The organism is Pleurocapsa sp. CCALA 161, from assembly GCF_003003995.1.
In the GTDB taxonomy this organism is placed as follows: domain Bacteria; phylum Cyanobacteriota; class Cyanobacteriia; order Cyanobacteriales; family Xenococcaceae; genus Waterburya.
Genome location: NZ_PVWF01000023.1, coordinates 1 through 52189 on the forward strand (window position 1 = coordinate 1; position 52189 = coordinate 52189).

The 52189-nt window shown below is 39.5% G+C and carries 36 protein-coding genes and 1 pseudogene; 24 read left to right on the forward strand and 13 right to left on the reverse strand.

Annotated features, from left to right (window positions below):
• Positions 1-1013: 1013 nt before the first annotated feature.
• The 5 genes from C7B62_RS07600 to C7B62_RS07620 all read right to left on the reverse strand — a co-directional run bounded on the left by C7B62_RS07600 (position 1014) and on the right by C7B62_RS07620 (position 5556).
• Positions 1014-1763, reverse strand: a complete 750-nt coding sequence (locus C7B62_RS07600) for an alpha/beta fold hydrolase (protein WP_106234308.1) — start codon at positions 1761-1763, stop codon at positions 1014-1016.
• A complete protein-coding gene (locus tag C7B62_RS07605) occupies positions 1760-2095 on the reverse strand; it encodes a hypothetical protein (RefSeq protein ID WP_199194099.1) in 336 nt (111 codons plus the stop codon). Before C7B62_RS07605 ends, C7B62_RS07600 begins: the two co-directional genes overlap by 4 nt.
• Positions 2096-2251: 156 nt before the next feature.
• The gene (gene fldA, locus C7B62_RS07610) at positions 2252-2767 is read right to left on the reverse strand and encodes a flavodoxin FldA (protein WP_106234310.1); all 516 of its coding nucleotides are present in this window, start codon (positions 2765-2767) and stop codon (positions 2252-2254) included.
• 494 nt (positions 2768-3261) lie between these two features.
• Complete coding sequence (locus tag C7B62_RS07615) at positions 3262-4353, reverse strand: Gfo/Idh/MocA family protein (RefSeq protein WP_106234313.1); 1092 nt, start codon at positions 4351-4353, stop codon at positions 3262-3264.
• Between the two features lie 159 nt (positions 4354-4512).
• Positions 4513-5556 carry a glycoside hydrolase family 10 protein gene (locus C7B62_RS07620; RefSeq protein WP_106234316.1) on the reverse strand — a complete coding sequence of 348 codons (1044 nt, stop codon included), beginning with the start codon at positions 5554-5556 and terminating at the stop codon, positions 4513-4515.
• A gap of 131 nt (positions 5557-5687) precedes the next feature.
• Here C7B62_RS07620 and C7B62_RS07625 point away from each other — a divergent pair, with 131 nt between their 5' ends.
• The 4 genes from C7B62_RS07625 (at position 5688) to C7B62_RS07640 (ending at position 8329) form a co-directional block, all read left to right on the forward strand.
• Positions 5688-6863: an MFS transporter gene (locus C7B62_RS07625; protein ID WP_106234319.1), complete on the forward strand. Its 1176-nt coding sequence runs from the start codon at positions 5688-5690 to the stop codon at positions 6861-6863.
• Positions 6864-7200: 337 nt separating this feature from the next.
• Positions 7201-7476, forward strand: a complete 276-nt coding sequence (locus C7B62_RS07630) for a hypothetical protein (RefSeq protein WP_106234322.1) — start codon at positions 7201-7203, stop codon at positions 7474-7476.
• 164 nt (positions 7477-7640) lie between these two features.
• Entirely contained in the window at positions 7641-7997 is a 357-nt protein-coding gene (locus C7B62_RS07635; protein WP_158260642.1) for a DUF29 family protein, read from the forward strand.
• Positions 7998-8059: 62 nt separating this feature from the next.
• Positions 8060-8329: a hypothetical protein gene (locus tag C7B62_RS07640; RefSeq protein ID WP_106234327.1), complete on the forward strand. Its 270-nt coding sequence runs from the start codon at positions 8060-8062 to the stop codon at positions 8327-8329.
• Positions 8330-8481: 152 nt separating this feature from the next.
• Here the strand turns inward: C7B62_RS07640 and C7B62_RS07645 are convergent, their stop codons facing one another.
• Entirely contained in the window at positions 8482-9150 is a 669-nt protein-coding gene (locus C7B62_RS07645) for an SDR family oxidoreductase (RefSeq protein WP_106234329.1), read from the reverse strand.
• A gap of 114 nt (positions 9151-9264) precedes the next feature.
• Between C7B62_RS07645 and C7B62_RS07650 the strand changes: the two genes are divergently transcribed.
• Positions 9265-9996, forward strand: a complete 732-nt coding sequence (locus tag C7B62_RS07650) for a DUF1997 domain-containing protein (RefSeq protein ID WP_106234332.1) — start codon at positions 9265-9267, stop codon at positions 9994-9996.
• A 133-nt stretch (positions 9997-10129) separates the two neighbouring features.
• Here the strand turns inward: C7B62_RS07650 and C7B62_RS07655 are convergent, their stop codons facing one another.
• Complete coding sequence (locus C7B62_RS07655) at positions 10130-10606, reverse strand: DUF4079 domain-containing protein (RefSeq protein WP_106234335.1); 477 nt, start codon at positions 10604-10606, stop codon at positions 10130-10132.
• 195 nt (positions 10607-10801) lie between these two features.
• Here C7B62_RS07655 and C7B62_RS07660 point away from each other — a divergent pair, with 195 nt between their 5' ends.
• The 14 genes from C7B62_RS07660 (at position 10802) to C7B62_RS07720 (ending at position 38589) form a co-directional block, all read left to right on the forward strand.
• Positions 10802-18388 carry a type I polyketide synthase gene (locus C7B62_RS07660; protein ID WP_106234339.1) on the forward strand — a complete coding sequence of 2529 codons (7587 nt, stop codon included), beginning with the start codon at positions 10802-10804 and terminating at the stop codon, positions 18386-18388.
• 148 nt (positions 18389-18536) lie between these two features.
• Positions 18537-19634: a peptidase M42 gene (locus C7B62_RS07665; protein WP_106234342.1), complete on the forward strand. Its 1098-nt coding sequence runs from the start codon at positions 18537-18539 to the stop codon at positions 19632-19634.
• A 501-nt stretch (positions 19635-20135) separates the two neighbouring features.
• Positions 20136-20339, forward strand: a complete 204-nt coding sequence (locus C7B62_RS07670; RefSeq protein WP_106234344.1) for a hypothetical protein — start codon at positions 20136-20138, stop codon at positions 20337-20339.
• 177 nt (positions 20340-20516) lie between these two features.
• Entirely contained in the window at positions 20517-22925 is a 2409-nt protein-coding gene (locus C7B62_RS07675; RefSeq protein ID WP_106234347.1) for a GH116 family glycosyl hydrolase, read from the forward strand.
• A gap of 94 nt (positions 22926-23019) precedes the next feature.
• On the forward strand, positions 23020-23910 hold the full coding sequence (locus tag C7B62_RS07680; RefSeq protein ID WP_106234349.1) for a pentapeptide repeat-containing protein: 891 nt from the start codon (positions 23020-23022) through the stop codon (positions 23908-23910).
• Between the two features lie 231 nt (positions 23911-24141).
• On the forward strand, positions 24142-24372 hold the full coding sequence (locus C7B62_RS07685) for a hypothetical protein (protein ID WP_106234352.1): 231 nt from the start codon (positions 24142-24144) through the stop codon (positions 24370-24372).
• Entirely contained in the window at positions 24373-24579 is a 207-nt protein-coding gene (locus C7B62_RS26080) for a type II toxin-antitoxin system VapC family toxin (protein WP_199194100.1), read from the forward strand. It abuts the gene before it with no gap.
• Between the two features lie 5 nt (positions 24580-24584).
• Positions 24585-24779, forward strand: a complete 195-nt coding sequence (locus C7B62_RS26085) for a hypothetical protein (RefSeq protein ID WP_199194101.1) — start codon at positions 24585-24587, stop codon at positions 24777-24779.
• Positions 24780-25200: 421 nt separating this feature from the next.
• Positions 25201-31044, forward strand: a complete 5844-nt coding sequence (locus C7B62_RS07695) for a translocation/assembly module TamB domain-containing protein (RefSeq protein ID WP_106234354.1) — start codon at positions 25201-25203, stop codon at positions 31042-31044.
• 55 nt (positions 31045-31099) lie between these two features.
• Entirely contained in the window at positions 31100-31834 is a 735-nt protein-coding gene (locus C7B62_RS07700; RefSeq protein WP_106234357.1) for a hypothetical protein, read from the forward strand.
• Positions 31835-32712: 878 nt separating this feature from the next.
• Positions 32713-33879 (forward strand): glycosyltransferase family 4 protein, encoded by a 1167-nt coding sequence (locus tag C7B62_RS07705; RefSeq protein ID WP_106234359.1) that lies wholly within the window; start codon positions 32713-32715, stop codon positions 33877-33879.
• A 66-nt stretch (positions 33880-33945) separates the two neighbouring features.
• Positions 33946-35025, forward strand: coding sequence for a glycosyltransferase (locus tag C7B62_RS07710; RefSeq protein WP_106234361.1), 1080 nt, complete (start codon positions 33946-33948; stop codon positions 35023-35025).
• 25 nt (positions 35026-35050) lie between these two features.
• Positions 35051-36196, forward strand: coding sequence for a glycosyltransferase (locus C7B62_RS07715; protein WP_106234364.1), 1146 nt, complete (start codon positions 35051-35053; stop codon positions 36194-36196).
• A gap of 695 nt (positions 36197-36891) precedes the next feature.
• Complete coding sequence (locus C7B62_RS07720; RefSeq protein WP_106234366.1) at positions 36892-38589, forward strand: CARDB domain-containing protein; 1698 nt, start codon at positions 36892-36894, stop codon at positions 38587-38589.
• A 130-nt stretch (positions 38590-38719) separates the two neighbouring features.
• On the opposite strand, the gene C7B62_RS07725 is transcribed toward C7B62_RS07720, so the two are convergent.
• The gene (locus tag C7B62_RS07725) at positions 38720-40804 is read right to left on the reverse strand and encodes a hypothetical protein (RefSeq protein WP_106234369.1); all 2085 of its coding nucleotides are present in this window, start codon (positions 40802-40804) and stop codon (positions 38720-38722) included.
• A gap of 127 nt (positions 40805-40931) precedes the next feature.
• Between C7B62_RS07725 and C7B62_RS07730 the strand changes: the two genes are divergently transcribed.
• From C7B62_RS07730 to C7B62_RS07740, 3 genes are all read left to right on the forward strand, one after another.
• A complete protein-coding gene (locus C7B62_RS07730; RefSeq protein WP_106234371.1) occupies positions 40932-42284 on the forward strand; it encodes a proton extrusion protein PcxA in 1353 nt (450 codons plus the stop codon).
• Between the two features lie 447 nt (positions 42285-42731).
• A complete protein-coding gene (locus C7B62_RS07735) occupies positions 42732-44450 on the forward strand; it encodes an SdrD B-like domain-containing protein (RefSeq protein ID WP_106234374.1) in 1719 nt (572 codons plus the stop codon).
• 303 nt (positions 44451-44753) lie between these two features.
• Positions 44754-45230, forward strand: a complete 477-nt coding sequence (locus tag C7B62_RS07740) for a PPC domain-containing protein (protein WP_106234392.1) — start codon at positions 44754-44756, stop codon at positions 45228-45230.
• Positions 45231-45285: 55 nt separating this feature from the next.
• Here the strand turns inward: C7B62_RS07740 and C7B62_RS07745 are convergent, their stop codons facing one another.
• Entirely contained in the window at positions 45286-46773 is a 1488-nt protein-coding gene (locus C7B62_RS07745; RefSeq protein WP_106234377.1) for a site-2 protease family protein, read from the reverse strand.
• A 126-nt stretch (positions 46774-46899) separates the two neighbouring features.
• On the opposite strand from C7B62_RS07745, the gene C7B62_RS07750 reads away from it, so the two are divergent.
• Entirely contained in the window at positions 46900-47595 is a 696-nt protein-coding gene (locus C7B62_RS07750) for an MBL fold metallo-hydrolase (protein WP_106234379.1), read from the forward strand.
• A 46-nt stretch (positions 47596-47641) separates the two neighbouring features.
• Here C7B62_RS07750 and C7B62_RS07755 read toward each other — a convergent pair whose 3' ends face one another.
• The 4 genes from C7B62_RS07755 to aroB form a co-directional block, all read right to left on the reverse strand.
• Positions 47642-48988: a hypothetical protein gene (locus C7B62_RS07755; protein ID WP_106234382.1), complete on the reverse strand. Its 1347-nt coding sequence runs from the start codon at positions 48986-48988 to the stop codon at positions 47642-47644.
• A 172-nt stretch (positions 48989-49160) separates the two neighbouring features.
• Entirely contained in the window at positions 49161-49631 is a 471-nt protein-coding gene (locus tag C7B62_RS07760; RefSeq protein ID WP_106234384.1) for a hypothetical protein, read from the reverse strand.
• 191 nt (positions 49632-49822) lie between these two features.
• Entirely contained in the window at positions 49823-50062 is a 240-nt protein-coding gene (locus C7B62_RS07765) for a hypothetical protein (RefSeq protein WP_106234387.1), read from the reverse strand.
• A 43-nt stretch (positions 50063-50105) separates the two neighbouring features.
• Positions 50106-51197: a 3-dehydroquinate synthase gene (gene aroB, locus C7B62_RS07770; RefSeq protein ID WP_106234389.1), complete on the reverse strand. Its 1092-nt coding sequence runs from the start codon at positions 51195-51197 to the stop codon at positions 50106-50108.
• A gap of 275 nt (positions 51198-51472) precedes the next feature.
• On the opposite strand from aroB, the pseudogene C7B62_RS07775 reads away from it, so the two are divergent.
• Positions 51473-52189 (forward strand): annotated as a pseudogene (locus tag C7B62_RS07775) (PAS domain-containing protein); the annotation flags it as partial.

The following is a 52189-nucleotide window of genomic DNA, read 5'->3' on the forward strand; positions in this document are numbered from 1 at the left end:
AATCTCAATGGCGACTTTGGCAGCAAAATTTACATAGTCAAATTTAAAACGACGCTGAGGAATTAGCCTTACTTCTGTTTCTAAATCTAAGTCAGGGAAAAGCTCTGACCACATTAGATCAAATTCAAATTCTAGGCTACTAATACTCATCGGTTAAACTAAATATGTTTTTTTTACTGAAGATAACCTGATTTTCTCGGATTGACCAACAGAATTATACCAATTCTCGAAAATAACGAGAGACTTAGGGCAGTTTCAGCTCTTAGCTCTTAGCTTTGACCGAAGGGAATCCTTTAGGATAGCTTTTATGGATATTTGAGCCTTTGATTGACTCAATGGTTCGGACAATTTTTAAAAAGTGAGAAAAAAGCTATCCACTGGATTAAGGTAAAAGTGTCGAAAGATTACCCTCAATGGATAGCATTAAAACAATTATACAAAGCCTATTGACCTCAGTAGGCGATTTAGCACAACCCCAACCAAAATTTCTCCTAACTTTATTTTCGACTCTACTGATCAGTTGCCCTAAAGGATTCCTCAAGGATTAGCTCGCTTCGCTCCCGTCACCGCTCCGCATATCGCGTCACCGCTTCGCATACGGTCGAGCAACGTTTACTAATCTAGGTCGATACAGCAATCTTTCGGAGCGAACTTATCGTCGCCAGTATCAACGTTCATTCAACAAGTCGATTGGACATGGCGAGGAAACCTCGCCGTCCCTCGACTTCAACTTCATGAAATTCAACCAACAGTTAATTGACAAGTCTATTGAACCATTAGTAGCTGCCAAATTATTTATCAACTTAATTTCTGATTCGCTTCAAGATTATCTCATATTAGGCGAAAATAGCAGCGTGACTGTACGGGAAAATTTACCCTCAAGTAACCTAAACTTTTTTAATTTTCTAGCAAAAATGCGTCACTATTTAGATCCATTTGTTCTACTTGATTGTCTAGCTTTAAACTAAGTTTTTAAGCATTGTAACAAGCCTAGATCAACTTTTGTATTCAGTTTAAGCGTTGATTAGTTTAAGAGGCGATGTATCTAAAGGTTGTTCAAGTTTTTGCCAAAATTTAATTATTTTTCTTCCCGTATTTTCAGGGAAAAAATAATGAAAGAAATGATGTCCTAATGGGTTAAGCCAGAGTAGATCTTCATCTTTCAAATAATCTGACCATCCTTGTAAAGCAGAGCGATCGCTAATACCATCATTCTCACTGCCACATACCATCATAGGCATTAACACTCCTCCAGGTTGCACTCGTTCTAACTGATAAAGTGAATGAGCGGTAGGTGCTGTATATAAATCTTGCTTGAGAGTCTCAACTAGTTTTTTGGTATTTGTTTGGCTTTGATGACCAAACATCATCTGTACCATCCGAGCAAGAATCATATCTTGACTGCAAGGTAATAGCTTTCGCATTTGATAATAGTGCGCTTGCCAGTCAATAGAGGGAGCGCAACCTACTCCCAGTAGAGTTAAAGACTTTACTCGCTGGGGATATTTACGAGCATAGAGCAAGCCGAGTAACCCACCTGTGCCATGACCAATTAGATCTATCGGTTGAGATTTAGATTTAAGATAGTCATGAAGTAATGTTGTTCCTATTTCTATAGAGCTTGCTTCGTCTAGTTCCTGATGATATTCCCAATAGGCGATGGGTATTTGTTGAGATAAATAGCGGATGATGCGACCATCAAAGTATTTAAAACTAGGATTGGCATTAATCCAAATTGGCGCTGTTTCAGGAGATATCTTCATTTTAAATAAGTAATTTTAGGTTTGAATACTGAATACTCTGATTGTTGATTGGCATTGCTACAATGATTTACAGCAAGACAGCTACTACAGCCAGTTTTGCTTTGATCTGCAAGAAAGTCTCGGCAACCAATCGCTGTTTCTGACATCGCTGCTAGAGGATTAACGGTACATTTCAGTCGATAGTCCCCCGTAAAGTAGACACATTTGTCGCAAGGTATTTGGTGCAGGCGCTTGAGATGATTAACAGCCTGCTCGATTATAGAAAGCGATCGCCAAAACAAGCAAGAAAAAATTAATGTCCAAACACTACAACAGAAAGCTAGATGTACCATGAGTAGATGATTCTAATGGCTGTTAGCAGAAAAAGAAAAGGGAAAAGCAAGAGATAAAATATTGGCTCATTCTCATCAGGTGCTTTTCCCTGGTTTTGGAGAGGAGAATCCCCAAACTTTTTTAATAGCTTTTAGCTTTTAGCTTTTAGCTATTTATTACAGAGCAAATTCAGATTTTAGTTGTGTCGTCCATTGTTGAATTCGCTCTTCTGTTAATTCTGATTGATTATCTTCATCTAAAGCCAAGCCGACAAATTTACCACCTTTATCCGCTTTAGATGCTTCATGTTCATAGCCTTCTGTAGACCAATGACCTACTGTTTCACCTCCTAGACTAGAAATCTTTTCTTCTAAGATTCCCATCGCGTCTTGAAAATTATCCGCATAGCCGACTTGATCCCCCGTGCCGAAATATGCCACTTTCTTGCCACTAAAGTCGATATTGTCTAGATCGTCTTCATAGAAGCCTTCCCAGTCTGATTGTAATCCGCCAATATCCCAAGTGGGACAGGCAATAATAATGCGATCGTAGTCTGTAAAGTCACTATCTGAGACATCAGAAATTTCGTGGAGTGCCACAACGCTTGAGCCTCCTAAAGCCTTCTGTATGGCTTCGGCAGCTTCCTCGGTTTTCCCAGTAGTCGATCCGTAAAATAATCCAATTTTAGCCATGATGGTTTTTTCTGTTAATTGATTTTGTGATTTTTCGGGGTGTGGTATGTCTGCTTGCGTTATTTCTCAAGTTATTGAAATTAATTACTGATTATTTAAAGTAATATTAGCCTTTGAAAAAAGTAGGAATCAGACAATTTCAATAAAACCGAAGCCACAATCTTGACTAAGAAGCAGCAGTTAAGTCTTAATCACTACCCAATTCCTAAACAGGCGTGAGAAAATTCTCTTTAGTATCATACACATTATTGATAAATAATTTCAATAAAATTCAATTACAAATTCTGCGTTTTGACATTGGTCGTTTGGGAATCTAGTTCAACAGCAAAAATCAAGTCATCGTTCCCACGCCAAAGACTATTAAGTAGCTAGTAGCTAGGCATAATCAAATTTAAAGACTGATGTGAGGTAGTGAGGTAGTGGAGTACTGGAGATAGGGGAGAAAAATAAGAATCCGTTAGTTTATATTTATATATTTAATTCCACCCAGCTACTTATTTAGTCCACTGACTGCGAAGCCAATCCATTGTCTCCATAATCTTTAGTGTTTCATCTAAAGGCATCACTTTGCTTTCCAACTCACCGTTTTGCAAACATCTAACTACTTCTGCTGCTTCGTAATTGTAGCCATTGCCTACTAGGGGTTTTACCGTACTTGTGTTTGAGTTTAATAAATCTTTCAGGGAAATATAGACTCGTTTAATTAGCGAATTTTGCTTAACTTTTGCCAGCAGCTTTTGTTTACTGTTAAGAGGTATTAAGGAAGAGGGAAAAGAATTATTCGTAGCTTCAGAAAATTTAGTGAGGGACAGCTTTTCGGGCATAATAAACAGTTTGTCTAGAGTAATTCTGCCCTTGTCGCCCATGATCATTGCTTGATTAGAGCTTTCTGTACAGAGAGATTGAGCCAAAATAGCCAATGCCCCCTCAGCATAATTCAACAGCACCGCAGATTGTTCATCTACTCCTATAGCTGAGAGATTTGCTTGTGTTTGCATTCCAAATGGTTCACCCAGGAGATAATAAGCTAGAGAAAGACCATAAATACCGCGATCAAGCAGTACCCCTCCGCCTTGCTCTAAAGTGTCAAAATGGCTGCTGTTGCCGTTAACGACATAACCAAAATCTGCCGTAAGCATTCTCACCTTGCCAATTTCTCCCTGCTCAATCATAGTTTTTACCTGTTGAACTAAAGGCATAAAGCGCATCCACATCGCCTCCATGCAAAACAGCTTTTGGCGACGGGCGACTTGAATGACTTCTTGGGCTTGAGCAGCATTAACTGTAAAAGGTTTTTCGCAAAGAATTGGTTTTTTTGCTGATAAACATAAAATACTCAGATCTCTGTGAGTATAGTTAGGAGTTCCAATGTAAACAACGTCGATATCTGGATCTTGAACTAATTCTTCACAGCTATTATAAAAACGGGGAATCTGAAATATCTGGCTAAATACTTGGGCATTGGCAGCTTTTCTGGAAGCCACTCCTATTAGTTGAGCTTGGGGGACTGATTTTAATCCTTGAGCGAATTTTCCTGCAATGAATCCCGTGCCGATAATTCCCCAACGAATAGGTTGTGATGACATACTAAAAAATTTGGTTTAAAGCTACATGCTGCTGATCTAAATTTACATGGTAAAACCTGGCAATTTGAAAAAAGTTTTCAATCTCTTGAGGGAATAGAGTAAACCAACCATGAAGAAAACAAGAAATTAAGTATTTCAGATTATTAATTATTCTTCGCATTAATTAGCAGATTTAGCAAGAGCGATCGCGACTGCATCATTATTTTTGCGTAATCCTTCGTAATGGAAAAACACTTGACCACTGAAGTGGCGATCGCGATTAGTTTTAATATATTTAATTAAGTCTTGATGACTAACATCTTTGCCATTAGCAGTAAAGGCAATACCTGGGGCAAATTTAGCTAGTGAGTTAGGTTCAAAAGTTTTAACAATCTTCTTCACTTCTTGGTTGTAGCCGAAGAAATTAGAGCGATAAATCTGGGGGTGAATCATGTCGCATAAACCCTGATCTACCCAAGCTTTGCTATCTTGCAGCAGGTTATTCAGACAGAAAGGATATACCGCAGGGGAAAGGGAAACAATTGCTTGAGGCTTAATTGTTTTTACTCCTTGATACATTTCGGCTAAAAACTTAGTTAAGAGATTGGCGCGCCACTGTATCCAATCTTGGTTTTGGTGATTATCAGGTGGCTGCTTAGCAAAACTTGCTTGATATTGCCCGATGGTAACACTATCATATCCTGCGGTAACGGGCAGGGCAGGCAGGCGATCGCATCCTTGAATTCCGTCTACATCATAGTTACTGATGATTTCTTTGATAATCGACTGCATAAATTGTTGAACTTCGGGGTGAAAAGCATTCATCCAGGTTAGCCCACCCTGTCTTACCGTTGTGCCATTACGATCGATTGCTTGCCAATGAGGATACTGCTGGAGAATATGCCCTCCATTTGCTTGGTGAGAGGCAGCAAAACCATATTCCAACCAGGGAATTATTTGAAAGTTACGCTGCCTTGCTTCTGTAATGATCTCTGCCAAAGGATCGCGCTGCTGCTTTTCAAAAAAAGGGTCGATTGCTGGTAAATGATAGTGATTCATTATTTGGCTAGGATAGAGAGTATACCCCCGATTCCAAACCACAGGAAAGAGCAGATTAAATCCATAAAAACTCAAAAAATCTAACGCCTCAATTATATTTTGCCGTGACTCCAGCACTTTGCTGTGAGGACGATTGGCAATCCAAACTCCGCGTATTTCCGACATCAAGACTGGTTACTAAAATATACTGCTGAGATGATAATTAACCCTAGTAAGCACAAGGGAACTAATAAATTAATTGGTTCAATCATTTTAAGATCAAATTAAATTGCCTTTTCTCTCCCCTAAATTTTTACTTGAACCAATCTCTTTTAGCCAACTTAACCAAGCTTTATATTCTACAGGGATTATCCTTCGCTTGGTTTCCCATTCCCACGATTGTTTTATTTTATCAACATTATGGGTTAAACATCGAGCAGATTGTTTTGCTCAAAACGATCTTGTCCTTGTCAATTTTATTGCTAGAAGTTCCTTCTGGATATATAGCCGATCTGTGGGGCAGAAAAGTTTGTTTGGTCGTTGGTAGCGGGGTATGGGTTGCTAGCTGGTTAATTTACTGTACTGGAACTTCATTTGATGTTTTTGCGATCGCCGAAATTTTAGCGGGAGTAGCAGGAAGTTTGATTTCTGGGGCAAACACCGCCTTGGGTTACGACACCCTCTTACAGTTGGGCAAAGAACAACAGTATCAAGTATGGGAAGGAAAACTAGTTGCCATTGCTGGTATCAGTGAAGCAGTTTGTGGCATTATTGGTGCAGCGATCGCTTCAATTAATTTAGTCTATCCTTTTTATCTCCAGACGCTGTGCTTAATCATTTACTTTGGTTTAGCCATAACTTTAGTCGATCCACAAGATCATCGAGCGATCGCCCAAACACAAAAATTAACTCAGCTCAAAAATATTCTGATTGATGTCTACCAACGTCCCCAACTACGATGGTTAATTTTACTCAGCAGCATTTTTTCTAGCGCTAGCTTCTTGATTGTTTGGCTAGCGCAAGATTATCTCCAGCAATTAAATATTCCTATTCAAGCTTTTGGTTGGGCGTGGGCAATATTTCATCTGGGGATGAGTTGGGCATCGATCAACTCCCATCATCTACAGCGTATTTTGGGTATCAAACAAGCGCTTTTGCTGCTTATAATTATTTTAGCCGCTTCCTATATCTGTCTTGGCAGTATTACTCAAATGTGGGGGATAGTTTTTATCATCAGCATCTATTTAGTGCGAGGTTTTTGTTCGCCGTTGATTCTCAATGCCATCAATCAGCAGATCTCTTCTTCTGTTAGGGCAACAATTCTTTCTCTTAATAGCCTCGTGTTTCGGGTTACTTTTGCGGCAATTGCCCCTCTAGTGGGAGCGATCGCCTCTGAGTATGATTTGTTTATTGGCTTGAGTGTAGCAGGGTGTTTGTTTTTTCTATCTGGTGGGTATTGCTGGTGGCAATTGGTAAGAGTTCAAACTTTTTAATTTTTAATTTTTAATTTCTGTAAAACCCCCAAGACCTTGTGTACGTGATTATACAGACGTTTTTCCTCAACTGTTTTCCAATTAAAAACAATTATTTACGTATTTTCACTAGGCATTTTAAGTTTTTGCGGTTATAAAGTTCTTATGAAGTTTAGATAAAGGATTTATAAAGCAAGCGAAAAAAACTCGAACAGAAGCAGACTACGGCTAAGTATTTAGCTAGTCAAGCTTGTCCAAGCGCGATCGCCAAACAATGAATATGTTGCCTACAGAACAATTCAGCACATTCACCTAATTACCTACTCAATCTTTATTCTTTATATACAGGCTATTTACTATGGATTCATTGATAGACATGCTCAATATCTCAATTGCTGATGCTAAAGAACTTGGACAACAAGTTGACTATGACTTTACCAGTAATTTTGCTGATGGTGAATCAGATGGAGAAAACAACTTTGAACCGATTGCTTACCAGTGGTTTAACTCAGACTATCGCAAGGGATATTTGAGCGGGATAGCCAAGAGAATTGGGATTGAATGCACACCAATTCATAGCCAAGAAATAGATCGAGTTTTTTTGTCTAACTATGTGGGAGCCAGCAAAGTATAGGGAGGAAGTTGGTGGGGAACAGGTTGTTTATCTTCTCTAGTACCCCTGAGACTGTCACTTTGCTGCTGCAAGGATCAAATTGACCTCAATATAGAAGTTTTATGGGCAATTTCAATTTATTAGGTCTGATCAGTAAAATTTGCCAAGTCAAACCAAACCATCTTATGAACTTAGACCATTTATTAATTCTGCTGAACGAAATCGATATTGATAATGCCAATCAAGAAGCAAAACAATCGCTCGAAAACTATTTAAAACGTTTGGTTGAAAATATATTCAAGCTACAGTATTGGGAATTAGAAAAAGGACGCAACTATAAGTATTGGCAAACTATGGTGTCTAATTCTCGCAGTGATATCCAAAAATTAATTAAATGCAGTCCTAGCCTTAGAAGATATATGGAACAAATATATCCAAAACTTTATCAAGATGCTGTCAACCTATGTCAATACGAGTTCTACATACCTAGAAATATATCAATTGAACTAGAGCAAATCTTGGAAAACAATTATTTTGGATAATCGATCAAATAGCTTTCTTTAAATTTTTTCTGCTGAATTCACCAGTATGGAGGTAAAATCCGGTGACCAATTGTCATGACAAAGAATTATTATGCTTGTTAATTATTGATGCTATTGATAATTTAGAACAGGTGATACGTGCTAGAGAATTAATCAATATTTTATGGGCTATTAACAATAGCAACTGTAAAACTGAGCAAGATTGGAATCGAGCTGAAATTTTACTTGAATCTTATGAAAAGACCAGAGACGAATTTTTAAAGGCTGCTATCTCTAATTTAAAAGAATCAGTAGAAGTTATGGCTGGTTCAACTAGCCAAAGCCAAATCTAAAATCAATTTAATAACTTAAGAAACTCGTCATAGGTGTTTCAATTTACGACGAGTTTTCGATAGCAATTTAATCTATATTTAGTCAGAAGTCAGAAGATAAGAGGGTTTAAATGAATTACTCATGACCTTCTCTCACATCAGTTTTTCAGTATTTACGACACTAAAGTAGTGCCAGCAAACAACTCTGCCCAAGATTTACTTTGAGCATCTGGGCTAGCTATAATCTCAACTATTGCTGATTTAGCCCTTGGCTGAGATAGTGCCTCAACACATACCTGAGCTACTTTTTGCCTAGGGATACTACCTTCAAACAGAGTATCAGCCGAGGACATAATAATGTTGTCGGCATTATCTTCTTCTTTGAGTCCTCCAGGTCTAACAATTGTGTAGGGGATACCGCTAGATTGAATATAATTCTCCGCCTGTTTTTTCCAATACAAGATGAGCCAAAACAAATTTAACGGGTGAAAAAATTTCGAAGTACACAGAGAAGATACTAAAATAAAATGCTCTAGGTCATGCTCTTTGGCAGCATCGACTAAATTTTTAGTTCCTTCATAATCTACTTTATATGGTCCTGTCGGATCTAGGCTGGGGCTAGCACCAGTGGCACAAATTAAGGCGTTACAGTCATTTAAAGCAGACTCATAGCTAGCTGGACTTAAAACATCTCCTTCAATCAGTTTAACTGTGTCAGGCAATATTGTTCTGCCTCGTTCCAGATTTCTAACTAATGCTGTGACAGCAATATCATTATTAATTAACTGTCTCACAATATGTTTGCCAGTTTTTCCTGTAGCTCCTGCAACAAATATCCGCATAAGATCTAAATCACACCCATACAATCAAAAAAGTGTTTAGCTGATAATTAACACCTTTATTGTAATCATATTAACAGTAAGGATTGGCTCTCAAACGTTAGTTTAAAAAGTGACATGCAGTCTAAATTTATCAATCATTCACAAAATACCTTCTTAAAAATTTCTTCTTCTGACTCTATGCAGCTTACCTATACTGATTCTATTGAACAGCAAAGAACGTTTGCTTTTACAGTTAGCTTTAATGGGCGCATGGATATGTATAGTGATCTAGATACTGTAGCCAAATATTTAGATGCTCATGAAGGCTGGTTTTGTCGCTGCGCTCAACCAATGAAGGTTGAACCTGTGGCTGATAACGGCTATATTCTCACTGTTGGTAAATTTGGTTCATTTGGGTACGAAGTTGAGCCAAAAATTGCTGTGGTGTTAAATCCTCCCATAGATCGAGTCTATCTAATGCAGACTATACCTCTTCCTGACTGCGATGAAGGATATGAAGTAAACTATCGTGCCAACATGAGGCTAGAGGAAGTAGCGGGTAATGTTCCAACACAAAGTAAAGGTTTATTTAGCAAACAGATAACCATGCCTCAGCGCGTTACCGAAGTAAACTGGGATTTGGATCTTAAGGTTAAAGTTGAGTTTCCCCAATTTATTAGCAAACTTTCACCTAACTTAATTCAGGCTACAGGCGATCGCCTATTAACGCAAATTGTCCGCCAGATTTCGCCTCGTCTTACTTATAAAGTACAGCAGGATTTCCACAACAGCCATGATCTTCCTATGCCACCAAAAAGCAGCAGACAATTGCATAGAGTTCCTCATCCTCAACAATATGCTGTTTAAGATAATTAACTAGAAACCCAGCTAATTAAAATTAGCTGGGTTTTTCAATTAATAGCGATTAAATTATTAAATAAGAACTGGCTACCACACTTGACACCAGTAAAGTCAATTGTCCTGAGGTCAAAGCTGTAACTTAAGATACCATCTTATCAAGAATTTTCTGGACAATTTGCATACCTGTAATCGCTTGCCATCCAAATAAACCTAGCAACACAATATTAAGAGAAACGTGAGTATTACGAGCAAGGCTATTACCCTTCTGCATTAAAGGGACTAAAGATGCGGAGACGGCAATTAGACAAGTCATACCCAACCCCGTCAAAAGATGAGAGCCTACGAAAAGCTTACCGTTGTTAATATAGGTAACTGCCATTGCACCAATATTGCCCAAAACCATCAAAGCCAACAGGATTGATCCTGCTTGATGATGTCTTTCGCCAAATTTTTGTTTAACTAGCTCTTTTCTAGTTTCTTTATCAGCACTGCGAACTTTTTTATATTGAAGTCCTAAATACAGTGCATAAACCGCAAGACCTAGCAAAACCCACATGAGAATTGGATGACCAAATTGTGACCAAGTTTTAATGCCATCGGGAATTTCAAACGCCATAATATTTTCTCAAATTGAAATCAGCTGAAAACTTTATGAAAATTAACCTAACATAAAGTAACTTTGCATAGGAAGAGAATGCTGAATTTTTTACTCAAATTTGCGATCTAGATAAATAAACGAAGTCTACAATAACCGAGAGATATGCTAATCTACACGACAGTTAATTAGTTTCCGATTGTACTACCCTCAACAATGCAACTAGAACCCATCGCAATTATTGGTATTGGCTGTCGTTTTCCAGGTGCTGAGAATCCCCAAGCTTTTTGGTCAATGATCCGAGATGGCAAAAGTGGCATAGTTGAAGTCCCTGAATCTAGGTGGGATGTTGATGCCTATTACGATGCAGATTGTAGTCAGCCGGGGAAAGCTCATACTCGCTGGGGTGGGTTTCTCGAAGATATAGAGAGTTTCGATCCGCAATTTTTTGGCATTGCTCCCAAGGAAGCAACCACAATGGATCCTCAACAACGTCTTTTGTTGGAAGTGGCTTGGTCAACTCTCGAAGATGCAGGTCAAATTCCTGAAGATCTTAAAGGTAGTAAAACAGGAGTCTTTATCGGGATTGGGACTCATGATTATTCCATCATGATGTGGCAACAGCCTGTGAGTGAACCCTATGCCACCACAGGGACAGGTAACTGTATTGCCGCTAATCGGATTTCCTATAGTTTTGATTTTAAAGGCCCTAGTTTAGCGGTGGATACTGCTTGTTCTTCCTCCTTGGTAGCGGTTCATTTGGCTTGTCAAAGTATTTGGACGGGAGAGTCGGAATTAGCCTTAGCAGGAGGAGTAAATGTGTTGCTGTTGCCAACAATTATGGTGGGTTTTAGCAAAGGCGGATTTATGTCTCCTCAGGGACGCTGTCAGAGCTTCGATGCAGATGCGGATGGCTATGTTAGGGGAGAGGGGGCAGGTTTGGTACTTTTAAAACCTCTAGCTCAAGCTCAAGCAGATGGGGATGATATTTATGGGGTAATCATCAGCAGTGCTGTTAATCAAGATGGTTTAAGTAACGGTTTGGCAGCACCAAATCCCCAGGCTCAAGAAGCGGTATTACGAGAAGCGTATCAAAGAGCAGGGATAGATCCTACTCAGGTAGATTATGTTGAGGCACACGGCACAGGAACAAAAGTGGGCGATCCTATTGAAGCGAATGCTTTAGGGGCAGTTTTTGGAGAGCGTCGTGAGTCTGGAAACAAGTGCTTAATTGGTTCGGTTAAAACTAACATTGGGCATACCGAAACCGCAGCGGGTATTGCAGGAATTATTAAAGTAGCACTGGCACTCAAGCATAAGCAGATTCCTCCTAGTTTAAATTTTAACCAACCCAATCCAGCGATCGCTTTTGAAGATCTTAAGCTAAAAGTGGTCACGGAATTAACTCCTTGGTCATCGGACAAGCCTTTAATTGCAGGGGTTAATTCTTTTGGCTTTGGAGGGACGAATGCTCATATTGTGATCGGGGAGGTTGAGGATCAGGAAATAAGGCAACGGGGAGATGGGGAGAGCAAATCGTCTGAGTTGAATCTGTTGACTCTATCGGCGAAGAGTAAGTCTGCTTTAAAGGAGTTGGCACAAAGTTATTTAAATTTTATCCCAGATTGCGATCGCTCTTGGGCAGAAATTTGTACGGCGACTCAAACGCAGCGGAGTCATTTTAATCATCGTTTAACCTGTATTGCTAAATCTCCAGAGCATTTGCAGCAGCAGTTAACAGCTTTTATCACCAACCAAGACGCAGCAGGATTAAGATTTAGCACCGTTAGTAATCAAACCAAGCAAATTTGTTGGCTGTTTACTGGGCAAGGTTCGCAATATGTGGGGATGGGGCAAGAACTTTATCATATTCAGCCTGTGTTTAAGGAGTCATTAGACCGCTGTGCCACCATTCTCAATGCTTATTTAGATCGACCTCTATTAGAGGTAATTTTTTCCTTGGATACCTCTGATTATGCCGATCATCAAGCAGAAATTAATCGCACTGTCTATACTCAACCAGCGATCTTTGCCTTGGAATATGCCTTGGCGCAATTATGGCTATCTTGGGGAATTAAACCTGATTATGTGGCGGGACATAGTATTGGCGAATATGTTGCTGCCTGTATTGCAGGGGTTTTCAGTCTGGAAGATGGTTTAAAGTTGGTTGCCACTAGAGGTAGGTTAATGGAAGAATTGCCCTCGTCAGGAGGGATGTTGGCTGTGTTTAGCAGTCAGGTTGAAATTGCCGAATTGATTGCTCAGCATCAGGAAGTAAATATTGCAGCAGTTAATCATCAGCACAATACAGTTATTGCAGGCAACATCAATACCCTAGCTATAATTGAAGATAAGCTGGCAAGTTTAGAGATTGCTAGCACTCTACTGGAAGTTTCTCATGCCTTTCATTCTCCCTTGATGAAGCCGATGCTGGGAGATTTTCGACAAGTAGCGGAGTCTGTTACTTATCATCTGCCTCAGATTCCTCTAGTTTCTAACGTTACGGCACAGCTGGCAAATGAATCAATTACTAGTCCTGATTATTGGGTTGAGCATATTACTCAACCCGTTAACTTTGCTGATGGGTTTGGGTTTTTGTTAGAGCAAAAAATAGCGCTCTTTCTGGAATTAGGCGCAAAACCAATTCTTGCTAGTCTTGGCGCAACTATCTCTGCCACAACCGATTATACGACCATTTTGCTGGCGAGTTTATCCCCTAAGCAACCTGATGAACAAGTAATCTTAAATAGCCTTGCCCAGCTATATCATCAGGGAATAAAAATTAATTGGCGTGAGTTTAACCAGGATATTAATTATCCTAGAGTTAAACTACCCAGCTATCCTTTTCAACGTCAGCGTTATTGGTGGGAACAGGCTAAGTTTTGGACTAAAGATGTTCCTGTACAGCAAATACATCCTCTATTGGGGAATCCGTTAACTTTAGCAGAGACATCAGAAATACGCTGGATAGGGCAAATTAATGCTTATCTTCCTAATTATCTTCAGGATCATTGTTTAGAGAGTGAGATTGTCTTTCCCGCAACGGCATATCTAGAGATGGCTTTAGCAGCAGGGTCGAATATTGATGCCAAGAGCATACAGCTAAAAGAATTTATTATTCATCAGCCTTTAATCTTGAGCGATAAATCTACTCAACTTCAGACGGTGTTATCTCCTGTTGTAGATTCAGCTTATCGGGTACAGATTTTTACCCGTGAGTTAGATAGTGATTCCTTTATGCTGCACAGTGAAGTCTTAATTAGCATTCAATCTGAGGAATTGACTAACAATCTAGACTTGGCTCATCTAAAATCGCGGTTACAGCCACAAATAGCAGAAATTGCTGATTATTATCAGTCGTTGAGTAAACAAGGCTTAAATTACGGCGTTAGTTTTCAAGGCATTAAACAGATTTGGCATGGAGAAACAGAAGCTTTAGGCTGTATTCAGTTACCAGATCATTTAAACAGTCAAGCTAGTGACTATCAAATTCATCCTGCTTTACTTGATGCTTGTTTACAGTTAATTGGCACAGTTAGCGAAGCCAACTCAGGCATATACTTACCCATTGGCATTGAATCTCTAAGTCTGGCTCAAGCTAATCTTAATCAAGTATGGGCTTACATAACCATTAAACCCACCATAAACAATCAAACTATTACAGCAGATCTAGTTTTAACCAATGATGCGGGTGCTGTAGTAGGAGAAATTATTAATTTATCTCTTCAATATCTTAACTGGCGATCGCTTCAAAAACTCCTCAATATTTCTATTTCTCCATCAGCAAAAAATAGTCTTACTCAACATCTATATGAAATAGACTGGGAGCAAAAGAGTATAATCAGCCCAGAAACAGCAAAAAAAGCAGAGAATGACTGCTGGCTTATTTTTGCTCAGGATAATCAACTAGTTCACCTTTTAACGCAACAACTAGCTGGTATTTTAGTGATTTTAGGCGGCGATCGCTTTAATCAATCTAATACCCATTTATATACCCTCAATCCTAGTCAGGTAGAAGATTGGCAGAGTTTATGGCAGGCTGTTAACTACCAACCGCAGAATAATGTAAAAATTGCTTATTTTTGCAGTCAGCAAGAACCTGCAAGTAGTAACCTTTATGCCGAAATATTTAATTTAATCCAGTCTGTAACCAAAGCCAGGCTTAATCTGACTCAATTAAACATTATTACCGAGCAAAGTCAATACAAAGCAACAAATAATCTGACAGGAGGAGTCTGGGGTTTAGGTCGCACAATACAGCAGGAATATCCCCAGATGTGCTGTAAGTTACTGGATTTTGATAGTTTACAACTTAACCATCTGCCCCAAGTATACTCAGAATTACTCGCCTCGGATGGTGAAACCCAAGTAGCGTATCATCATCAGCAAAGATATGTCGCCAGACTAAATCCGCGTAATAGTATCTTAGATTATCCTTATCGTCTGCAATTATCTGCATACGGCAGTCTCGACAATCTTACCCTCGCACCCATAGAGCGTAAAGCGCCTCAACAAGGAGAAATCGAAATTGCGGTGGCAGCTAGTGGGGTTAATTTCCGTGATGTGTTAAACGCCTTGGGAGTACTCAAAGAATATCTTCAGGCAATGGGGTTTAATGACTCCACAGAAGTACCCTTTGGCGGAGAATGTGCAGGGGTTGTCGTGGCGGTAGGGCAAGGGGTAAGAAATTTCCAGATCGGCGATGAGGTAATTGCTGCCCAAGCAGTGGGTAGCTTAAGTAGTCATGTAACGGTGCCGGCTAAATTTGCGATCGCCAAACCCCAAAATCTCACCTATAGCGAAGCTGCAACCATCCCCACTACCTTCTTAACTGCATACTACGGGCTGCATCATTTAGCCCAAATCAAACCAGGAGACAAAATTCTCATTCACGCTGCTGCGGGGGGTGTCGGGCAGGCTGCGGTACAGATTGCCCAACAGATAGGTGCAGAAGTTTACGCTACTGCTTCTGCTGGCAAATGGGACTTTTTGAAGGCTTCAGGGGTTAAATATGTAATGAACTCCCGTCATCTGGATTTTGCTGAGGAAGTAATGCAGTTAACGGGTGGCAAGGGGGTAGATTTAATTCTCAATAGCTTAAACGGTGATTTTATTCCCCAGAATTTAGCTATTCTCGCCCCCAATGGTCGATTTGTGGAAATTGGCAAGGTAGGCATTTGGGATCGATCCCAGGTAGCCGAACAACGAGCCGATATTAGTTATTTTCCTTTCGATTTACTAGAGATTTCTCGTCAAGATCCCGATCTGATTAAGCATATGTTTGCTGAATTAATCCAGCAGTTTATTGATGGTAAATTACAGCCTCTACCCCACCAGATTTTTCCCATTCAGCAAGCGAATGATGCCTTTCGCTATATGGCACAGGCTAAACACATCGGTAAGGTAGTAATTGATTTTCCTACTAATCATCAGGTAGTTACCAGCGACGGCAGCTATTTGATTACAGGCGGCATGGGTGCGTTGGGTTTACAGGTGGCAAACTGGCTAGCCGAAGAAGGGGCAAAACACTTGATTCTTGTCAGTAGAAACCAACCTGAGATATCTGCACAACAAGAAATTGCTCGCCTCAAACAGCAAGGTATTAAAGTAGAGTCGATCCAAATTGATATTAGCGATAGTCAAGCTGTAAACGATCTCTTTGAGAGTTTAAATGCGAGTCAAGTTAAGCTCAAAGGCATAATTCACGCAGCAGGAATCCTGGATGATGGTCTATTAAAAAGCCTCTCCTGGGAGAGTTTTCAGCGAGTTTTACCGTCCAAAGTTGCTGGGGCTTGGAATCTCCATCAAGCTACGAAAAAACTATTCCTAGACTGGTTTGTCTGCTTCTGTTCGATCGCATCTACTTTTGGTTCCGCAGGACAAAGTAACTACGCGACTGCTAACGCCTTTATGGATAACCTGATTAGTTATCGCCGTCACCAGGGTTTACCAGGTTTAAGCATCAACTGGAGTATTTGGGATGAAGTAGGAATGGCAAGTCGTTTGACTCCCAAACAACAGCAAAGATTCAGCCAACAGGGTTTAACTGCGATCGCGCCATCTCAGGGAATAAAAGTACTCAAACAATTATTGCAACAACAGGCAACCCAAACCATCGTCTTCCCCGTAGACTGGGCAAGGTTTTTAAGTCAACAACCTGCTAATCCTTTTTTTGAGAGAGTACAGCCACAAGCCAAGGTTCAAAAAGTTCAAACTTCATCTTTCCTCCAGCAGTTAGCCCAAACAAACCCAGCACAACAGCATGATCTTTTACAATCCCACATTCGCGCACAAATAGCCAAGGTGTTAGGCTTTAGCGATCCTGAAAGTGTTGATATCCAAGAAAAATTTGCCGATTTGGGTATGGACTCCCTGATGGCGGTAGAGTTTAAAAACAATCTCCAGGCTAGTTTTGGTAATGTGATCTCTTTAACGGCTGCTTTTGATTATCCCAACATCGAGCTATTAACAGCATATGTTGCTCAGGAATTATTAGACGGAAATGTTTTATTAACTGCAACAGCCAAAAAGGAATCCCCAAAGCTTACAGCTAAGATACCTGCCGTAAATAAACCGCAAATTACCCCGACAACTAGAAAGAAGATTGACGTTAAACTCGAATACAGCCAATTCAAACTCACTCCAGAATATCTCAATCTCAAAAAAGACCTTGAGCGAGTAGAAAAATTAGGCAATCCCTTCTTTAGTCTCCATCAAGGTGTTGCTCAAGATACAATTCAAACTGGCGATCGCGCCTTAATCAACTACTCCAGTTACAATTATCTCGGCATGTCAGGAGATCCCACTGTCATTGCTGCCACCCAAAAAGCGATCGCCGAATACGGAACTTCAGTCTCCGCCAGTCGAGTATTATCGGGAGAACGTCCCATCCATCTGGAATTAGAACAGGAAATAGCAGATTTAATCGGTACAGAGGCAGCGATCGTTTATGTAGGTGGTCATGCTACCAACGTCAGCACTATTGGTCATCTGTTTGGCAAACAAGATCTAATTATCTGTGATGCCCTCAGCCACAATAGTATTCGAGAAGGATGTAAGCTTTCAGGAGCAACGATCATTGATTTTCCCCACAATGATTGCCAGGCTTTAGAAGAGATCTTAAACCGAGAAAGAACCAAATACCACAAAGTCTTAATTGCGATCGAGGGTATTTATAGCACCGATGGCGATCTTGCACCTTTGCCCGAAATAGTCAACCTAAAGCAACATTATCAAACTTTTCTCTTAGTTGATGAAGCTCATTCAATTGGTGTACTGGGTTTATCTGGCGGGGGAATCAGAGAACACTATCATCTCCAGGCAAAGGATGTGGATCTATGGATGGGAACTCTCAGCAAATCCTTTGCTAGCTGTGGTGGCTATATTGCGGGAAGTAGTGAACTGATCGAATATCTCAAATATACTGCTCCTGGTTTTGTCTTTAGCGTGGGGATGTCTCCTGCGAATACCGCAGCAGCTTTAGCAGCGATTAGACTACTCAAGTCTGAACCAGAAAGGGCGATTAAACTCCAAGCTAAAGCTAAATTGTGCCTTGATTTGGCTAAAAATAGCGGGTTGAACACAGGCAGCAGTGTCGATTCACCTGTCATCCCCATTATCGTCGGTGAACCCCATAGAGCAGTGCGTTTGTCACAACTATTAAATCAAGCAGGAATTAACGTTAACCCGATGGTATATCCTTCTGTACCCTACAATGCTGCTCGTTTACGCTTTTTTATTACCTGTCTGCATACAGAGGCTCAAATTCAGCAGACAATCGAGGCTGTAATGGCTTCTATTTAAAACGGTTTTCCCGCTATTTTTAAAACAGGGATGAGATTTAAATTTAATCATGCACTCGTATCAAAAAGTACTAAATTTCTCTAGTTCAGGTCTTATGATTGTAAAAAAATAATTTAATTTTAGTTCTGGAGATCCGCTATCAGAGCTTATGAACGCTTTTAACTCAACTGCTACCAAAAGTATTCCGCAAATAAAGTCTCCTTCCTACAACTATCCACAGCTAGATGGTTTTTTAAATATCTTGCGACCATTAATTCGCGAACCTTCGGTGGTTGGCTGTGAAGATTCTTTTTTTCGGGTACTTAGCCGAGAATTAGCAGAAATTGGACTCAAGGTACAATATTATCAAGGTGTTCTAGTCGCTCAAGGCAGTAAACCTCACGATTTAATTCTCTCAGCGCATGTCGATCGACACGGCTTATTATGTACTGGGACAAATGAATTTCAATATGCTGCTTTTGTTGCCAGTAACCGTAGTGATTTAACGGGAGATTCTGTTTCCGAACAGATGATGCACACTATTGAAAATCGCTTTCAAGGGCAGCAGGTTCAGGCACACCTACCCTATGTAGGAACGTATTTGGGTCAGGGATATATTACTAATTCTTATATTTGCCCTACGAGAAATAATTTAATTTTTGAGTTAGACGGCTTAGATTTTTTACAGCCAGGTACGCCAGTATCTTTCCTAGATCGTCTTAAGATAGAAAATGACTGTATTTCGGCTCAAATAGATAATGTTGTCAGTGCTGCTATGATTGTCTACCTATTTCGACTGGGTTTTCAAGGTACGGCACTATTTACGGCACAAGAGGAGGCAGGTAAAAGTTGGCGCTATGCTCTTTCTTGGTTTCAACGTCAGCAGCTAACTACACAGCGGTTATTGATTTTAGACACAAGCCCTTATCCAACTCGCGAAGTCGCCGAATTACAGCAGGTTACATTACGTCATCAAGATGCCAGTGGTTATTTTGCAACCGAAATAACTGCCGAATTAGCGCAAAGGTGCGAGAAGATGGGAATTTCTTATTCTTATAAAGACGCTTATATTCAGGCACAAAATAAAATAAATAATACATCATATTCATTAGGTAGAACTGAGTTAGGGCGATTGGCCACTGCAACAGAAGGCAAGATTAACGGTACTACTCTACAAATTCCCTCCACTGATTACCACACCCCTAATGAAACCGCTTCTTTGTCCTCGATAAATGCAGTAATTAAGTTATTAATGTCCTATATATAGTTAAACCGCATCCAGTTTGAAACCAGGAGTTTTTAAGTTAACTATTCGCAAGTTCCACACCCGCGTAGCAATGAACTTCTGTTTAACTTGTTGAAAAACTATGGTTTTCTATTGTGTAAAAAAAGCTATTTAATTTTCCAGAGAAATAAGTAGCTGGGTAAAATTAAATATAAAATAACGGATTCTTATTTTTCTCCCCTATCTCCACTACTCCACTACCTCACATAAGTCTTTAAATTAATTATGCCTAGCTACTTATGTATCTTTAAGGCGATCGCTTTAAAGATTTTTGTGAAATATATAAAAGAATATTATCAATGAGCGATTACTTTAAATTAAATACTTTTACTTTTAAGTTAATAATAATATTCAACTTTTGATATAGAACTTAGAAAAAATAATTTTCTAAGATGACAGCAAATATATAAAATTTATAGATCTGATTCAGCTATTTGCGGCTTCGTTTTTTTGTTAGTTGGCTATTTTTAAAGCCAGAATAATATGAGTATTAATTTATTAACTAAACCCAAATTCGCCCCTAATCAAACAGTTTGCTTTATCGGCGGCATAGGTAAAATTAAAAGTATTCAACAGCAAGATAGTCGTTGGGTTTATACTATCGAGATGAGTATGGGAGTAGAACCCGATTTTGGTAGAGTAGGGGCAAAGACAACTATTGTTTTGGCAGAACAAGATATCCGCTGAGCAAGACGAATCGTTTAAGCTTGGTTATTAATTGGTTGAATAGTAGGCAGTAGATAGTACAAGGGTTAACTTAGTTACCGAAAAGTACTAAAAGATCGCGATTTATCTAGAGATGTTCTGGTTAATCTATAATTTTGCTGTTATCCTGAATCTTGCTTTAACCAGTTATTTGAGCATATGACCAACCAACAGCCAATTCAGATTCCTCATTGTGCCTGGCAACGTTCTATCGGTAAAGGATGGGATCATCCCTACACAGTGCGTTACGCTAGTAATCTGGATGATGGTCCTTGGCATGGAATGCCCTTAGGAGGAATGGGTGCAGGATGTATTGGTAGATCGAGTAAAGGAGATTTTAATCTCTGGCATTTGGATGGGGGAGAGCATATTTTCCAGTCTCTCCCCGCCTGTCAGTTTAGTGTGTTTGAACAGATAGCATCAGCTACTCAGGCTTACGCTTTAAGTACAGAAGCACCAAAGGATAATACTCTGTCTCGTTGGTCATGGTATCCGCAAGAGAAGGGAACTTACAGCGCTTTATATCCCCGCAGTTGGTTTGAGTATCAAGGAGTTTTTACCACAGATATTACCTGTGAGCAATTTTCGCCTATTTGGGCAGAGAATTATCAGGAATCCAGCTATCCCATCGTTAATTTTGATTGGACGATACACAACCCTACAGATCAGCCCATCACTTTGAGTATCATGCTGACATGGCAAAATACTGTTGGCTGGTTTACCAACGCGATTAAGTCACCGACAATTAAAGTGCGGGATGATGGCAGTCCTGAATATGAATATCAACCTAAGTGGCGCGATAGTACAGGGAACTATAACGAGTGGATTCAGGATAACTATCGGGTGGGCTGTTTACTCAATCGGGTGCAGCCTCATGAAAATGTTCAAGAAGGGGATGGGCAAATTGCGATCGCCTCGGTTTATAATCCTAGTGTCGAAGTATTCTATCTCAGCCGTTGGAATCCCGATGGTGACGGTGGGGAAGTCTGGGACAACTTTGCTGCTGATGGTTCTTTGCCCGACTTACAGGATGAAACTCCCGCTGATTCTGCTGAACAAATTGCTTGTGCGATCGCAATTCGCTTTACAGTTAAACCAGGTCAAACTAAGACTATCCCTTTTACTCTAGCTTGGGATTTACCCATCACTGAATTTAAACAGGGCGTTAATTACTACCGTCGCTACACCGATTTTTTTGGACGCAACGGTAAAAACGCCTGGAGTATGGTGCGGACTTCCCTCAAGCATAGTGATTTGTGGCGCGAAAAAATTGAGGCTTGGCAACAGCCGATCCTGCAACGGGATGATTTACCCAACTGGTTTAAGATGGCCTTGTTTAACGAACTATATTTACTGGCTGATGGTGGTACTCTCTGGACTGCCGCTACCGAAGATGATCCTGTCGGACAGTTTGGGGTTTTAGAGTGCCTGGACTATCGCTGGTATGAAAGCCTAGATGTGCGCTTATATGGTTCATTTGGCTTGATGATGCTCTGGCCAAAACTGGATAAATCTGTCCTGGAAGCTTTTGCCCGCGCAATTCCTCACCATGATGATACTCCGCGTATTGTGGGTTACGATCGCTCTAGCGCTATCAGAAAAGAAGCTGGCGCAACTCCTCACGATCTTGGCGCACCCAATGAGCATCCATGGCAGGAATCTAACTATACTTCCTATCAAGACTGTAACCAGTGGAAAGATTTACCCAGCGATTTTGTCTTGCAGGTATATCGTGACTATCTCCTCACAGGAAAAAACGACTCCGATTTCCTTTGGGAATGTTGGCACAGCATTACTCTGACTCTGGCATATCTCAAAAAATTCGACCGCGATAACGATGGCATTCCCGAAAACTCTGGCGCACCAGACCAAACCTTTGACGACTGGAAACTAAGAGGTATCAGCGCCTACTGTGGCGGACTTTGGATTGCAGCACTCGAAGCAGCAATTAAGATTGGTCAGATTCTTCTAACTACTCCTCCAACAAATCCTCAACTACAGCCAGAAAATTTCCCGACAGGTATGCAAAATACCCTTGATATTTATCATAGCTGGTTGCAGCAATCGCGATCGCTCTATCATGATGCTCTTTGGAATGGTGAATACTACCGTCTCGATACCGAAAGTGGCTCTAATGTAGTCATGGCAGATCAACTCTGTGGGCAATTCTACGCTCGTTTACTCGGCTTACCCGACGTGGTAGAAGAGCAATATACTATATCTACCCTCAATAAAATCTATGATGCCTGTTTCCTCAAATTTCATGATGGTAAATATGGTGCAGCTAATGGCGTGTTGCCTGATGGTAGTGCGGTTAATCCTGATGATACCCACCCTTTAGAAGTTTGGACAGGAATTAACTTTGGTTTAGCTGCCTTTATGCTGCAAATGGGCATGAAAGAAGAGGCTTTTAAGTTAACTGAAACTGTAGTGAAGCAAGTTTATGAGAACGGTTTACAGTTTAGGACTCCTGAAGCGATTACTGCGGTGGGGACTTTTAGAGCAAGTCATTATTTGAGAGCGATGGCTATTTGGTGTATTTATGGGGTTTTGAGCGATTGGGAATAAGTGATTCATTTATTGGATAAACCAGCCACACGAAGCTATTTTGTAAAATTGCTAAACTGACAAAGAAATGTGACTTCATCATCAATTAGCAATAGTGGATAGACAAAAGCGACCGTCAGAAAAATTTAATCAGAATAGTCAGCAAGCTGACCAAAGAGGTGAGTTATATTCAGCAAAAGATCATTTATTAGAGAAAAAAACTTCTTGGCTATTAAAAAAACGAAAAGGTGGCAAATCAATATGGGATTGGTTGGATTTACTTATTGTGCCAATACTAATCGCTACAACTGCTGGCACATTTACTTTAATTAATGTTTCACGGCAAATCGAAATATCTAGGCAATTGAATAAGATTTATAAACAAAGAGATAAAGACGAAAAAAATCGTAATCAGCGAAATTTATTGGTCGAATATATGGATGAAATTTCTGGATTAGTCGAGCAAAAATTGCTTAACTTGGATGATGATAATTCAACAACTCAAAGAACTATTGCTAAGGCAAGAACGATTTCTATATTAAGAGCCTTGGATAGCGATCGCAAGGGGGAATTAATTCAATTTCTTAGTACTGCTCAACTAATCGAAGCAGACAACCAAGTTGTTGATTTATTCTCAGCCAATCTTACGAATGCCAATCTGAAGGCATCCATTCTTAGAAAAGCTGATTTGAATGGTACTTTATTGTTTAGATCTAATCTTTGGGGTGCTAATTTAATAGAAGCTGATTTAAGCAAAGCTATTTTAGTAAAAGCCGATCTTGAGGATGCCACTCTTGAGAAAGCTAATCTCGAAAAAACTGATCTTGAAGAAGCTAATCTTAATCGAACCAACTTAAATAAAGCTAATTTTATAGGAGCAATAAATATAGTTCCTGTTCAGATCAAATCAGCTTGTAACTGGGAACAAGCAAAATTCACTGAAGGGTTTAAACAAAAGTTAGCTCAAGAACCAGATCGTAAAGTTGATTGCAGTAGATGGAATTGACACTTAAAGAGAATATTAATTAAACTACAATTGTGACTGTATAAAAATCAAACCATGAGCAAATTGTGGAATCATTCTAAAGTTAAACTTATCAAGTTCTTTAACAATATCTGGGTTATCAAAATCTTTGAAATTCATATTCAAAGAAAAGATTCAGCAAAACTGTAGGCTAGCAAAATTAGTAACTAATCTTGGTTCATAATTGAAAGAGATCGCCTTAAAATAAACAAAATGACATTACAAGAAGTTCTCAAATTAGCCAAACAACTAACTCCCATAGATAAAGTGCGTTTAATTCAACAACTTACTCCAGACTTAGAGAAAGAATTAGAACAACAAAAACCGCACCCCAAAAGATCATTACTAGGTTTATGTGCTGATTTAGGCACTGCACCATCGGCAGAAGAGATTGATCTTACTCGCAGTGAGATATGGGATAGTTTTCCCAGAGAGGACATCTAAATGATTGTAGCGGTGGCAGATACCCATACGATCATCTGGTATTTATTTAATGATGAGAGACTTTCTAACATTGCACGGCAAACAATTGAAACAGCAGCAGTAGATGGAAATCAGATTGGCATTTCTTCGATTACTCTAGCTGAAATAGTTTATCTAATTGAATTGAAAAAAACCGTATTCCAGAACAGACATTTGAACGTTTACTAAATGCAATGGAAGAAGAAAATAGCGTATTAATTGAAATTTCTTTGGATAAAAATGTAGTTAAAACTTTAGTTCGAGTAGACAGAAAACAAATCCCCGATTTACCAGATCGTATTATTGCTGCTACTGCTTTATACGTCCAAGTTCCAGTAATTAGTAAAGACAGAAAAATTAAGTTATCTGATATTCAGACTATTTGGTAATTTTGGTAATCAAAAAAATTGCGATCGCTATGATTAAAATCGTAGTAAAAAAAAGGCGATCGCCTAAAATCGATTTTACTATTGATACAAGCTTTTCATAAAAGTATCATAACTAAAGGCGATCGCTGTGACTCCAAGGGTGTTTGTTTTGTCTAATTTAGGTTTTTAGGTTTCGGCGAAGCTCAGGACAAAAGTTAAACAAGGGAAATCGAAAGCCAAACTAATTTCAACAGCAAACCAAATACATAAATTCATTTTGCTTAAGTATGGTGGTAGTTAAACAACTGCTGCTGTTTTAGGGTTGAGTAATCTCCTCTGGGGGAAGGCAATTTTATCAAAGCAAGGTAGGATCTTAGTCTATTAATTTTTTATTATGCTTAAAAGGTGGTAGTTAGTCCGAACCACTCATAAAGTTGAGATTATGACTAAATCTGTCAACACTCCTCCCAACCCCGAACCTGAGCAACCAAAAGGTTTGCAGCGGTTGTTGAACAAGCTCAAATCTGCTCCCAAAACGTTAGTAGGAGGAGTTGCAGCGATCGCTGCTGTAGGTGGTTTGAGCTACTGGGGAACACAAGTTTTGGTCAAAAATAAATTAGCGCCGTTTTTAGAGAATCAAATCGGCAAGATTATTGAGCGTCCGATTGATTTGGGAGAACTAAAAAATTTTTCTCTCAATGGGGTTGAGTTTGGCAATACGGTTATTCCGCCTACAGCTACTGATCCAGACAAGGTGGAGGTGGAGGGAGTAAAAGTTGGGTTTAATATTATCCCTGTCTTATTTCGTCGCACTTTACCTCTAGAGGTGGCTTTAATTCAACCCGATATTTATCTCGAACAAGAGCAGGATGGGGAATGGGTTAATCTGGACTTTCTTAACCAAGACACTGAAAAAAAAGAACCCTTAGTCTACTTTGATGTAGATTTGGATGTCGAACAAGCCAATATTACCGCTGTACCTTATCAGCAGAATCCGCTTAAAGGAAAGCTAGACGGTAGTGGCAGATATAATCAGAAACAAGCTTTTGCCGAATACGATCTCGACGCAACTATCGAACAGGCTAAAGCAACTATTCGGGGAAAAACTCAGTTAGAAACTGGTAGCACCAATACCAAACTGCTGATAGACAACCTTATTTTGGCAGATGCAGCGACCTTTTTACCAATTCCTCTAGAAATTAATAGTGGGACACTTAATGCCAATTTAGATATTAATATTCCTTCTTTTCAAGAAATTACCGCAGCTAACGTTAAAGGCAAGGTTAATCTGCAAAACCTGTCGGGAGAAGCTACGGATTTAAACGCGCCGATTACGGCTGAATCTAAACTTAATTTTAGTGGTCGTAATGCAAAAGTTAACCAGACTCAGGCAACTTTAGGAGATATTACCGCCCAAGTAGAGGGGCAGGTTAACTTAGATACTGGCTATGATTTAGATGTTGATGTGCTGCCGTTTCAGCTAGCCAGTCTACCTAATCAGCTAACTCAGCAATTGCCTGTGGATGTTGCAGGAGAAGTAGCAGCACAGGTTCAGCTACGGGGAGCAATTAAAGATCCCAAGCTGACAGGCAAGATTAACAATACGCAGACGGTAATTATCGATCAAACTCCACTCCAGAAAATTAATGCCGATTTTCGGGGAGACTTAGATCGAGTCGTTTTAGAAGATGTGCAGGTTATCCCCGTGGCAGGGGGAAAGGTAATGGCGGCAGGGATAATCACTACTAATCTGAGACAGGCTTTAGACAGTAAGCAGCCAATAGATACGGCTAAGATGCCTGTAGCTTTCAACTTTACCGCAGATTTACCCACAGAGAAACTGGTTAACCCTTACTATCAAATACCCCAAGAGGTAGCGGTAGGAGATCTTCAGGCAGAAGGACAGATTGATGGCACTTTGAATAATCCTCAAGGTGCGGTTAAGTGGAATATTGCTGACTCTCGCGCCAGTAATCTAGAAGATCTGGCAGGTTCAGGCGAATTAGTCATTGCCAATCAAAAGATACTGCTTAAAGACACAGAAATTACCTACGGCGAGGGACAAGTAGACTTAACGGCAGATGCCAATTTAGAAACTAAACAATGGCAAGCAAGCCTAGACGCAAATGATCTCAACCTCAGACCCTTTGCTGCTCAGTTTAGTAACCCCAATTTAAACCTGGATCGACCTTTGGGGGTAAATAAGGCTCAGGCTAAGTTTAACGGCAGCTTAGAGCAAATGGCTTTGGAGCAGATTGAGGGGACTGCGAATCTCAACCTAGATGTTAACGGTGGCAATACTATAATTAATAGTCAGCTTAACGAGGGCAATGTTCAAGCCAAGGCAATTACTGACAACATTAAGCTTAATTCCTTAATCCCCAGTCTACCGGTGGCTACATCTTTACAAGCAGGAACAATTACCGCTTCAGGAAAAGTCAAACAATTATTAGCATTTAAAGACAACCCCAGTTTAAATAGTCTCAAAGCTGATGCCGATTTCGATCTACTGGTAGATGGTGAAGCCGTTGCGGTTAACAGCCAATTAAACTCAGGTAAGATTCAGGCTCAAGGCAATACCAGCCAAATTAATCTTAATCGCCTTGTCTCTAATTTACCCGTACCCGCAAAAATTAGGTCAAGCCAGCTAACGGCTACAGGGGAATTACGGCAGCTATTAACTTGGGCTGATAACCCTAGCCTCAGCACTTTTGTTGCGCGTGTAGATGCAGATTTAAATGTGGCTGAGGGGACAGTTAAGGCGATCGCTGATCTTAAAAACAACCAGTGGCAGGCGAACCTAGATGCCAATGATATTAGCTCACAACTACTGCTAGATAAATTCGCTCCCCCTAATCTGGCTGGACTACAGTTAGATAACATCAATGCTCTGGCAAATCTTTCGGGAGATATTCGACCTTTAATTAATAAAAATACTAATATCCCCGTGGCGGTTAACCAACTGACTGTGGATTCGGGAGTACAAAACCTTCAAGCTCAGGGCAATCTTAATCTAGCTAATCTTACGAGTAAGTTAGATGCTGATAGTAATCTGAATGTTAAGGCTAATCTCGACTTCGATCGTCTGCCCATAGATCAGCTAGTGGCACAAACTAGCCAAAATAACGAACTAATCAAAGAGAGCGTGAATGTTAAGGGTCAGGCCGTTTTCAACGGTCAATTTACAGGTCAACAATTACTCTCTGCGCCGACAGAAAACGTCAGCCTGATTGGCAATCTCAATCTAGAGAATTTTGCCTTCAACGAGATTGTTTTTGACCCGATCATGACGGGCAGACTTAATATCCAGCCCCAACAAGAAATTGCCCTCAATCTTCAAGGGTCACAGGACATAATTGCCGCTAGAGCCGTTCCCTGTACTACCAGTAACTGTAGGCTTCCCTATCTACCGACAAACTTAGAAGTGCGTCAGGGAGAAGATACTTCTGAGCCTGTAATAGCTGTTGGCAAGCGTAATGGCGATCGCTTTTCTTTAGATATTGAGAACTTCCCTCTGGCATTACTTAATGTTGCTCCAGGTCAAGCAGCAGGTATTGAAGGCCCAATTAGCGGTACCACCACAGGCTCAGTCGATCTTAATCTTTATACTCTGGCAGCTACAGGAGATATTAAAATAGCTAAACCAGGCTTGGGCTATATTCAAGCCGACCAGCTTAACGCTGACTTTAACTATGACCCCGCTAATAGTCTTGCCGAAATCAGCAGTGCTTCTTTAAGACTAGATCGGAGTCAATATGATTTCAATGCTGCTTTAAATTTAGACACAGGAAAAATCGACGGTAAATTAAACATTCCTCAAGCATATATTCAAGATGCTCTAACTACCCTCAACTGGTTTACTGTCGAAGACGTGATTACCCTGTTGAAGACTCCCAACTATGCAGAACCCTCGGCAATTAGACCCGCACCTGAAAAAGATACGGTCGATCAGTCCATCGCCCGCAAGCTCAATCAGTTACGTAGAGTTAATCGCCAAATCCAGGCAAATGCAGCTAGCCGAAAAGTAGGGAGTATTCCCACCGAACTAGATATTAAAGGCGCATATGCAGGAGAAGTAATTCTCGGCGGGACAATTCAAGTCCCTGAAGCTGATTTTCGAGTTGAGGGCAACAACTGGCAATGGCAACCAGAACAAGCCTACCCCAACATTGTTAATCCTCTGGGCTTGGTGATCGAAGAGTCACAGTATATTGCTTTACCCAAACTGCTGATTGCTGGTCAGCTTCAGGGACAAACAGTAGATTTAGCCGAAGCCAGGCTTGAGGTTCAAGATGCAGCCTTATCTCTTAACGGTAAGTTATCTGCCCAACAATCTGATGCTAAGTTTACTGTGGCTAATTTAACCGTAGACGACATCGGTAGTTTCGTCGATATTCCTGTAGACCTAGCGGGAGAAATCAACAGCACTGGGACAATTCAAGGAACGCTAGAACAGCCTAAGCTAGAAGGGAAGGTAAGTTTTGCCAATGGAGCATTTAACGGTAACCTCTTGCCTGCTAATATAACGGGAGACTTTAATTATGACGGTAGTAAACTGGGCTTTAAAACCACTGCTCCAGATTCAATTCAGGTTGAGGCGAATCTTCCCTATCCAATTATCCCTGGTAAAAGCGATCGCTTTACGGCTAAAGCCAATCTTGAATCAGAAGCCTTTATTTTTCTAGATGCTTTGAGCCAAAATTATCTTGACTGGGCAGGAGGTGAGGGCAATGCTCAACTTGAGGCGAGTGCGCGGCTAGATTTAGACCGAGCAGAAAAAATCTATGATTTGTCTGCTCAAGGAGTATTAAACCTTGATAATGGCGAGGTGATCGTTAAAACACCTTTCTTTACTGAACCATTTCAAGGTACAGGAAAAATTACCATCAAAAACCAAATTATTAATGTTGAGACTCTAGAGGGAACTTTTGCTGATAAAGATTTATCAGCAACAGGTAAATTTCCAATTCTCACCCCAGTAAAAGGTTTAGAAAATCCCTTGACGATTAATCTCCCCCCAGGAGATATTGCGATCGCCAAACTTTACCAAGGCGGAGTTCAAGGGCAGGTAACTGTTACAGGAGCATCTCTTAAGCCAGTAATTGGCGGTGAAGTTACTCTAACTGACGGAAAAGTATCTATTCCTCAAACCAAAACCCCAACGGCAGAAGATACACTGCAAGTCGGTAAATCCTCAGCAATTAATGCGGTGTCAGGAGTTCAGGCAAGTAATAAGGTCAATAGTAAACCACGCCCACAAGCTGCTCAAAAGTCTGTGATCACCAGGTTGAATAATTTGAAGGTCAATCTTAAAGACTTTAAGCTAGAGCAAAATCCTCTCTATGATTTTCAGCTTGAAGGGGGCTTAACTCTCAACGGTACAGCAGATGAACCTAATAATATTATCCCCCAGGGCAAACTAAAGCTGACCAAAGCAAACGTAGATTTATTTAGCAATAGCTTTGACCTAGCTCGTAATCGAGACAATACAATTGTTTTTAATCCCCAAGCAGGTGTCTTTAATCCTGATTTAAATGTTGTTTTAAGAACATCAGTCGAAGATGTCCAAGGAGGAGTAGACAATTTACGTTTGGCAGGATCTAACTCCAACGAAATTGACGATCCTCTAACTCAAGGCAATGATAGTCGGACCGTCCGTATTAACTTGACCATTGATGGGAAAGCTCAAGAAATTTTGCCTAATTTGGGTCAAACAGCTAGTCTTAATTGCAATATCCGCTCTATTAATCAGCCTTTTGTGAAAAATCAAGCCTTTTATAATAAAGCCGAATTGAACCGTTTCACTCAATGTTTTGGCGATAATTTTTCCCTTAATACTAGTGAAAATTCTGATGACACCGCGACTCAGCGTAGCTTAATCGATTCCCCCGCAGTAGCATTAACCAGCATTCCCGCTCTCAATCAGGGAGAAATTCTCAATTTACTGAGTAATCAGTTTATCGGTTTTGCTAAAGATGTTAGTAGTGCTAGTCAATCAGAGCTATTTGATTTAGGGGTACAACGGTTTGTGGTTAATCCTTTTTTTGATAGCGTACTGTATAAAATAGAGGATTCTACAGTAGGTTTAGGGAAGAAAATTGGCTTAGACTATCTAACCATCTATCCCGATTTAGAAGGCACTTACGCAATCAATCAAAGTTCTTCAGTGCGCTTTATCTATAGCCATAATCTGTTTAATCAAGTAATTGAAGGAATTAACGGTACTGGCGATCGGGAAACCAGCAGCAGTAATGAAATCAAACTTGAATACCAAAGAAGGTTTTAACTTTGATCGTTTAGCATAGATTCTGGAACATTAAACTCGTCAAACTCATAGCAGAATGCAGATCAAAATTACCGCTTTTCCGCGCACCATTGTCAGGTTTCTGATCATGGGGGTGATTTTTTTTACAATCGTCGGTGTGGGAATTCAAATAGGTAAGTACGTATTTAACTTTCAAGATGAATGGCTGAATCTGTTGTTTAATGTCGATCTCGAGATGAACCTGCCCACCTGGTATTCTGCCCTAATGATTGCTTTTTGCGCCATCCTCTGCAAAATTATTGCTACGGGTAAAAAACAGCAGGGCGATCGCTATACTAAAGACTGGCAATTATTATCGCTAATTTTTTGGTTTTTGGCGATCGACGAGATAGTTAGTATCCACGAAATTTTTATTATCCCTGAAGTCAGCCAGGCGCTCCACTTGCCTAAATTCCTTTATTCAGCTTGGGTAATTCCAGGCACAATTTTTGTTGTTTGGTTCGTCCGACGCTACAGTAAATTTATCTACCATTTTCCCCCCAAATCTCGACTGCACTTTATCTTAGCTGCCTGTATTTATGTTGGCGGGGCGTTAGTTATGGAAATGGTTGGTAGCTATATTGCTCAATCTCTTACTCAGCAGAACATTATCTATGCTCTGAGTACTTCGGTTGAAGAATGCCTAGAAATGAGTGGCGTTGTCATGTTGATCTATGCCTTAATCTATTATCTAGGTCAATGGGTGCATCAACTAGATCTGCAAATCGAGATTTTAGAGTCTGTATCAAAACCTGAGCAACACCGTATCTAGGGGACTCTTCACCTTAATCTCGCCGATGTCGAGGAAATATCCAGAAGATTGAGAAAAAACGATCGCTTTTTCTGATTGAGATCTATCATAATTTTTACTTTTATAAAAATATACATTCTGGCTCTAATTCAACTCAGGTTTGATTTGCGTAATTTTACTGCATAAAAACTACTCTTTTAATCGAATTTTGCATTGCCAATTCTATTTTGAGCGACTATGCTTGTGTTTGAAAACAGCCTCCGTATTTTCTCGTAAGTAAATCTAGGCAAAATGGAAAAACTAGTGCTTGTTTAAAATCTGTTAATTAGACATAGCAATTCAAAATTATGCAAAATGTTTTCCAGAATAGCTAGGGATAATTAACTCCTTAGTTCTCTTTCTGGTTTTTTCATAAGCTGAACCTAACTTCGTGGTAACCAAATTAAAATCAACCAAAATTCATAGTAATTAATATGACAGAAAAACAATTGGCACAATAACTGAAAAGCTAACCAGCTAGGATCGTTATGAGCAAAAAATAGAGTCGTGTAACCTACAGAATAACGTTATTTTGTGGGCGCAACGGAAAATATTATATAGAAAGTTATTTGGCAACAGTTCGGTATTAAATAAAAATTTTATGCTGTTTAGAAGTACCTTAAGCAATTAGAATGAAAATTTTATTGCCAAGCGATCGCAATTCACCGATCACAATAGATTTAGCAGTAAATTGTCTTAATTAAATTAATTTAATACTGCCCAAATCTAAGGATTCTTCTGGTAGTAATACTTCAATTTTCTCATACATAAAACATGTATTGCAGGCTGAATTAATCTAGCCAGTACGCAAATTTTTCTGCCTAAAGTTCTCAAATTATTACAATAATCACACAATAACTATGAAAATTGCCGTAATTGGAGCAAGGGGTATTCCTGCCAAATTTGGAGAAATCGAGCGCTATTGCCAAGAACTATACCCTCAAATCGTGGCTCGTGGGCATGAGGTAGATTTATATGTTCAACCTAGTTATCATCAGCAATCATGGTTTTCTAGCTTTATTTATCAAAAAATGAAGGTAGTTACCCTTTTTTCCTTACCAGGAAAGCAATTTACCTGGTTTAACTCGGCTCTTAATACTATTTGGGCAACTTTTGGTAACTATGACGTGATTCACCTGCACGGTATGGCAGCAGCTTGGTTTGCTTGGTTTCCCCAAATGTTCTCTAATTCATCCATTGTCTTTACCTGTCACCAACTAGAATCTCATGCCGCAAGTTCATCTAAAGCATTTCGGCGGTTATCATCTTGGCTGGAAAAGATGGCAGTAGACTATGCAGACAAGATTGTAGTTACTACTCACGAGCTAGCAAACTATTTTTTTCGCAAGTATGGTGTCTGTTCTCATTATATTGCTAACGCTCCAGCTAAATATCAGCAAAACGACATGCAGTTTGGCTTTCGCGAGGCTTTCGGCTTAGAGCAACAACAATACATACTGTATTTAGGTACGTTTGAACCTAATCAAAGATTAGATCTATTGATTGAGGTGTTTCAGAAATTACAGCCTCGCAATTGGAAGTTAGTTTTAGCAGGAGATATTAGCCATTCTTTCCAGCACACCATCAATTTGCTCCAGATGGCTCAACAGCAAAATAATATTATTTTTACTGGAGACATTAGCGGTAATTTCTTAGCTGAATTAATGCGTGGTGCAGGTATATTTGTCGAACCTTCTGAAGGTAACAATTTAAGTTTTTCTGTCGGCATGTTAGACGCAATGAGAGCAGGAATTCCCATCGTGGCTAGTGATACCATGACCCATCGTAAGTTAATTGGTCGCGATCGCGGTTTACTGTTTAAAGCAGGACAATTTGATTCTTTGCTGGTTCAGCTTGAATATGCCATGTCTCGACCAAATTTACTCTTGACTATGGCTAAAAAAGCGCAGACATATATTGCTATAAACCATAACTGGGATAAGGTAATCTACAAAAATTTGTTTTTGTATTTACAGTTAACTACCAAAATACCTAGTCACCAACCGCATCAAGCCATAGATATTTAAGAGCAAAATCACAGTTTTATGATGCTCAAGCGCTCTTAGCTCACTGTCAATATTATTCATGCAACCATGTCTTTAAAATTACCGACAGTTTCGATCATTGTTGATGCTTATCAGGGCATTAGCTATTTACCAGCTACTCTCGATAGTATCCTACAGCAGACCGATGGCAATTTTGAAATCATAGTATTTAGTGACGATTACCGTCAGATCCATACTTGGTTTAGACGACAGCCAGATACCCGTCTTAAATTTACTGTCCAAAGTAATTTAGGTCTTGCTAATACTCTTAATCGAGGGCTTCTTGAAGCTCAAGGAAAATATATCTCCTTTATTCGCGCTGGAGACTTATGGCATCCCAACAAGCTAGAGCAACAGCTTTTTTGCCTCGATCGCCATCCTGAAGTTGCTTTGATTCACTCTAGTTCATTGTTGCTCGATTATCAGCATCCTAGCAGACAAACTACAGCCCTGACTGGTTCTTGCGCTAATCGGTCTTTTGCCCGAACGAAAATGGTAAATCCATTCAAAAACTTGCTTCAGCAACCAGAAATTTTGGCACAAAACCAGCTTAATCTCTCTTCGGTTATGCTGCGTCGTAGCTGCTTTGAAATGGTCGGGCTATTTAATCCTCAATTACAGATTATTCCTGACTGGGAAATGTGGATTAGATTAAGCAACCATTATCAGTTTATGGCGATCGCTGAACCACTAGTATATTGTTGTCAACGCCAAGATCATCAGTCAAACTGTCTTACTCTCGAAACAGATTTCCAAACAACAATTGAAATAACATATGCCAATGCCAATCTGTCTTCACAGCTTGAACAAAAATATCGTAGTTATGGCTTTGCCAGTCTATTTTTAGCGCACAATACTTTACAAACGAAAAACCCTGATCTTGCTATTGTACGCAACTACTGGTATCAGGCACTAATGCACAATCCTTTAATAATTTTCTCTCTAGAGTTTTGCCAACTACGCTGGTCAATTTTTCGTCAACATTTTCGCCTATATTGTCGGCAGCAATACCGCCATCTACTGCAATTAATTCAGAATGCAAGTCGCTTTAAAATCGCGATTTCTCCAACTAGACGTAGCCAAGATGTCTTCAACTGGATGCTTGAATCTGAAGAAGGTAGTAACTAAAAACTATACAGGGAGCAATTAAATATTGTCTAAAATCATTTTGATTCATACCCAAGCTGGGATTGATTGGAAAAATAATTCCGCAGTTTTTGCTGTTGAGCTAGCGCGCCGTCTAGATAATTATTTTGAAGTGGAACTTTTAAGCGGCGCTGAATGTGGTTCTTTTAGTCGTCCGATTCACTCTCTAGCTGCTAGTAGCGATCGTTTAGCTAATCCTTGGATGTCTAACTTACTCAATCGTCGGTTGCCACAACCTAAGATGGCGATCGCTCAGATGATCAGTTTTTTACCCTGTATTTCCTATCTGTTAAATCACCCCGCCGATTTAATTGTGCCTCAAAATGGTTATGCTGGTTTGTTGGCAGCCAATTTTGTCAGAGCAATCAAACAAACCCCCATTTTATTTACCGACCATAGCAGCTTAAATCAGGAAAAAAATCTGGAACGCAATTTAACTCTTAAGCCCAATCGCTTAATTACCCTTAATCCGATCATCGCTAAACATGTACGTAGATTAGCACCAAACCAAATAGTCGATACTATTCCACTAGGAATCGAGCCGACAGAATTTATGCCCGAAGGTAAAGCAATGATGACTGGCTTACCTCAACCTTGCATTATTACTGTTGCTCCTTTAAAGCGTTATAGTGACCAAAGAATTGAATTAACTATCAAAGCAGTTGCTCGCCTTTCCCAAGCCAGTCTCTTAATTTGTGGTGATGGTGTCGATCGCGATTATTTTCAGGCATTGGGCGATCGCTTATTAGGTTCAGGGCGATTCCAAATTAGAACTTTTGCCTATGCTCAAATGCCCCAAGTCTATCGTAGTGGAACTATTTTTACTTCAGCAGCGGTTCAAGAATCTTGCGGATTAAAATTCATCGAGGCGATGGCTTGCGGTTTACCCGTTGTGGCTATGGATAATCCAGTTCATCGCTATTTAATTGGCAATGGTGGTATTACCTGCGACCTAACTAATCCTGATTTATATGCCAATTCTTTACAATCGGCGATCGCTAGGCACTGGCAACAGCAACAACCAAGACAAAATGCCTTGAGATTTAGCTGGCAGGGCATAACTCTATTATATTATCAAGCAATTCTCAAAACTATGACCACCTACAATCATCGATTTTCTTCAGCCAACTCCCATCCGTCTATCAACGGCTAAAACAGACCGTCTGACTAAGGTATATTTTTTTACCAACAATTATTAAATTATTATTGATTTTAATTTTCACAAGAATACCAGACCAAAACTTTCGTTTTCGCCTGGCATTGCTCTATGTTTTTAGCTGTTTATTATATTTAAGGTCTTTATATTAGCTGACCTCTTTTTATCATAGTAAGTATATTCTCAGATATTTTGGCAACTCTGTTGTTTCGTAATATTTTCTTTATATTTACCTAAGTCAAGAGTTATTACTTTTTGTTTCGTCAGGAGATTCTGACTATTTGCTTAACGATGATGACGTAATTGACAATTTATTAGCCTAATTTAAGCTGTTAATTAAATATTAATCATGTTTAATTTATATTTATTTTTTTTGATTTAATTAAGAAAAACAGCTAATTATTTAAGTAATTGAGCAGTGGCGATCGCTTTGATCATATATTTTATGGTCAAGATCGAGAGCTAACTCTTTCTGTTTAAAGAAATTAAGCAGATCTTTGCTGATTTTCAATTGAGAATAACTTGATGTAAACTGACTATGAGATTTAACAGTAAGATAATTGCCAATGCTAAAAGTATTTTGGGGCAAGCTTTCTACTTGCTAGAAATTATTGCTATCCCAATCGAACTTTATCCAGAATTTGTCAATTTATCTATAGTTTTTTCTCAGATCACACAAAAGTTAAATCATCATGGAACAAGATCTTAGAGTTCAATTTGGGGAGATAGAACAAGCCCCAACTACCTATCCTGACGAACAAGGTCGGGTACAGGTAACAATCACTAATGATGGCAATGAGAGTCTAACTGATGGCAGTCTCAATCTTTACGCATCCAATGATGGAGAGCTAGACTTAGATAATCTCAATAGCAACGATGACTATATTGAAGGCACAGAGATTAATTCTTTAAAGGGAACAGATGAGCTGTTAGGCACTCTCGAAGGAATTGATCTGGCGGCAGGGGAATCTCGTACTGTTGATATCGACTTTGCTAGTGAGGAGTTCACTAATCCTAGCGTCGTCTCCCCTGGAGTATACAATCTAGGGGCGGTCATCGATCCTAATAATGCCGTTGCGGAAAGCGATGAGAACAACAATCAGGCGATCGAGCCTGTTTCTCCCGATGGGACTGATGCAATTCTTGATTGGAACTCGGTATTTTTAAATGCCAGTGAGACTCAAGGCAAACTGGATGCAGCAAATGGAGTTACATTAACTGAAGATACTGTACCTGGAGAAGCACCACCAATCCAAGCTCATGACGCTGCGATCCTCTCGATCGCTCAATATGAAGCTATCAACGCTATTAGTGCCATCAATGGTGGTGAATCTCCTTACTTGGACGGTTCGATTACTCCTCCAGAAGGGGCATCGGCAGAAGCAGCAGCAGTGGGGGCAGCCTATCAAGTTTTAACCACTCTGTTCCCCGAACAGGCAGCCACTTTTGAACTACAAAGACAAGAATCACTAGCGGAAATTAACGATAGTGAGTCAGCAGAAAGCTCGGGTTTTGATTTTGGGGTGCAAGTTGCCAATAATATCTTGGAACAGCGGGCAAACGATGGTGTTGACCAAGCACAAATACCCCTGGATCAAACAAACTACTATGAAAATACAGAGGCAGGACCACCTAGTGCAGTTCTTCTGGCAGGTTTTGGGGATGTCGATCCTTTCGCGATTAGTAGTGCCGAAGATTTTCGTCCTGATGGACCACCTGAGTATGGCAGTGAAGAATTTGTTCAAGACACTGAAGAGGTGCGATTATTAGGAGGAAAAAGTGATACCGATGTTACTCAGAGTTTGCGGACAGAAGAGCAAACTGAAATCGCTCAATTCTGGGCCCTTGATCGCAACGATAGTTTTAGACCCCCTGGTCAGTGGATTGACATTGCTCAGGAAGTAGCATTAGACCAGGGTAATAGTTTAGAAGATAACGCTAAATTGTTTGCTCAACTCAACGTCGCCCTAGCTGATGCTGGTATTGTTATCTGGGATACTAAATTTGAATTTAATCAGCAGCGTCCTTATAACTCGATTGTAGAAGACGATATAGCAGGTGTAACTAACGATCCTGAATTTGAACCATTGCTTAATACACCTCCTTTCCCCGACTATATTTCAGGACACTCTGGCTTCGCTGGTGCTGCTGCTAGTGTTTTGGAAAGCTTCTTTGGTGAAGATGTTACTTTTGAAGTTGCTTCTCAAGAACTACCAGGTGTGACTCGCGTTTTTGATGGTAATGGCGATCAAAATAGCTTCCAAGAAGCAGCAGAAGAAGATTCTGTTAGTCGCGTTTATGGTGGAATTCACTTACGTAGTTCCGTTGAAGATAGTCTGGCGACAGGTCAAAATGTTGGACAGTATGTAGCTGAGAATTTCTTGGCTTAATCTTAGGAAACCTACCCGTTGTTGGGTAGGTTTTTCTTTCGTGAAAATCACAAAAGTTAAATCATCATCGCCCAATATAGCTTACTTCAAGAGATCTGACATCTGACTAATTATTGATTTAAGATATTTGTCAGGATATTTGTTTATTGCTCAGTGCGACATATTGAGTTGCTGCATGAACTAGGGGTAATAAGGCTCCAGTTTGCTCTGTGCCGTTAACTCCTAAGTCGCTATGACAGAGAAATATTTTTTCTGTTGCTCTAGCCATAACGTCTCGCAGAATTCGCTCTAAGCGTTCTCGATCCTGAACATATTCGTCTTCGGGCATCCAGGTTTTGCCCGTCCACCGCTTAAGAAATAATGGCGCAGCAAATAGGGTAGCAGCACCACCTTGTGACCAGAGAGGAGAGCTAGCATCCAGCCAAAATTGCCAACGGTGGGACGATCGCTCTTGACGATATTGGAAGACAGTCGCCAGGGTAACAGCTTCTTTTTTGGGCGAAAACTGGCGTAATGGTCGAGGATTGGCGGTAATTGTCCCCCGACGTAGTAGCTGGATAAACTGAGCAACAGTAGCAGTCTGGGTTTGAAAACTCGGTTCATTTTGTCTCAATCTGCGATCTATTTCCCAAAAATGCTGGGCAGTTTCCATTAATTCTCTTAGTATAGCTAGGCGATCGCTTGTTAAAGAATTGCTCATTAAAAAGTGTTCAATTGCTTCGGATAACAAAATTGTCGGCGTTAAAAAGCTTTGTTGCTGTTGACGGATTTTACTCCCTTCGATCCAGCTGACAATTTGTTGATAGGCATTAGTTGCCTGATATCCAAGGCGATCCCAACGGGGGAAAGTTTCGACAGGAGATAGACAGGGGTATTCAGGTAGATATTGATAACAATAGTCAGCAATTAAACCTGCTCGTACTGGGTCGATTTGCGATTTACTAAAGACAATCAGCATTTCGGCGATCGCATCACGATCTACTAAGCGACCTAAGTCGCTATAAACTAAGCCCAACAGGGTCAGTAAACTTCTGACTTGAGGTGAGCTAATAATGGGACGCTGTTCATTTAGTGGAGTTACAGCAATATTTTGGGCAGCTAAAATTTCAATTAGGCTGTAACGGGCAATTTCATCTAAACCAGGGGCAATAATAGCGATTTCCGAAGGTTTAAGACCCTGTTGTACGGCTTGAATAATTATTTCCGCAGTCTGTCGTAATAATTCAGCACGAGAAATAGTTTGGATTGATTGGATTGTCTCAGGGGCAGATACTAAATAGGCAGTTTCGGTTACGAGTTCTACTGCCGTATCAGCAAACGCCATGCTCAAGTTAGAAGTGTTAGAGGTAAGCTGTTCTTGATGGCAACGAGATGCTAAACCAGCCAGATAATCAGGATCGGCGTTTAAGCCCAAGCGAGTCTTACCATGAGGATTATAGGTGAACACCCCAACTGCACCACGATCTAGCATAACTTCAAATAAATCACGAGCGATCGCTGGATAGTCATCCACATCATCAGCAAAAACTGCCTGATAACGACTATTTAAATGTCCCTGATATTTGGGATTGGGCAGCAAATAACGCCAGTAAAGCTCATAAATTAAACCATAACTCAGCAAACCTCGTTCTAAGCACCAGCTACGCCACGATAGCAGTAATTCTCCCATTCTTTGTTCAAGCTGACGATCTCCACCTAAATCATGAGCCGACAGCCCCTGGAGTAAGATAACAGCAATATCTTCTGTCGGCACACCACTAGCCCCTGCAAGCTGCATCAAATCTAAGGTTTGGCGCACTAAACGATATTCATGATCGAGCTCGCATAGCTCCAGCCAGTCTGGTTCATTGCGCCATAGCTGTGTGGCTAATTCTTGCTCTGTTTCGGGGCGAAGTCTGAGGGGAAACTGCGCCTTAAGTTTTAATTCTTCAAAAATTAAGGGAAAAAATAACATTACCTCATCGGTAATAAAACCAACAGGAGTTTTACACACCACAGGATAAGTGCCGTCTACCGCCAGCACCAGGCGATCGCTTAATTCACGGCGATTTTGATTATTGGCAGCAAAGACTAAAATAGCCGAGGCTAAACTGGCGGGGACTTTAAGTTTTGGTTTGACAAGCCGCTCGATCACCGAGCGATAAAATTCCTCAACCAAACGAGAGGTTTTTCCTGTGCGGGATGTTCCAGTAATCCAAAGGGATAAAATAAGCACAATCTATTGTTTGACCAATTTATTAATATAAGTCTTATACTTCACTATCATATAAAGTATTCACTTTCTGACTCAATCTTAGACTAGGCGCTGTATCTGATATTATGGCTTGTGCTGTTTAACATTAATGAAACTTCAAGATATTTTTAACGCTAGCAGACGTTGGTTATCTGCTACCCCAGAAAGAGCATTGGATGCAGCCTATCGTGCAGCCATTAAGATTAAAGCGATCGAAGACGACCATTTTGCTGGGCAAATAGTATCTGCTAATTCTGTCGACTATTCTGCAAGCGTTATCAAAGTATTTAAGGGGGATGTCAAAAATTATCTTAATACGATTAATGCTCGATTGACGGAATTTAAAATTAGCCGTGGGTTATTAATTTTTTCTAGTATTCAACCCAATAATTCTAGTCAGAGCATTGTCCGCTATAGCAATGGTTTTGATGATGCTCGTGAGCTGACGGTGATTGAAAAGTTAGCTTTTATTGATGCAGTCACCGATAAATACAAAACTCCCGTAGTTCAAGAGCTGGAAATTACGCCGACTCGTCGTTTAGAGAAAAGCCAAAAAAACAACCGCTTAATTATCAATAAAAATCAGCGTTCAATTGCTCTCAACAAATCATTCCCAGAAAGAAACGGCAAAGATCCCAATACAGAAACTATTACTGATAAGACCAGTGTTTTGCCACGCTCATTTATGCGGACGCTCAACCGCATCAAACAAGAAATCGATCCTAAATTAGAAGATACTGAAGAAGAAATAGTCAAAAAATTTCGCAAAAGTCGTAACAAAACAGCAATTTCAATTCGTTTTTTACTGCTTTTAATTATTGTTCCTTTATTAACACATCAAGTAACTAAAAGTCTTGTCATTACTCCTTTGGTGCAAAATTATTTTGATCAACATCCCAAAGAAGTATTATTTATCAACAAAGATTTTGAAGCAGAAGCTTTTGCTGAGCTACACCGATACGAAGAAGAGCTGCACTTCAAAAGTATGATTGGTTTAATCACGCCACTTTCTCAAGAAGAGCAAGAGTCAGAAATAAAAGTAAAAGCAGAAGAGTTATCCGAAGATTTTCGTGGTCGAGGTATTAATGCGATCGGCAATGTTTTTGCCGATTTCTTTTCTTTACTAGCTTTTGGTAGCATTATCTACTTCTGCAAACGAGAAATTCAAGTGATCAAGTCATTTCTCGATGAAATTGCCTATGGCTTAAGCGACAGCGCCAAAGCCTTTTTGATTATCTTATTAACAGATATTTTTGTCGGCTATCACTCTCCTCACGGATGGGAAATTATTTTAGAAGGTATTTCGCGGCACTTAGGATTACCTGAAAATCGCGATTTTAATTTCTTATTTATTGCTACTTTTCCCGTGATTCTAGACACAGTCTTAAAATATTGGATTTTTCGTTATCTCAATCGAATTTCACCTTCATCTGTTGCTACCTATAAAAATATGAACGAGTAGATATACTGACAAAAATTTTATAAACTTTTATGCTTTTATTTAATAGCGATCGCTGTTAAATTTAACTTGCTTATTTTTAGGTATAAATAATTTAAAATAAGCAGTTTTATTAAAATTACTATCAATCTAACAATTTATTTTAAGCTTTTTTTCTAAACAATTTAAATAAATTATTTAACAACTTGAATATTTTTTTTAATGGCAATTTTCTTGATGCTTTAAAGATTTCAAGCTAGTTGTTATTAATCGCTTCACATAATCAGATTGACAATTTAATTATTACGTACACAATTGATAAAGAAAGCTTTATTTTTAGCCGTTTTAAAGCTCATTTATTGTAGTTGAAAATACTGATATTAATTAAGAGTTGAGTATGAAAAATTAATCTCTTAATAGTAACTATTTATGGCTAATTGATTAATTTTATATCGTAATTGAGGAAATATTATGTCTAATGTTGTCAGAATAGAATATCCAGCTTTAGCGAATGGACCTATAAAAAATGAAACATATTCTACTGGTGCAAAAATAGTTAGTACTCGAACAGATCAAAAAGCCATAGTTGAAGTACAGGTAAGTACTGAACCAATTAAGGTTTCTACAGGTCCTCTTGACGACATTATTGTTGGTGGAGATAGTGGTGATGGAAATGATACTCTTGATGGTGGCGCGGGCAATGATTATGTTGACGGTAAAGCAGGCAACGACAACATAGTTGGTGGTGATGGGGAGGATACCCTTCTAGGCAGCGCAGGAAATGATTCTCTTGATGCTGGCGCAGGCAATGACTCTCTTGAGGGGGGTGACGGCGACGACACTTTTAGTGGCGGTGATGGCAACGACAACATAGTTGGTGGTGCAGGAAATGACACCATGGTCGGTGGTGCAGGAAGCGACACCATGGTCGGTGGTGATGGAGATGATGTTTTAGAGATAGGTGCTGGTGACAGTGTTGCAGGCAATTTGGGAACAGACACGTTTCGCCTTGACTTGTCACAACCATATGATGCCAGTAATCGTCCCATAATCACTGATTTTGAGTCAGCAGGAGATAAGATTGCCATCTCAGGAGAAGGAGATGGAGCTTTTAGCTATGACATGGCAACTGGAACGCTGCTGTTCAACGGTCAAGCAATACTTAAGCTAGATGGAAATGTCGCTCTAAAAGAGGGGAATGTAGTTGATTCTACAGGTAGCAGCAATATCCCTGTAGAAGTCATGCCTGTAGCTCATAAGCTCTCAGGTACTGTCTACAACGACACGAATGCACCTGATCAGAATACGATTGAAGATACTGATCAGCCTATTGCTGGAGTAGAAGTTAAACTATATGCTGCTGATGGTACTACTCTTATTAACACTGCAACTACTAACGCGGATGGTTTCTATGAGTTTACTGACTTGGCCGATGGTAATTATGTAATCAAGGAAACTCAACCTGCTGGTTATGATTCGGTGACTGATAAGGATGGTGGCAACCCCGATGAAATCCTCGCTACTATTTCTGGAGCGGATTCTGTTGGTAACCACTTCTTAGAAGAAGTTCCTCCTGTCGACCCTGTCGACCCTGTCGACCCTGTTGACCCTGTTGACCCTGTTGACCCTGTTGACCCTGTTGACCCTGTTGACCCTGTCGACCCTGTTGACCCTGTTGACCCTGTTGACCCTGTTGACCCTGTTGACCCTACAGATGAACCAACTAAAGTTTATCAGTTCGTCAATCCTTCATTAGGCTCTTATTTTTATACAGTTGATGAGTATGAGCAAAGCGTGATCGCCGAAACCTTAGATAATTACGAACTTCAAGAAGTAGAAGCTATTCGTACATTAGAGGAGAATGAAGTAGATCCGATCACAGGAGCCGAATCAGAAGAAGTCTACCGTCTCTTCAACAAGTCTTCAGGATCGCATCTTTATACCACAAGTGAATTTGAAAGAGATTCCATTGTAGATAATTTTGATAATTATAGTTTAGATGACAACATGTTTTATGCTTATACAGAAGAAGTAGCAGGCTCAATTGATGTTCATCGTTTCTATAATGCTGTAGAAGATGTCCACGTATTTACCCATAGTGACACTGAAATAGCAGAGATGATGGCTGATTCCGAAACCTTTAATGATGAAGGAATTGCCTTTTATGTTATGCCAGACGCTATGAGTTAAATAGTAAATTCATCACTATTTATCGATCATACATATGTTTAAACCAAGAGTTTGCAGTAGGTTTGCTGCGAACTCTTTTTTGATCGATATTTATCTAATATGAAAGATAAACAAGAATGATCCAGATAAACTCTTCCCTAGTTTCCTAGTCCCTTAATTATGCCGTTTATAGCAAACATTTAAGTATTTCATCGAACATTCATTATTCTTAATCGATAGTGGCTGCAATGATTGATAAATAAATATACCTACCTACTTATAATGAAGTTACTCAATTACTAAAACTATTTCATGCGGTTTGGTATGGTTATTCAGTTTGCCTACAGGTGGTTCAATTTTACAGTGAGAAGCGAGAAGCTAGTCATAGGCATTGTCCTATGCAGCCTGGGATTACAGACATTACCAGCTCAAGCCGAATCAAAAATATATAATCCTCCAGCAATCACCTCAGAAACAGAAGTATCAGATACCCTGACGATAGACGATATTCCAACTGGGGATGGCGGATTTGCCCGTGATTACTTGGTGGAGTTGGAAAAAGGCGATCAGGTCACTATCGATCTTACATCAGACAATTTTGATGCTATGGTCATGTTGATTGCAGAAGACGGCACTAAAGTTGCTGAAAATGATGATGGACCTGATGGTTCGAGCAACGCTCTACTTTTTTCACGTATTAATGAAGGAGGAAAGTATATTGTGCGAGTAAGAGCCTATGGTGAGACTAGTGGCGGCAAGTATACTCTCAAACTAACTCGGCTCAAACCTATGCGCAAATAGCATTAAGAGATTTTACTGATTAAATTAAATAGTATGAAATAGTATCGAACTAAAACTATATATTGAGCCAACTACCGATCGCACTAGGAAGAGGCAAAATAATTACAATTAGTAAAGCTAAAGCAAACAAGCCTAGTAAATCGCGGTTGTTATCTAGTTCTGTCACATCATTTAAGGCAGGTTGATCGACTAAAGGAATCAGCCACATGATAATTGTCCAAACCCAAAAATAAGGATGAATTAAAGCAAAAAGTAAGGCGAGGATGCGCGTAATTTGACCAACGGCGATCGCCATTTTTTGTCCAAAAACAGCATGCATAATCTGTCCTCCATCTAGCTGTCCAATCGGCATCAGGTTGATGGCAGTAATAAATAAACCGACACATCCCGCCATTGCTAATGGATGTAGGCGAATAGCCATCTCAGGTGTTAAGGCTGAACCTAAAGCGAGTTTTGCCAACAGGCTGAGCAAAAAGGAGAGGCGCGGATCTTGAGCTTGGATATCAAAGGTGGATGATTCTTTGAGAGGAACAACTTCTGAAAGTGATAACCCCCAAAGCAATACAGGAACAATAGCTAACAGACCCAATAAAGAACCCAAAATTGCCGTATCAAATAGAGCTTTACGATGAGGTATTGGCGATCGTCTATGTAAAATTGCCCCTAAAGTACCAAGAGAAAAGCTGTCTAGTAAAAAGGGAAACGGAATAAAATAAGGCAGAGTTGTCCGAATTTTGTAGTGAATCGACACCAAATAAGGAGTAAATTTTTGAATCGCAATGATAAAGAGCAAAGGTATACTATAATCTAGTCCTCGAACCAAAGATTGGGGATTAGACCAGGTATTTTCCACAGTAGAACCATCAATTGTGACTCCCGCAAATGTAGTGGTTAGCAAGGTGATCGCAAAGAGAAACAGGGCAAATCCAAGGCGTAAATCACTCTGTACCATTCCTTGTTCCGTCGCTTTAGCTTCAGGATTAGGAACTAGGGCAAAAAAGGGTTTACCTTTAAAACTTTCTTGAAAAATTAGAAAAAAGCGATCGCCAAAAGCTTGCTCAATATTATTTTTAATCTCTTCATAGGCTTTTGCAGGAATAGTTTTAAGCTGACCACGACAAAAGATTGCTTGAGGGCGATAATCGATATTTTGGAGATAATAAATATTCCAAGGAAAACAGTTACGTAAAGTTGTTTCTTCTTGACTGTTAATTGGACGGGGTGGAGTTGTTTTTAACACTTCTTCAACTATCGGGGGTTTTTGCTCGTCAGAATGGGATAATTTGCTCTTGTCCTCAATTTTTCCTCGCTGAACTAGCCAACCATATAGTAGAGGACAAACAATTAGAGGTATTAGATACACTGGCAGCGGTAAAGGCTGTGATTCGCCAAAAATGTAAGTCCAAGCAGTCCAAATAAAAGATGGCATCATTATTACCAACCAGCACAACCAAACAGGGGTAGTGGTTTTATGCTTGATGCTGCGAGCGACTACAAAGTAGGCAATCGGACTTAAAAAAATTAAAACTAACCAGAGTTTCATAAACAAACATTCCGAATCTATTTTGAGGATTCTTGCTCAATTATTATTTTCGACTGTAGATTGAGTATAAGAATATAAAATACAGGTGCAATTAAACAATTATTTAAAGTATCTCTAATTTATAGAATGCCCCAAAACTGGACAGAAATCACTGCTAGCCTTGGTAGTACTAAAATTCCTCGCCTCATTGTGCCAGGAATATTTGCGTTTACACCTAATCGAGATACATTAGGTGCTACATCTTATTTAATTGTAGATAAAATTGGCAATATTCTCTTCGATTGTCCTGCTTGGAATGAAGCTAATCAGCAATTTATCCAGTCTCAGGGAGGAGTTCAGTCCTTAATTATCAGTCATAGAGGCGGAATTGGTAAGAATGTCCTGCAAATGCAGCAGGCTTTGAGTTGTCAAGTAATTCTTCAGGAGCAAGAAGCCTATCTCTTGCCCGAAGTAGAGGTAACATCTTTTGGAGATGGTTTAACCCTCCGTCCAGATTTAGAATTAATTTGGACTCCTGGACATTCTCCTGGCTCTAGCTGTCTCTATTATGGACAACAGGGAGGAATATTATTTACAGGAAGACATTTACTACCCAAATCTCCAGAGGAAATTGTTCCCTTACGAACCCCTAAAACTTTTCACTGGAATCGGCAGTTAAATAGTATTGCTCGTTTACGTGATCGCTTTGACTCCACAACTCTTAAATATGTTATGCCTGGAGCTAATACAGGCTACCTAAGAGGCAAAGGCTATCTAGACAACGCCTATGAACAATTGTCTCGATTAGATTTAACTGCATTACGCTTTTTAGAACCAATCTAAATAGTTTTAAGCTATGAGCCTAAGCTTTTAGTAAATTGTTAATTGCTCATTGTTTATTGCTAAGTGCTGATTTAGCAATAGAAACATCGATGTTTCCAAAATAAATACTAAAAGCGATCAATAAATGTTCTAAACTTTTGACCAACCAAGGAACTTGGCGAACGGTTTGATGCTGATAGTGCGTGGCAATCATACAGATCTTTTTTTCTAAATCAGCTTTTGATTCAGGACAAATCAACGTCATTTTAATCAGCACCATCATTGTTTGAGCTGTGCCTAAATTAGCCACCAATTCAGCAAACTGATCTCGTTGCTCGTTTAATCTAGGATCGGGAATTAAAAAGCTAAATAATTGCCGACAAGTTTGGAGAATCTGAGTTTGATTGAGGGGTTTGTCGTTAGCTTGGGGAAAAATATCGACTAATTTTTGCTCTAGGAGGCTAGAAAACTGATAAGTATTATTTCTCGGCTTAATCTGACTGGCTAAGAAACGATGCAAATCTTGCTTAAATACTTGATAAGTTTGACGGTATTTATTTTCAGCCACAAAACGCTGCGATCGCTCTAAAAGAGTATTATTTTGCTCGATTTTACCCACATACTGCTGTAAAGCAATTTGAAAGGCTTTTGCGGAAAGGAGACTAGGATTATCAACTTTCATAATCATCTTTCCTGCACCCGTTGCCATCATTTTCATTTGGGCAAGCTGCTTAAGTCTGAAGCGATAAATAATGTGTCTGGACAAAAGAATTTCAAAGTTTTTTTGGCGATCGCTCTGAAGTTGCTGAATTGTCTTAATCAGTTGCTGTGCTTCGAGATCTTGGGGCAGAAAATACTGATATAAATAAGGATAGCGAATAAGATAAGCGTTGATCAGCGGAGTGGGAAGACTATTGCTAATATCTGCTGACTCGTTAGTGACTAAAGAATTGTCTAAATTTTTGGCGATCGCTTTGTGAGGATGAATCAGAGCTATAATCAACTTTAGCTGTTGATAAGATTCTGTCTGCTGATAGTTTTTAATGAGCTGAATTAATTGTTTACGACAGCGATCGTAAGAGCTGGCTTGGCAAACTACATCTAAAGTATTGAGCAGTCGATCGAGATAAACTAGTGATTCCGACTGATGAAGCCAGGAGTCTAAAATTGTGTAAAAGCATTGGTTGAGAAACACGTGAAATTGAGACTCTTCAGCAAAAATAATTCTTTCTAAAGCTTTAGTTACCTGAGCATCATCGTTTTTACCCTGTTGTAATAGATGCTGAAACTTTTGAATTAACTCTGGAGGAGTTTGGCTACTAGCACCTTGACGCAGATACTTATAGATAAGCTGCTGTTGAACTTGTTGTTGACCGATTGTCTGCCGAGCCGAACTATCTATGTCTCTAATCACTGCGAGAAATCAAAAATATAAACTCTCGTCATATCTTAACCTCGGATGATTTGAATTAGAGAAAAAGAGGTCTTTCGCTGATATTTTTAATTTTCAAACTTATTAGTAATAATCTATCAATCAATTATAGAAAGGGAATTAGATTAAACTCCCCATTAGTAATTTAATTTGCTTATCGACTACTACGGCGATCGACAATAATCACTTCTGGATGGTCAGAAATAATTTTATAAATTACCCACTCCTCAACACCACAAGGTTTTAAGATAGTTTCAGCTCCTAATATATCATCTGTGTTTCCTTCCACCATCACAAGATATTTGCCTTGAGCAACCAGTTGATTATAAAGACTTGCAGTCTCAACAGGAATATCTAGATGAATCAAAGCTTTAGTTAGGCTAATTACGGTTTCACTTCCAACAATGCTATGTTCTTGTTCAGCAACGCTGTTGATTCGAGCGTCAAAGCGATTTCGTAGAGATTCACATAGTTGAGTATCTACTATTTTGTCTTCTTTTTCAGCATTACGAGCAATCACAAAAACCCGTTCTAAAGAAAAATGAGATTCATCAAGTCTTCTTAAAGCTGCTTCCGCATCTAAATGATTAGCAAATATTCCAATCGCTCGTTGCTTTTCGATCATAGTTTTTTTTAACTTGGAAGTAATTTTTGAGAGGTAATGACGGCGCGTTTTGACAGTCACGTTTTGAGTAAGAATACTTTATCTTTTGACCTATTAAAATTTCTTCGCTCTTGAGGTAGATCTTGCTTTAATCGTTTAAAAGCCAAAGTCTCTATTGAGATTGAGAGATTATTATTACTGACAAAACGGCTTTATTTTTGAATTAGAGAAACTTTAGGTTGATTTGATGGTGATTCTGGCTTCAATTGCCGTAAAACCCAGTTGATTAATCCAGCGAAAAAAGGGAGGGCAAAACAAATAATTAAAGCGATCGCCACCCAACGAAAAATTGGTGGTCGTTTATTTCCTTTAGTGGGATAGCCACAGCTTAAACAAATTTCTGTTCCTTCGGCGTTAAGAGTACCACAAACACTACAGGGTTCTAAAGACATTTCTTTCAATGAGCAATGAACAAGTTTACTAAAAGCTTAGAGCTTAAAGCTTTGAACTTAAAGCTTGCGTAATAATTTCTGGTGTAACTTGGTCTGTAATCATAACTTTGCCGATCGCCGTTGGCAAGATAAAACGGACTTTCCCTGCGGTTACTTTTTTATCGCTTTTAATGGTTTCTAAAATATTGGCGATCTCTAATTGATGAGGAATATCTGTAGGTAATCCCGCCTTGGTAATTAAAGCATTTTGCCGATCCGCTTCTGCTTGTGTCCACAAGTTCATGGCTACGGCAATTTTTCCTGCTGCAACCATCCCAATTGCTACCGCTTCCCCATGCACAAACTGCTGATAGTGAGTCAGGCTTTCGACAGCATGGCCAATAGTATGTCCATAGTTGAGAATTGCCCGCAATCCTGCTTCTTTTTCATCTTGACTCACAACTTCGGCTTTTGCCTGACAAGAACGGGTAATAATCGTTTCTAGTAAGGAATCTCCCACATTATCGATTGAATCAAGGCGATCGTGATGTTCCAATTTAGTAAACAAGTCTCGATCCCAAATCACGCCATATTTAATTACCTCTGCCATGCCTGCCCGAAATTCTTTCAGCGGAAGGGTTTGTAATAAGTTCGGGTCGATCGCCACTAGTTTTGGCTGATAAAAAGCACCGATTAGGTTTTTTCCCTGGGGATGATTCACCCCTGTCTTACCACCTACAGAAGCATCGACAATTGCCAGTAGTGAAGTAGGCACCTGGACAAAATTCACTCCCCTTAGCCAAGTCGCTGCGGCAAATCCTGTCATGTCGCCAATTACTCCCCCACCCAAAGCTACAAAGGTAGAAGATCTTTCTAAATGGTTGGCTTGGGCAACATCATACACCCCTTGAATTGACTGAAGCTGCTTATGTGATTCTCCCGCAGGTATTAAATGAGTGTAGGTTTCAAAACCAGCCTTTTGCAACGATTGAAGACAGGTTTCGCCATAATAAGCAAAAATCTCAGGGTTGGAAATCACCAAGACTTTATTCCCCAATTTTAGTTGTTTCATCTGACTACCCAACTGTTTTAGGCTATCAGTAGCGATCGCGATCGCATAATCATTTTGGGGTAAATTGACAGTTATGTTGGGCATCTTAGTGGCAAATGAATTTAGATACTAAAGTCTACTACTTTTAAGGATCTCATATTTTATTTACTCGATCAAATAAGCAAATTTAACTTTGAAATTTATATTTTTATTAATTACTAACCACTAACCACTAACCACTAACTACTAATTAAATTATCCGAATATTTGCTTAAAACCAATGGTATATATCTATGGCGAGCGTCTTTTTTTTGGGTTATTTTAAATAAATTATATATTTGTATTTGTATTTGTATTTGTATTTTTTATTGTAGTTATTAATGTTAAACAATCAATATATTCCTCATGGACACTGCTATTTATGGCAAACTCCTTTAGTGGGTTTACATGTTGTTGCTGATACGATGATTGCGATCGCTTATTTTTCAATTCCGCTAATTTTGATTTATTTTGTTCGACAAGTAAAAGAATTGCCATTCCCGAATATTTTTATTTTATTCGGAGCTTTTATCTTATCTTGTGGTACTACTCATGTAGTAGAGATTTGGACTCTTTGGCATCCCAATTATTGGATTTATGGAATTCTCAAAGTAATCACAGCTTTAATTTCTTTATACACTGCCTGCTCTTTAATACCTATTATTCCTTTAGCACTCAAACTTCGTTCTCCACAGCATTTAGCCAAGCTAAATCAACAGCTAAATCAGCAAATTCTTGAAAAAGAAATTGCCAAAGAAAAAGTTCAGCATCTCAATCAAGAGCTAGAGCAACGAGTAGCTGAAAAAACATCTGCTTTGCTTAAAGCTAACCAAGATCTTCAAGAAATTACTCGATTTAGAGAACAACTTAACGACTTAATGCCGAATATTCTTTATATTTATGATTTAGCCACTAGTAAAAATGTTTACTGCAATCCGTTCGTTACTGAATTATTAGGTTATAGTGCTGAAGAATTACAAAAATTTCAAGATAGTCTATTAGATGAATTAATTCATCCAGAAGATTTGCCATTTTTAAAACATCATTTTGCTAACTGC

Bases quoted from the DNA above. Each gene is read 5' to 3' on its own strand.
- C7B62_RS07600 (WP_106234308.1), bottom strand. From the start codon at position 1,763: ATGAAGATATCTCCTGAAACAGCGCCAATTTGGATTAATGCCAATCCT.
- C7B62_RS07605 (WP_199194099.1), bottom strand. From the start codon at position 2,095: ATGGTACATCTAGCTTTCTGTTGTAGTGTTTGGACATTAATTTTTTCT.
- fldA (WP_106234310.1), bottom strand. From the start codon at position 2,767: ATGGCTAAAATTGGATTATTTTACGGATCGACTACTGGGAAAACCGAG.
- C7B62_RS07615 (WP_106234313.1), bottom strand. From the start codon at position 4,353: ATGTCATCACAACCTATTCGTTGGGGAATTATCGGCACGGGATTCATT.
- C7B62_RS07620 (WP_106234316.1), bottom strand. From the start codon at position 5,556: ATGTCGGAAATACGCGGAGTTTGGATTGCCAATCGTCCTCACAGCAAA.
- C7B62_RS07630 (WP_106234322.1), top strand. From the start codon at position 7,201: ATGGATTCATTGATAGACATGCTCAATATCTCAATTGCTGATGCTAAA.
- C7B62_RS07635 (WP_158260642.1), top strand. From the start codon at position 7,641: ATGAACTTAGACCATTTATTAATTCTGCTGAACGAAATCGATATTGAT.
- C7B62_RS07645 (WP_106234329.1), bottom strand. From the start codon at position 9,150: ATGCGGATATTTGTTGCAGGAGCTACAGGAAAAACTGGCAAACATATT.
- C7B62_RS07650 (WP_106234332.1), top strand. From the start codon at position 9,265: ATGCAGTCTAAATTTATCAATCATTCACAAAATACCTTCTTAAAAATT.
- C7B62_RS07655 (WP_106234335.1), bottom strand. From the start codon at position 10,606: ATGGCGTTTGAAATTCCCGATGGCATTAAAACTTGGTCACAATTTGGT.
- C7B62_RS07660 (WP_106234339.1), top strand. From the start codon at position 10,802: ATGCAACTAGAACCCATCGCAATTATTGGTATTGGCTGTCGTTTTCCA.
- C7B62_RS07665 (WP_106234342.1), top strand. From the start codon at position 18,537: ATGAACGCTTTTAACTCAACTGCTACCAAAAGTATTCCGCAAATAAAG.
- C7B62_RS07670 (WP_106234344.1), top strand. From the start codon at position 20,136: ATGAGTATTAATTTATTAACTAAACCCAAATTCGCCCCTAATCAAACA.
- C7B62_RS07675 (WP_106234347.1), top strand. From the start codon at position 20,517: ATGACCAACCAACAGCCAATTCAGATTCCTCATTGTGCCTGGCAACGT.
- C7B62_RS07685 (WP_106234352.1), top strand. From the start codon at position 24,142: ATGACATTACAAGAAGTTCTCAAATTAGCCAAACAACTAACTCCCATA.
- C7B62_RS26080 (WP_199194100.1), top strand. From the start codon at position 24,373: ATGATTGTAGCGGTGGCAGATACCCATACGATCATCTGGTATTTATTT.
- C7B62_RS26085 (WP_199194101.1), top strand. From the start codon at position 24,585: ATGGAAGAAGAAAATAGCGTATTAATTGAAATTTCTTTGGATAAAAAT.
- C7B62_RS07695 (WP_106234354.1), top strand. From the start codon at position 25,201: ATGACTAAATCTGTCAACACTCCTCCCAACCCCGAACCTGAGCAACCA.
- C7B62_RS07700 (WP_106234357.1), top strand. From the start codon at position 31,100: ATGCAGATCAAAATTACCGCTTTTCCGCGCACCATTGTCAGGTTTCTG.
- C7B62_RS07705 (WP_106234359.1), top strand. From the start codon at position 32,713: ATGAAAATTGCCGTAATTGGAGCAAGGGGTATTCCTGCCAAATTTGGA.
- C7B62_RS07710 (WP_106234361.1), top strand. From the start codon at position 33,946: ATGTCTTTAAAATTACCGACAGTTTCGATCATTGTTGATGCTTATCAG.
- C7B62_RS07720 (WP_106234366.1), top strand. From the start codon at position 36,892: ATGGAACAAGATCTTAGAGTTCAATTTGGGGAGATAGAACAAGCCCCA.
- C7B62_RS07730 (WP_106234371.1), top strand. From the start codon at position 40,932: ATGAAACTTCAAGATATTTTTAACGCTAGCAGACGTTGGTTATCTGCT.
- C7B62_RS07735 (WP_106234374.1), top strand. From the start codon at position 42,732: ATGTCTAATGTTGTCAGAATAGAATATCCAGCTTTAGCGAATGGACCT.
- C7B62_RS07740 (WP_106234392.1), top strand. From the start codon at position 44,754: ATGGTTATTCAGTTTGCCTACAGGTGGTTCAATTTTACAGTGAGAAGC.
- C7B62_RS07745 (WP_106234377.1), bottom strand. From the start codon at position 46,773: ATGAAACTCTGGTTAGTTTTAATTTTTTTAAGTCCGATTGCCTACTTT.
- C7B62_RS07750 (WP_106234379.1), top strand. From the start codon at position 46,900: ATGCCCCAAAACTGGACAGAAATCACTGCTAGCCTTGGTAGTACTAAA.
- C7B62_RS07760 (WP_106234384.1), bottom strand. From the start codon at position 49,631: ATGATCGAAAAGCAACGAGCGATTGGAATATTTGCTAATCATTTAGAT.
- C7B62_RS07765 (WP_106234387.1), bottom strand. From the start codon at position 50,062: ATGTCTTTAGAACCCTGTAGTGTTTGTGGTACTCTTAACGCCGAAGGA.
- aroB (WP_106234389.1), bottom strand. From the start codon at position 51,197: ATGCCCAACATAACTGTCAATTTACCCCAAAATGATTATGCGATCGCG.